Origin of the sequence: Pseudomonas sp. NPDC087336, assembly GCF_044744285.1 — a bacterium.
Classification (GTDB): Bacteria; Pseudomonadota; Gammaproteobacteria; order Pseudomonadales; family Pseudomonadaceae; genus Aquipseudomonas.
Genome location: NZ_JBIUYA010000038.1, coordinates 1 through 54,744, shown reverse-complemented (window position 1 = coordinate 54,744; position 54,744 = coordinate 1). Strand labels below are relative to the sequence as shown.

At 60.9% G+C, this 54,744-nt stretch carries 45 protein-coding genes and 2 pseudogenes; 31 read left to right on the top strand and 16 right to left on the bottom strand.

Annotated elements, in window-relative coordinates; all coding sequences use genetic code 11:
- The 5 genes from ACIO0C_RS27430 to msrA all read left to right on the top strand — a co-directional run.
- Positions 1-753 (top strand): transketolase-like TK C-terminal-containing protein (locus ACIO0C_RS27430; RefSeq protein ID WP_401316990.1); only part of this gene is annotated, 753 nt, incomplete at its 5' end.
- An 11-nt stretch (positions 754-764) separates the two neighbouring features.
- Entirely contained in the window at positions 765-2,720 is a 1,956-nt protein-coding gene (gene aceF / locus ACIO0C_RS27425) for a dihydrolipoyllysine-residue acetyltransferase (protein ID WP_401316987.1), read from the top strand.
- A 270-nt stretch (positions 2,721-2,990) separates the two neighbouring features.
- A complete protein-coding gene (locus ACIO0C_RS27420; protein ID WP_401316985.1) occupies positions 2,991-4,385 on the top strand; it encodes an alkaline phosphatase D family protein in 1,395 nt (464 codons plus the stop codon).
- Between the two features lie 178 nt (positions 4,386-4,563).
- Positions 4,564-7,257: a putative bifunctional diguanylate cyclase/phosphodiesterase gene (locus ACIO0C_RS27415; protein WP_401316984.1), complete on the top strand. Its 2,694-nt coding sequence runs from the start codon at positions 4,564-4,566 to the stop codon at positions 7,255-7,257.
- A gap of 62 nt (positions 7,258-7,319) precedes the next feature.
- A complete protein-coding gene (gene msrA / locus ACIO0C_RS27410; RefSeq protein ID WP_401316982.1) occupies positions 7,320-7,967 on the top strand; it encodes a peptide-methionine (S)-S-oxide reductase MsrA in 648 nt (215 codons plus the stop codon).
- A 123-nt stretch (positions 7,968-8,090) separates the two neighbouring features.
- Here msrA and ACIO0C_RS27405 read toward each other — a convergent pair whose 3' ends face one another.
- From ACIO0C_RS27405 to putP, 7 genes are all read right to left on the bottom strand, one after another.
- The gene (locus ACIO0C_RS27405) at positions 8,091-8,927 is read right to left on the bottom strand and encodes a 23S rRNA (adenine(2030)-N(6))-methyltransferase RlmJ (RefSeq protein ID WP_401316980.1); all 837 of its coding nucleotides are present in this window, start codon (positions 8,925-8,927) and stop codon (positions 8,091-8,093) included.
- Positions 8,928-9,114: 187 nt separating this feature from the next.
- The gene (locus tag ACIO0C_RS27400) at positions 9,115-9,516 is read right to left on the bottom strand and encodes a hypothetical protein (protein ID WP_401316978.1); all 402 of its coding nucleotides are present in this window, start codon (positions 9,514-9,516) and stop codon (positions 9,115-9,117) included.
- A gap of 297 nt (positions 9,517-9,813) precedes the next feature.
- Positions 9,814-10,197: a hypothetical protein gene (locus ACIO0C_RS27395; RefSeq protein ID WP_401316975.1), complete on the bottom strand. Its 384-nt coding sequence runs from the start codon at positions 10,195-10,197 to the stop codon at positions 9,814-9,816.
- A complete protein-coding gene (locus tag ACIO0C_RS27390) occupies positions 10,194-11,045 on the bottom strand; it encodes a hypothetical protein (protein ID WP_401316974.1) in 852 nt (283 codons plus the stop codon). The genes ACIO0C_RS27395 and ACIO0C_RS27390 overlap by 4 nt, the downstream gene beginning before the upstream one ends.
- Positions 11,046-11,606, bottom strand: coding sequence for a PAAR domain-containing protein (locus ACIO0C_RS27385; protein WP_401316971.1), 561 nt, complete (start codon positions 11,604-11,606; stop codon positions 11,046-11,048).
- A 282-nt stretch (positions 11,607-11,888) separates the two neighbouring features.
- The gene (locus ACIO0C_RS27380; RefSeq protein ID WP_401316968.1) at positions 11,889-12,218 is read right to left on the bottom strand and encodes a hypothetical protein; all 330 of its coding nucleotides are present in this window, start codon (positions 12,216-12,218) and stop codon (positions 11,889-11,891) included.
- A gap of 450 nt (positions 12,219-12,668) precedes the next feature.
- The gene (putP, locus tag ACIO0C_RS27375) at positions 12,669-14,153 is read right to left on the bottom strand and encodes a sodium/proline symporter PutP (protein ID WP_401316967.1); all 1,485 of its coding nucleotides are present in this window, start codon (positions 14,151-14,153) and stop codon (positions 12,669-12,671) included.
- Between the two features lie 460 nt (positions 14,154-14,613).
- Here putP and putA point away from each other — a divergent pair, with 460 nt between their 5' ends.
- Both putA and ACIO0C_RS27365 read left to right on the top strand, forming a co-directional pair.
- Positions 14,614-18,564, top strand: a complete 3,951-nt coding sequence (putA, locus tag ACIO0C_RS27370; RefSeq protein ID WP_401316965.1) for a trifunctional transcriptional regulator/proline dehydrogenase/L-glutamate gamma-semialdehyde dehydrogenase — start codon at positions 14,614-14,616, stop codon at positions 18,562-18,564.
- Positions 18,565-18,816: 252 nt separating this feature from the next.
- Positions 18,817-20,619, top strand: a complete 1,803-nt coding sequence (locus tag ACIO0C_RS27365; RefSeq protein ID WP_401316963.1) for an acyl-CoA dehydrogenase — start codon at positions 18,817-18,819, stop codon at positions 20,617-20,619.
- A 45-nt stretch (positions 20,620-20,664) separates the two neighbouring features.
- Here ACIO0C_RS27365 and ACIO0C_RS27360 read toward each other — a convergent pair whose 3' ends face one another.
- The 4 genes and pseudogenes from ACIO0C_RS27360 to ACIO0C_RS27345 form a co-directional block, all read right to left on the bottom strand.
- A complete protein-coding gene (locus ACIO0C_RS27360; RefSeq protein ID WP_401316993.1) occupies positions 20,665-21,396 on the bottom strand; it encodes a methyl-accepting chemotaxis protein in 732 nt (243 codons plus the stop codon).
- 132 nt (positions 21,397-21,528) lie between these two features.
- Positions 21,529-22,560 (bottom strand): annotated as a pseudogene (locus ACIO0C_RS27355) (cache domain-containing protein); the annotation flags it as partial.
- A 145-nt stretch (positions 22,561-22,705) separates the two neighbouring features.
- The gene (locus ACIO0C_RS27350; protein WP_008058206.1) at positions 22,706-23,005 is read right to left on the bottom strand and encodes a cell division protein ZapA; all 300 of its coding nucleotides are present in this window, start codon (positions 23,003-23,005) and stop codon (positions 22,706-22,708) included.
- On the bottom strand, positions 23,002-23,232 hold the full coding sequence (locus ACIO0C_RS27345) for a hypothetical protein (RefSeq protein WP_180203959.1): 231 nt from the start codon (positions 23,230-23,232) through the stop codon (positions 23,002-23,004). Before ACIO0C_RS27345 ends, ACIO0C_RS27350 begins: the two co-directional genes overlap by 4 nt.
- Positions 23,233-23,533: 301 nt before the next feature.
- Here ACIO0C_RS27345 and ACIO0C_RS27340 point away from each other — a divergent pair, with 301 nt between their 5' ends.
- The 4 genes from ACIO0C_RS27340 (at position 23,534) to trxC (ending at position 30,680) form a co-directional block, all read left to right on the top strand.
- Positions 23,534-25,276, top strand: a complete 1,743-nt coding sequence (locus ACIO0C_RS27340) for a potassium/proton antiporter (RefSeq protein ID WP_401316960.1) — start codon at positions 23,534-23,536, stop codon at positions 25,274-25,276.
- 34 nt (positions 25,277-25,310) lie between these two features.
- Positions 25,311-28,661 carry a mechanosensitive channel MscK gene (mscK, locus tag ACIO0C_RS27335; RefSeq protein ID WP_401316958.1) on the top strand — a complete coding sequence of 1,117 codons (3,351 nt, stop codon included), beginning with the start codon at positions 25,311-25,313 and terminating at the stop codon, positions 28,659-28,661.
- A gap of 48 nt (positions 28,662-28,709) precedes the next feature.
- Positions 28,710-30,173 carry a protein adenylyltransferase SelO gene (selO, locus tag ACIO0C_RS27330; protein WP_401316955.1) on the top strand — a complete coding sequence of 488 codons (1,464 nt, stop codon included), beginning with the start codon at positions 28,710-28,712 and terminating at the stop codon, positions 30,171-30,173.
- A 72-nt stretch (positions 30,174-30,245) separates the two neighbouring features.
- Positions 30,246-30,680, top strand: a complete 435-nt coding sequence (gene trxC / locus ACIO0C_RS27325) for a thioredoxin TrxC (RefSeq protein ID WP_401316952.1) — start codon at positions 30,246-30,248, stop codon at positions 30,678-30,680.
- A 49-nt stretch (positions 30,681-30,729) separates the two neighbouring features.
- Here trxC and ACIO0C_RS27320 read toward each other — a convergent pair whose 3' ends face one another.
- Entirely contained in the window at positions 30,730-31,500 is a 771-nt protein-coding gene (locus tag ACIO0C_RS27320) for a ParA family protein (protein WP_401316949.1), read from the bottom strand.
- 355 nt (positions 31,501-31,855) lie between these two features.
- On the opposite strand from ACIO0C_RS27320, the gene ACIO0C_RS27315 reads away from it, so the two are divergent.
- Genes ACIO0C_RS27315 through ACIO0C_RS27225 form a run of 19 tightly spaced genes read left to right on the top strand, consistent with a single transcriptional unit; the run spans position 31,856 to position 49,141 of the window.
- On the top strand, positions 31,856-32,581 hold the full coding sequence (locus tag ACIO0C_RS27315; protein ID WP_401316947.1) for a beta-ketoacyl synthase chain length factor: 726 nt from the start codon (positions 31,856-31,858) through the stop codon (positions 32,579-32,581).
- On the top strand, positions 32,557-33,366 hold the full coding sequence (locus ACIO0C_RS27310; protein ID WP_401316945.1) for a lysophospholipid acyltransferase family protein: 810 nt from the start codon (positions 32,557-32,559) through the stop codon (positions 33,364-33,366). The genes ACIO0C_RS27315 and ACIO0C_RS27310 overlap by 25 nt, the downstream gene beginning before the upstream one ends.
- Positions 33,347-33,607, top strand: coding sequence for a phosphopantetheine-binding protein (locus tag ACIO0C_RS27305; RefSeq protein ID WP_401316943.1), 261 nt, complete (start codon positions 33,347-33,349; stop codon positions 33,605-33,607). Before ACIO0C_RS27310 ends, ACIO0C_RS27305 begins: the two co-directional genes overlap by 20 nt.
- Positions 33,608-33,616: 9 nt before the next feature.
- Complete coding sequence (locus ACIO0C_RS27300; RefSeq protein ID WP_007992314.1) at positions 33,617-33,871, top strand: acyl carrier protein; 255 nt, start codon at positions 33,617-33,619, stop codon at positions 33,869-33,871.
- Positions 33,868-34,413: a hypothetical protein gene (locus ACIO0C_RS27295; protein ID WP_401316941.1), complete on the top strand. Its 546-nt coding sequence runs from the start codon at positions 33,868-33,870 to the stop codon at positions 34,411-34,413. The genes ACIO0C_RS27300 and ACIO0C_RS27295 overlap by 4 nt, the downstream gene beginning before the upstream one ends.
- A complete protein-coding gene (locus ACIO0C_RS27290) occupies positions 34,410-36,089 on the top strand; it encodes an AMP-binding protein (RefSeq protein WP_401316939.1) in 1,680 nt (559 codons plus the stop codon). The genes ACIO0C_RS27295 and ACIO0C_RS27290 overlap by 4 nt, the downstream gene beginning before the upstream one ends.
- Positions 36,082-36,816 carry a glycosyltransferase family 2 protein gene (locus tag ACIO0C_RS27285; protein WP_401316937.1) on the top strand — a complete coding sequence of 245 codons (735 nt, stop codon included), beginning with the start codon at positions 36,082-36,084 and terminating at the stop codon, positions 36,814-36,816. The genes ACIO0C_RS27290 and ACIO0C_RS27285 overlap by 8 nt, the downstream gene beginning before the upstream one ends.
- Positions 36,813-37,754 (top strand): glycosyl transferase, encoded by a 942-nt coding sequence (locus ACIO0C_RS27280; RefSeq protein ID WP_401316934.1) that lies wholly within the window; start codon positions 36,813-36,815, stop codon positions 37,752-37,754. The genes ACIO0C_RS27285 and ACIO0C_RS27280 overlap by 4 nt, the downstream gene beginning before the upstream one ends.
- Positions 37,735-39,279, top strand: coding sequence for a histidine ammonia-lyase (hutH, locus tag ACIO0C_RS27275; protein WP_401316931.1), 1,545 nt, complete (start codon positions 37,735-37,737; stop codon positions 39,277-39,279). The genes ACIO0C_RS27280 and hutH overlap by 20 nt, the downstream gene beginning before the upstream one ends.
- The gene (locus ACIO0C_RS27270) at positions 39,272-39,697 is read left to right on the top strand and encodes an acyl-CoA thioesterase (protein ID WP_401316928.1); all 426 of its coding nucleotides are present in this window, start codon (positions 39,272-39,274) and stop codon (positions 39,695-39,697) included. Before hutH ends, ACIO0C_RS27270 begins: the two co-directional genes overlap by 8 nt.
- Positions 39,694-40,296, top strand: a complete 603-nt coding sequence (locus tag ACIO0C_RS27265) for an outer membrane lipoprotein carrier protein LolA (RefSeq protein WP_401316926.1) — start codon at positions 39,694-39,696, stop codon at positions 40,294-40,296. Before ACIO0C_RS27270 ends, ACIO0C_RS27265 begins: the two co-directional genes overlap by 4 nt.
- Positions 40,280-42,619, top strand: a complete 2,340-nt coding sequence (locus tag ACIO0C_RS27260; RefSeq protein WP_401316923.1) for an MMPL family transporter — start codon at positions 40,280-40,282, stop codon at positions 42,617-42,619. The genes ACIO0C_RS27265 and ACIO0C_RS27260 overlap by 17 nt, the downstream gene beginning before the upstream one ends.
- Positions 42,616-43,776: a sodium:proton antiporter gene (locus tag ACIO0C_RS27255; protein WP_401316921.1), complete on the top strand. Its 1,161-nt coding sequence runs from the start codon at positions 42,616-42,618 to the stop codon at positions 43,774-43,776. The genes ACIO0C_RS27260 and ACIO0C_RS27255 overlap by 4 nt, the downstream gene beginning before the upstream one ends.
- On the top strand, positions 43,763-45,010 hold the full coding sequence (locus ACIO0C_RS27250) for an NAD(P)/FAD-dependent oxidoreductase (RefSeq protein WP_401316919.1): 1,248 nt from the start codon (positions 43,763-43,765) through the stop codon (positions 45,008-45,010). The genes ACIO0C_RS27255 and ACIO0C_RS27250 overlap by 14 nt, the downstream gene beginning before the upstream one ends.
- 46 nt (positions 45,011-45,056) lie before the next feature.
- On the top strand, positions 45,057-45,539 hold the full coding sequence (locus ACIO0C_RS27245) for a hypothetical protein (protein WP_401316916.1): 483 nt from the start codon (positions 45,057-45,059) through the stop codon (positions 45,537-45,539).
- Positions 45,536-46,732 (top strand): beta-ketoacyl-[acyl-carrier-protein] synthase family protein, encoded by a 1,197-nt coding sequence (locus ACIO0C_RS27240; RefSeq protein WP_401316914.1) that lies wholly within the window; start codon positions 45,536-45,538, stop codon positions 46,730-46,732. The genes ACIO0C_RS27245 and ACIO0C_RS27240 overlap by 4 nt, the downstream gene beginning before the upstream one ends.
- Positions 46,729-47,190: a hotdog family protein gene (locus ACIO0C_RS27235; protein WP_401316912.1), complete on the top strand. Its 462-nt coding sequence runs from the start codon at positions 46,729-46,731 to the stop codon at positions 47,188-47,190. The genes ACIO0C_RS27240 and ACIO0C_RS27235 overlap by 4 nt, the downstream gene beginning before the upstream one ends.
- Positions 47,187-47,915 (top strand): 3-oxoacyl-ACP reductase FabG, encoded by a 729-nt coding sequence (gene fabG / locus ACIO0C_RS27230; protein ID WP_401316909.1) that lies wholly within the window; start codon positions 47,187-47,189, stop codon positions 47,913-47,915. Before ACIO0C_RS27235 ends, fabG begins: the two co-directional genes overlap by 4 nt.
- Positions 47,915-49,141 carry a beta-ketoacyl-ACP synthase gene (locus tag ACIO0C_RS27225; protein ID WP_401316906.1) on the top strand — a complete coding sequence of 409 codons (1,227 nt, stop codon included), beginning with the start codon at positions 47,915-47,917 and terminating at the stop codon, positions 49,139-49,141. The genes fabG and ACIO0C_RS27225 overlap by 1 nt, the downstream gene beginning before the upstream one ends.
- A 131-nt stretch (positions 49,142-49,272) precedes the next feature.
- Here ACIO0C_RS27225 and ACIO0C_RS27220 read toward each other — a convergent pair whose 3' ends face one another.
- Both ACIO0C_RS27220 and ACIO0C_RS27215 read right to left on the bottom strand, forming a co-directional pair.
- On the bottom strand, positions 49,273-49,536 hold the full coding sequence (locus ACIO0C_RS27220) for a DUF6124 family protein (RefSeq protein ID WP_401316904.1): 264 nt from the start codon (positions 49,534-49,536) through the stop codon (positions 49,273-49,275).
- 520 nt (positions 49,537-50,056) lie between these two features.
- Positions 50,057-50,959 (bottom strand): LysR family transcriptional regulator, encoded by a 903-nt coding sequence (locus tag ACIO0C_RS27215; RefSeq protein ID WP_160105267.1) that lies wholly within the window; start codon positions 50,957-50,959, stop codon positions 50,057-50,059.
- Positions 50,960-51,111: 152 nt separating this feature from the next.
- Between ACIO0C_RS27215 and ACIO0C_RS27210 the strand changes: the two genes are divergently transcribed.
- Positions 51,112-52,353 (top strand): MFS transporter, encoded by a 1,242-nt coding sequence (locus tag ACIO0C_RS27210; RefSeq protein WP_401316991.1) that lies wholly within the window; start codon positions 51,112-51,114, stop codon positions 52,351-52,353.
- Positions 52,354-52,399: 46 nt separating this feature from the next.
- On the opposite strand, the gene hemE is transcribed toward ACIO0C_RS27210, so the two are convergent.
- Together hemE and ACIO0C_RS27200 are read right to left on the bottom strand one after the other, a co-directional pair.
- A complete protein-coding gene (gene hemE / locus ACIO0C_RS27205; protein ID WP_401316901.1) occupies positions 52,400-53,467 on the bottom strand; it encodes a uroporphyrinogen decarboxylase in 1,068 nt (355 codons plus the stop codon).
- A 174-nt stretch (positions 53,468-53,641) separates the two neighbouring features.
- Positions 53,642-54,739 (bottom strand): annotated as a pseudogene (locus ACIO0C_RS27200) (FAD-dependent oxidoreductase); the annotation flags it as partial.
- Positions 54,740-54,744 lie beyond the last annotated feature (5 nt).

The window sequence follows — 54,744 nt, the reverse complement described above, 5'->3', positions numbered from 1 at the left end:
TTCGCCGAGCTGTGGCCGGTGATGCCGCGGGCCAGGGCCATCCCGAACTGCCGCACCTACGATCCAACCTACGGCTACGAGCTGGCGGTGATCATTCAGGACGGCATGAAGAAGATGACCGAAGAGCAACAGGACGTCTTCTACTACATCACCGTGATGAACGAGTCGTACCAGCAGCCAGCCATGCCGGCCGGTGCCGAAGAAGGCATCAAGAAAGGCATGTACCTGCTCGAGGAAGACAACCGCGAAGCGGCGCACCACGTTCAGCTGATGGGCTCCGGCACCATCCTGCGTGAAGTCCGTGAAGCAGCGAAGATCCTGCGTGAACAGTTCAACGTCGGCGCCGACGTGTGGAGCGTTACCAGCTTCAACGAACTGCGTCGCGACGGACTGGCCGTAGAGCGCAGCAACCGTCTGCACCCTGGCCAGAAGCCTAAGCTGAGCTATGTGGAAGAGTGCCTGAACGGCCGTCAAGGTCCGGTGATTGCCTCTACCGACTACATGAAACTGTTCGCCGAGCAGATCCGTCAATGGGTACCGTCCAAGGAATTCAAAGTCCTGGGCACCGACGGTTTCGGCCGCAGCGACAGCCGCAAGAAACTGCGTCATTTCTTCGAAGTCGACCGTCATTTCGTGGTGTTGGCAGCCCTTGAAGCACTGGCTGACCGTGGCGATATCGAACCTAAAGTGGTGGCTGAAGCCATCGCCAAGTTCGGGATCGACCCGGAAAAACGCAACCCACTGGACTGCTGAGGAGAGATTCTGTGAGCGAACTCATTCGCGTACCTGACATCGGCAGCGGTGAAGGTGAAGTAATTGAACTGTTTGTGAAGGTCGGCGACCGTATCGAAGCCGACCAGAGCATCCTGACGCTGGAATCGGACAAGGCGAGCATGGAAGTGCCTGCGCCGAAGGCCGGTATCATCAAGAGCCTGAAAGTGAAGCTGGGCGATCGCCTGAAAGAAGGCGACGAACTGCTGGAGCTGGAAGTCGAAGGTGCCGCTGCTGCGGCCCCTGCGGCTGCTGCGCCGGCCGCCAAGGCTGAAGCCAAACCGGCTGCGCCTGCTGCCGCCGCCGCTCCTGCTGCTGCGCCTGCTGCCGCTTCGGTTCAGCAAGTGCACGTGCCGGATATCGGCTCGTCGGGCAAGGCCCAGATCATCGAGATCCAGGTCAAAGTCGGCGACACCGTCGAGGCTGATCAGTCGCTGATCACCCTGGAATCCGACAAGGCGAGCATGGAGATCCCTTCGCCTGCCGCTGGCGTGGTCAAGGCCATCAGCGTCAAGCTCAACGACGAAGTCGGTACTGGCGACCTGATCCTGGACCTGGAAGTGGCGGGTGCCGCTGCACCTGCCGCCGCTCCGGCCCAGGCTGCAGCTCCTGCACCAGCCGCTGCACCTGCTCCGGCAGCTGCTCCTGCGGCTCCAGTTGCCGACAGCGTTCAGGACATCCACGTTCCGGACATCGGCTCGGCGGGCAAAGCCAAGATCATCGAAGTGCTGGTCAAGGCTGGCGACAGCGTTGAAGCCGACCAGTCGCTGATCACCCTGGAATCCGACAAGGCGAGCATGGAAATCCCATCGCCTGCCGCTGGCGTGGTGGAAAGCGTTTCCATCAAGCTGGACGACGAAGTCGGTACTGGCGACCTGATCCTCAAGCTGAAAGTCAAAGGCGCGGCACCTGCTGCTGCCCCGGCACCGGCTGCCGCCGCTGCGAGCGCTCCGGCGCCAGTCGCTGCTGCTCCTGCCGCCGCCGCACCTGCAGCCGCCGCTCCGGTTGCTGCTCCTGCCAAGCCTGGCGCCAAGGTTCACGCAGGCCCGGCAGTACGCCAACTGGCCCGTGAATTCGGCGTCGAGCTGAGTGCGGTCGGCGCCAGCGGTCCACACGGTCGCATCCTGAAGGAAGACGTGCAGGTTTACGTCAAGGCCATGATGCAGAAGGCCAAGGAAGCACCGGCCGCTGCAGCTGGCGCAACCGGTGGCGCGGGCATCCCGCCGATTCCGGTCGTGGACTTCAGCCGCTTCGGCGAAATCGAAGAAGTGCCGATGACCCGCCTGATGCAGGTCGGCGCTGCCAACCTGCACCGCAGCTGGCTGAACGTGCCGCACGTGACGCAATTCGACTCGGCGGATATCACCGAGCTGGAAGCGTTCCGTAACGCGCAGAAAGCCGTCGCAGAGAAGGCCGGCGTCAAGCTGACCATCCTGCCGTTGCTGCTCAAGTCCTGCGCGCACCTGCTCAAGGAACTGCCGGACTTCAACAGCTCGCTGGCGCCAAGCGGCAAAGCGATCATCCGCAAGAAATACGTGAACATCGGCTTCGCCGTCGACACCCCGGATGGCCTGCTGGTACCGGTCATCAAAAACGTCGACCAGAAGAGCCTGCTGCAACTGGCCGCCGAGGCTGCTTCCCTGGCTGAGAAAGCCCGGACCAAGAAGCTCTCGTCCGACGAGATGCAAGGCGCCTGCTTCACCATTTCCAGCCTCGGCCACATTGGCGGCACCGGCTTCACGCCGATCGTCAACGCGCCGGAAGTGGCGATCCTCGGTGTTTCCAAGGCAACCATCCAGCCAGTCTGGGACGGCAAGGCCTTCCAGCCGAAACTGATGCTGCCACTGTCGCTGTCCTACGATCACCGTGTGATCAACGGCGCCGCTGCTGCACGCTTCACCAAGCGTCTGAGCGACCTGCTGGCGGACATCCGCACCATCCTGCTGTAACACCGGCGGGCCCTCCTTCGCGGGAGGGCCTGTCGCGTTTCACGTTTTCCGAGCGCCACGCTCGTACCTCAACCCCGCCAATTTGGCGGGGCTTTTTTTGCCCGCCGTTTTTACCTCAACGGATACCTTCCTACATTTGTGGCTGATATCCCCCACAAGTCGAATCCATTTCCGCCCGGTATTTTTCAAGGCCAAATAATTAGCCTTCCTGGCACGGCCATTTAAAAGCCGATTGCTTGCCCCAGAAACTCAAGCCGAATGGATTCGAACATGTTCAAACCAACAGTCGGGCCAATCATTGGCCACACCACAACCAACCACGCGCGTATTTTTTTGCGTGGAGAATCAAATAAAGATGCCCGTGCATTTGCCGGTATTCGCTATCGGCGACTCGGCGACGAACACTGGTCAAAGGGTATTTTTGCTGAACTCGAAAAAGCCCGTGACATGTCCGCAGTCCTGGTTCTCAACGACCTGGCTGCCGACACCGTGCATGAATATCAGGCCGGCTGGTTCAGCCCGACAAAGCCCGTGCCTGCTGCAGATACACTGCAGGAACTGCCCTTGCAATGGCCGCCGCAGCTCCATCGCCTGCGCACCCGTTCAAGTCAGACCACACAACCCAGGGCCTATCTCGTGGGTTCTTGCCGCTATCTACGGCTCACCGCAGGCATTGCAGCCGAGCCGCACCTGGGCGACAGGATGTTCGCGACAATATCAAGAGTGGCCGAGCAGGCCGATCCCCCTGTCAGCGCCATGCTGATGACCGGTGACCAGATCTACGTCGATGATTTGAACTTCATTGCCCCGGACCGCGAACTCAAGGACATCCTCCTCAAATATCGCGTAGCCTTTTCACAGCCAAACATTGCAAAGTTAATGTCTGCCCTGCCGACATATATGATCCTGGATGACCATGAGATCGAAGACAACTGGCCGGCTAACAGAAACAAGTCCGATGACTTTCTATATGCCAATGCGATAAACGCCTATGAGTTGTACCAGGCCAGCCATGGCCCGGCACACGAACTCTGCGCCGAGGGGCAAGTCGACAAGAAGCTGGATAAATACTGGTACCAGTTCACCGACGGCGATATCGAGTGGTTTGTCACCGACAGCCGGACCCGACGCAATCTTGCAGCCAGCGACCGACGCATCCTCGATATCGAGCAGGAGCAGGCCTTGTGTACATGGCTGATCAACAGTTCGGCCCGGGTTAAATTCGTGGTTACCAGCGTCATGTTCTATCCCGACAGCAAACGCCAGGGCGAGGACGCATGGAAGGGCTTTCCCGAACAACGACTACGGCTGTTGGAGACGATTCGCACACACGCCATCAAGAACGTCTTCATCGTTTCAGGCGACGTCCACGGCTCATTGATCAGCCGACTGACCCACAGTGAGGACCCGGGCTTCGAAGTTCATACAATCGTCTCTTCGCCCCTGTGCAATAGCAAATTGTTGCCTTATGCCACAGCTTCCACCTTTATCCTCGATCAACCTTTGGCCCGAACCGCTGTGGGAGATTATCGACACGAATTGACCAGTTACGTGATCAGCCAGGATAACTTCGCGCACCTGGTCGTCGATGCAGAGCATATTCATGTGCGTTATCACGATAGGGATGGCGCCCTTTTACAGGCGGTCAGTATTTTACTGCGTTAAAAGCTGCGATCTTTGAGTCGTTTGCTGGAGAAATCTTCACCTCTGCCGACATATTCTTATAGCACTTGGCCTTCATCTCTCTTGTCAGTCAGTGTCGCAATGATGCAACCTTGCCGCAGGCAACAGTAAAGAGGGCGAGAGCCCGGCGCGATCAGCATATTCGAAGCGAGTTCCCTCCATGAAAAGCCAACCCGATGCCACCAGCCGTATGGTGGCCGAGGTAGTGACGCAGTTGCCTGTGCCCTCGCGGCTCGGCATGCTGCGTTTCGAACGGCTGAACGAACCAAGCTGGGCGCTGCTGTTTCTCGACCCCAATTGCGAACGCCAGTTCGGCCTGCCGGCCGTGGAACTGTGCGCCCTGGTTGGCTCGCCCTACGCCAGCCTGATGGAGCCGCAAGCCCGCTATCAACTGCATGATGCGATTCAGGCGCAGTTGAGCGAGAGCACTCACTACCTGATCCGCTACACCTTGCACACCGCCTCTGGCTCGCTGAACCTGCTGGAACTGGGCGAAGCCTACAAACAACACAATCGACACCTGCTGCGCGGTTATTTATTGGTCATCGACGGCCTGTTCGAGGATGACCCGCTGCTGCCGGCGCTGGATCTCGAAACCCAGAACTCGCGCCTGCAAATCGCCCTGGAGCTCAATCAGCGCGCCCAGCAGGAACAATTGCAGCATCTGGACCGGGTACGTGCCCAGCAGGACCTGATCCTGCTGCTGACCCGCCAGCGCTACAGCAGCAACAATTCCCTGCAGGAAGCCGCCAAACTGATCACTCGCAGCGCCTGCGAGATTTACCAGATCGACTGCGCCAGCCTGTGGCACCTGGAAGGCTCGATGCTGGCGCCTATCTCGGCCTATCACCGCTCGACCCAGGAATACCTGTTGCCGGCACCGATCGACGTCAGCGTGTTCCCTGATTACCTCGACGCCCTGCACACCGGCCGGGCCATCGATGCCCACAACGCCATGCGCGACCCGCGCACTCGGGAAATGGCCGAAAGCCTGCGCCCGCGCGATGTCAATGCGATGCTCGATGCCAGCATTCGCGTCGACGGCCAGGTGGTTGGCGTGCTGTGCCTGGAACAAACCGGTGCGACCCGCGCCTGGCAGTCGGACGAAATCGCCTTCGCCGGCGAGCTGGCGGACCAGTTCGCCCAGGTCATCAACAATCACAATCGACGCACCGCCACCAGCGCCCTGCATCTGTTCCAGCGTGCGGTCGAGCAAAGCGCCAACGCCTTTTTGCTGGTCAATTGCGATGGCATCGTCGAGTACGTCAACCCGAGCTTCACGGCGATTACCCAGTACACCACCGAAGAGGTTCACGGGCAGCGCCTGGCGGAACTGCCGGCGCTGGAGAACCTCAGTGAACTGCTGTTCGACGCACCCTCCGCGCTGGCCAAGAGCAACAGTTGGCAGGGCGAGTTCAAGAGTCGTCGCAAAAACCTCGAACCCTACTGGGGCCAACTGTCGATATCCAAGGTGTATGGCGACAACCGCGAGTTGACCCATTACATCGGTATCTACGAAGACATCACGCAGACCAAGCTCGCCCAGCAACGCATCGAGCGCCTGGCCTACACCGATAACCTGACCAACCTCGGCAACCGCCCGGCCTTCATCCGCAACCTCGATGAACGCTTCGCCCGCGACAGCGACGCGCCGATCAGCCTGTTGCTGGTGGACATCGATAACTTCAAGCGGATCAACGACAGCCTCGGCCACCAGACCGGCGACAAGCTGCTGATCAGCCTGGCCCGGCGCCTGCGCAATAGCCTCAACCCGGGTGGCAGCCTGGCGCGGTTTGCCAGCAACGAGTTCGCGGTGTTGCTTGACAACACGGGCCTTGAACTCGGGCAGCAGGTCGCCAACCAGTTGCTCACGACCCTCGACAAACCGATGTTCGTCGACAACCAGCTGATCAGCGTGACCGGCTCTGTCGGCCTGGCTTGCGCCCCCCTTCATGGGCGAGACCCGCAGACCCTGATGCGTAACGCCGGCTTGGCCCTGCACAAGGCCAAGGCCAACGGCAAACATCAAGTGCAGGTTTTCACCGAAGCCCTGAACGCCGAAGCCAGCTACAAGTTGTTCGTCGAGAATAACCTGCGGCGCGCCCTGACCCAGAACGAACTGGACGTGTTCTACCAACCCAAGCTCTGCCTGCGCAGCGGACGCCTGCTGGGGATGGAGGCGCTGTTGCGCTGGAATCACCCGGAAAAAGGCATGATCCGCCCGGACCAGTTCATCAGTGTTGCCGAAGAAACCGGCCTGATCATTCCGATTGGAAAGTGGATCGCCCGCCAGGCCTGCCGCATGAGCAAGGCGCTGACCGCCGCCGGGCTGGGCAACCTGCAGGTGGCAATCAACCTGTCGCCCAAGCAGTTCTCCGACCCGGACTTGGTGGCGTCCATCGCCAACATCCTCAAGGAGGAGGCACTGCCTTCGCGCCTGCTGGAGCTGGAACTGACCGAAGGCCTGCTGCTGGAAGCCACCGAAGACACTCACCAGCAGCTCGACCAACTCAAGCGCCTGGGCCTGACCCTGGCGATGGACGACTTTGGCACCGGTTACTCGTCGCTCAGCTACTTGAAAAAATTCCCCATCGATATCATCAAGATCGATCGAAGCTTCATACACGAAATCCCGGATAACCAGGACGACATGGAAATCACCTCCGCGGTGATCGCCATGGCCCACAACCTGAAACTCAAGGTCGTGGCCGAAGGCATCGAGACGGCCGAGCAACTGGCGTTCCTGCGTCGCCACCGCTGCGACGTCGGCCAGGGCTACCTGTTCGACCAGCCGATCCCGGGGCTGGACCTGATCGACAAGCTCAAACGCTACCCGCGCGGCCCGATCGCCTGACAGCGGGCCAACTCTCGGGCAAACTGCATCTGTGATTATTCCAACGACTGAGAGGACTGAAGATGGTTCTGCGCTCGGAAATTCTGGTGAACAAAAACGTGCTCCCAACAAAAGAACAAGCTCTGCCTGGCCGCGAAACCCCCATGACCGTGCCGGAAAAACACTTCGTCCACGACGCCCCGCTACTGGGCCCATTCGCGATGGATGTGGATTTCGCGATCTTCGGCCTTGGCTGCTTCTGGGGCGCTGAACGCAGGTTCTGGCAGCGTGAAGGCGTGGTCAGTACGGCCGTGGGTTACGCGGGCGGCTTCACCCCGAACCCGACTTACGAAGAAGTCTGCTCTGGCTTGACCGGCCATAGCGAAGTCGTGCTGGTGGTCTACGAGCCGGCAAAGGTCAGCTACGAAGAGCTGCTGAAGATGTTCTGGGAACTGCACAACCCGACCCAGGGCATGCGCCAGGGCAATGACCTCGGCACTCAGTACCGCTCGGTGATCTACGCCACCAACCCGGCCCAACTGGAAGCCGCGAAAAAAAGCGCACAGGTGTTCCAGGTCGAACTGACCAAGGCCGGCAAGGGCATCATCACCACCGAAATCGACGAAGCGCCGACGTTCTACTTCGCCGAGGCGTACCACCAGCAGTACCTGGCCAAGAACCCAGAAGGCTATTGCGGCATTGGCGGTACCGGCGTGACCTGCCCGATCTGACCACTGCCCGATCGTTCCCACGCTCTGCGTGGGAATGCACCCCGGGACGCTCCGCGTCCTAAAAGCGAGACGCAGAGCGTCACATGAGGCATTCCCACGCAGAGCGTGGGAACGATCATCGCCTCATTCGGCAATCAACCAATCCATCCGCCACCCACCCTGGGTCTGTCCAAGCTTCTCGGACAACCACGGCAGCAACTCACGCAACTCTTCCTCCAGCCCCCACGGCGGATTGGCAATGGCCAAGCCGGAGCCATTCAGGCTGTCAGGCGTATCCAGCGGATGCACCAGCAACTCTACCCGCAACAACTTTGGCGCACCGGTACCGGCCAGGTCCTGATAGAACCGGCGCAGCGCGCGCTGATCCTTCACCGGGTACCAGATAGCCGCCACGGTCTGGCGCATCCGCCCGACCGCCTCTTTCAAGGCTGCGGCGCAGCGCTGCATCTCGTCGAGCTTTTCGAAGGGCGGATCGATCAACATCACCGCCCGCTTCTCCGGCACCGGCAGCAACGCCCGCGGCACATGCCAGCCTTCGCCGAGATGCACCTTGACCCGACGATCACCGGCCATGTTGTCCTTGAGCAGCACACCATCTTCCGGGTGCTTCTCGTTGAGCAACACCCGATCCTGCGCACGCGTCAGGCGCCGCGCCAACTCCGGCGACCCCGGGTAATAGCGCAACTGGCCATCCGGGTTCATCTCGTGCAGCACCTGCATGTAATCAGCCGTCAGGATCGGCAGATCCGGCTGATCCCACAAACGCGCAATGCCTTCCAGGTACTCACCGGTACGGCTGGCCTGATCGCCTTGCAGGTCGTACAGACCAATGCCGGCGTGAGTGTCGAGATAGGCAAACGGCTGCTCCTTGCGCGACATCAGGGAGATGAGGCGGGTCAAGGTCAGGTGTTTGAACACATCGGCGTGATTGCCGGCGTGGAAGGCGTGACGATAATTCATGGTTGCTCCTGCGAAGGCCGGCAAGTTTACCTTTTACTGGGCGGCAAGTCAGGAGCTCGCGGCTGAGTGGCCAACCCGCCCCGCCTCCCCCTGTGAGACTTTCGAGGTATTTGTAAGTCGCGAGCCGTTAGCTGCGATATTCTTTTCCAAAAAAAAATATCGAAATAAAATAAAAAACCCAACCGGCTTAAAAGCAGTTCTTTATTATTTTTTTATATGTTTCTTCGTTAGGATCCCGAAGATAATTGGAAATAATTAAAGATATAAAACTAACTGAAAACAATATTAAAGAAAACGCTGGCACCAGAGCTCCAAGCCCTGAATATGCTACCCGCCAATCCCGACCGCGAGGGCCGCCGGGCAACACAAGATGCTGATGAGAAATCGCATAAATTGAAAGTATCAAAAAAAGCAAAGAGGTGCCACCTAGCAGCAACTTTAATCGTATGGGTGCCTCCTTCAAAATATTGAAATTTCCTGCATCGTATATTTTTATCCTGCATGAAAGACACCGCCCTCCTTCTATTCGCGAGAAGCCATCTTCATCCAACACTCCACATTTTTTGCATTGTTTTAATTTAGGCTTCATTATTCACGATCCATCTGTTCATATAGAGGAGTTGTACAGACATTGCGTGTCATCGCAATACTTCTGGGTGCCGCGCTGACCCACGAGTGCTGCTACGGTGCGTGGGAGGGGGCTGAGGATTTTTGGAATTAATTCCCCATCCAACACAACCCCCCTGAATTGCAGGGCCTTCTGCAGTCGTTGGAGACTGCAAAGGCCGAATAGAAAACCTCATTTCAACCAACGCTGCGAGGCAGAGCAGAATATATAGCAGGAAGCTCATAGATAATGACTGACTAAGCGCAGGACCTGTGGTCGTTATATCCAGCCGACAATTACACCAATGCCACCAAATAAAAAAAACGATCCACAAAGGATTAATATTCCCCAGCGCCAAATGACAAGCTTGCGTTTAATTGTAGCCGGAAGATTGTCTATATCCTCGGCACTGAGAGAGCCACTTTTAATATGCCGCTCGGGGAACGCGACGAGCGCTGCTATTCCCGCAATCAAATGAAAGTGGCCCCACGCTCCGAGATGCCGATAATGGGACAAAGCCATGACTGCCGTGCTATTTTTCAGATGCTTAAGCATCACATCCATCTTGGTGTAGGCCAAGTAAAGGGCGAACCCTACCCAAATGAAGATCATCAGGAAAATCGCGCCACCGAAAAGGCCAAACGCAAATTTTGCAGGGCTCATTTACGCATCTCGTAAATAATTTCTCCCAATGACTCGCCAAGCCTGTTACCCACCGCACCACCTACTAACGATCCCGCCGTCACCACCACCACGCCACATACTAAGGTTCCGATTCCGGCCGTGGTCACGCCAACCGCGAGACAAATTCCACCAACAGTCTTAGCTGTTAAGGTCGCACCTATTAGAGCACCGCCTGCAATTTCGCCGGTGAAGCTGCCCGCCTCAGTAAATTTAACTCGCTTACAGGCCTCCGCATTGCCCGCCGCGCACACATTTTGAACCTTGAGGGCAGATGCTCCACCACCTACGGCCGTCCCGACCCAGCCGCCGTACTTGAGATACTTGGAAGCCTTCGCCACCCCCTCCAGATGAGTGGCGTACCCCGGCATCTGCCCCACGCCGCCGGCCTCCGTCCAGCGATGAACCAGACTGGGAGGCGAGAGGAACATTGCACGATTCAAATTGGGATGGTTGGGGAAGCCGATACCTTTGCGCGTCAGGCTTGTCAGGTGGATATCGAGTTGAGCGAGCAGCTTTTGGCGCTCTGTCAGAAACGTCGGTGAACTCAGATGGCCATCGCGTAGGAATGAATGCTGATGCAACGCTTCGATTTTTTTCAGGGTGTCGCTGACGTTATCCAGATTGTTTTTGAGAACACTTGCGCCGACGCCGATTGCGGTCGAGCCATGACCCAGGAAAGTCTGGATGGCATCACGGTGTTGCACCATGAAATCCGCCTCTTCGGGGCTAAGCGTTTCAAGGATCTGGTTAGTCCTGGCTGCCACGTCCATGAGCAGGGCTTCTTCACGGGTGCACTGGTAGTTGCTCGGATCGCTCAGCACGATCATCTAGCCGGCTTTGACGTCGCGCAGATTAGGATTGAGCAGCTTGAATTTACCCATCACCGCGGGGTCGCGCAGGGTGAACAAGGACGCTTCGAGCTGTTCGCGGGTGGTGCTTTTGGGCACGATGTAGAAGCCTGGTTCCTGGGCTGCTGCACTGCCTAAGGACACTGGCTTAGGGGTATTCGACGCAGACGCGAAACCGGCTGAACTTGGCGCTGCCGGATTGCCGGCGAGAGGTGCGGTCGGTTGCGCCGCGGCCCTTGTGGTCTGGGGCGCAGCATTGCTGCGCGACTCATAAGTGGCGGTAAACACCGAGGGGATCAACCTGGCTCTGCACGGGCAGGTGCTGTAGCTGTCCAGCGAGCCCGCCACGATCCTGCCATGACTGTTGATGTAGGAGACGCCTCCCACGATGGTGTAGGTTTCGTCGTTTTTCCCGCAGGAAACGCGGTCGCCTTCACGGGCATGGGCGATGCCAAACATCATGACACGCGTGTCGGCCTCCAAAACCTGGCCGCCGCAAGTGGTCTTGTCACCCAGGCGAATGAAATGTCCTTGTGCCATTGCTGATTTCCCTCTCTACGGGCGCCCCAGTCATGGAAAGCGCACCACTGTTAACGATCGATAAGCCGACTCGGGATGAGTGGCTTAGCGCAAAGTACGTGGACAGGGAGGAAACTCAAGACGGTTGAGAAAATCAGGAAATGTCTTACGAGCCGCACTGAAAAGGACCACGGATATTGGGGGGCCAATGCCTGATTTCGAAGCTGGCCTGCAAAAAAAAGGCCCGCACTATCAAGCTGCGAACCATTTTTTACATGTACGAATTCCATCCATAGGCGAGGCCTACGCCCCTGCTGAAGGCCGCGCCCGCAATCGCCGCCCAACCACATCCAGCACGTCACAGCCATCGCGCAGCGGAATGGCGCAGAGCAATGCAAAGTCGCTGAGGATAAAAGACTCACACTCGATGGAACCGCGCATGGACAGGTTCTCAAGCACCTGGGTAACTGCGCGGACTCTGTAGTTTGCGGCGTCCGCAAGGACGTCGAGTGGCGCGTGGGTGTCGACGAATAGGGTGGGCATATCGGTGCAGTTGCTGGTCAATGCCATGAAGCGGTTGTCGGGATGGGGAGTTGGTTTTTCGTAGGGCGGATCGGGGTGAATTGTTTTCATTAGTAGCTCCCAAAGATGAATCGGAGCTGCCATCAGCCTTCCTACAGGCTAGGGTGGCAGCTAAGCGCGGGGTAGGAATATCGAGACCTTGGGAAAACTCGACCACGCCGAAGCGTGCCCGCGCATAGCCGCCGCAACTGATCTTACGGACGCACATAAACGACCGCAAACCAAGTATTGACGCTAAGTGCTTCCCGTCGGTATTGAAGGGTTCCTACACCCCACCACTGAATTGTCAGTGACCATCGAAGACTATCCATGAAACCCACGCTCCACCAGTTCATGGAAACCGCTACGTCTTGAAGGAAACGTCCTAGGACCTTGCCCGGAAATTTCGCAAGACTGACGATGCTGCAGACTCAGATCTGAATTCAGTCCAAAAAAAACGGCCCACCTCCTACAGGAGACGGGCCGTTTTTTGCGAAAGCTCAGAGCCTCAGCTCATCCCCATCACTTGTTCAGACGGAAATCCGCCTCAGCCGCAGCAAAGCGCTGCAGCATGCCGCTAGTCGGCGTGCCCAGCTTGCTGACGATGTAGATCGCCAGGCTGGCGAAGATGAAACCAGGGATGATTTCGTACAGGCCCAGCAGTTCGAAGTGCTTCCAGACGATCACGGTGATCGCGCCGACCAGGATGCCGGCCAGTGCGCCGTTGCGGGTCATGTCTTTCCAGATCACGGAGATCAGTACGACTGGACCGAACGCGGCACCGAAACCTGCCCAGGCGTAGCTCACCAGGCCCAGTACGCGGTTTTCCGGGTTTGCTGCCATGGCGATGGCGATCAGGGCAACCAGCAGTACCATGGCGCGGCCGACCCAGACCAGTTCAACCTGGGAAGCGGATTTGCGCAGGAAGGTCTTGTAGAAGTCTTCGGTCAGGGCGCTCGAGCACACCAGCAGCTGGCAGCTCAGGGTGCTCATGACCGCCGCCAGAATGGCCGACAGCAAAACGCCGGCAACCCATGGGTTGAACAGGATTTTCGCCAGTTCGATGAACACACGCTCGTGGTTTTCGGTCACAGGACCGGCCACGTCAGGGTGTGCCGAGAAGTAAGCGATGCCGAAGAAGCCTACTGCCACGGTACCGCCCAGGCACAGGATCATCCAGGCCATGGAAATGCGACGGGCCTTGGCGATCGACTTAACCGAATCGGCCGCCATGAAACGCGCCAGGATGTGCGGCTGGCCGAAGTAGCCCAGGCCCCAGCCCATCAGCGAGATGATGCCGATGAAGGTGGTGTTTTTCAGCATGTCGAAGTTGCTGGCGTCCTGCGCTTCGATGGCCAGGAACGTGGTGTCGACGCCACCGGTAGCCAGCAGCACGATGATCGGCGTCAGCAGCAGGGCGAAGATCATCAGGGTCGCTTGTACGGTGTCAGTCCAGCTCACCGCCAGGAAACCGCCGACGAAGGTGTAGGCAATGGTCGCCGCAGCGCCGGCCCACAGCGCAGTCTCGTAGGACATGCCGAAGGTGCTTTCGAACAGACGAGCGCCAGCCACGATGCCGGATGCGCAGTAGATGGTGAAGAACACCAGGATCACGACGGCGGAGATGATCCGCAGCAGGCCGCTTTTGTCTTCGAAACGGCTGGAGAAGTAGTCCGGCAGGGTCAGCGCATCGCCGTTGTGCTCGGTCTGCACGCGCAGACGGCCGGCGACGAACAGCCAGTTCAGGTAAGCACCGACGATCAGGCCGATGGCGATCCAGCTTTCGGACAGACCGGACATGTAGATGGCGCCCGGCAGGCCCATCAACAACCAGCCGCTCATGTCGGATGCACCGGCGGACAACGCGGTCACGACGCTGCCCAGGCTACGACCGCCCAGGATGTAGTCGGAAAGGTTGTTGGTAGAGCGATAGGCCATGAAGCCGATCAGCACCATTGCTGCGATGTAGATCACGAACGTGATCAGGGTTGGATTGCTTACGCTCATTTAAGTGACGCCCTGGCTTTGTTTTTATGTAGCGGCGGCTGATGAATCGCTGGCAAACGGTGACGTTTGACAGACGATCCGCGATCCCGCGCATTTATGACCGATGTTTCCCCAGGAAAGCCATCGGCCGGCGCACCCGTCTTGGACTGGTTGCACCTTGGGCGCGAATGCTATTCAACAAAGCAAATAAGGTGCAACCCATTTCTGGCGAATAAGTTGCACCCAGTCGGAAATTTAATTTGAACCGGGTTTTTTGCTCCTTTTCGGAGCAAGAACGAGCGCCAACCAATCTAAAAAGCTCCAAGACGATTCAGCATTGGTACAGCGGAATTTATTTCCTGACGAACTGCCGTTTATTCCAGCAAAAAAAGGGTTGCACCCGGTTGCACCTCATTCATCGCACGGCTAATCTTGGCGCCAGCTGATGCCACGCAGTCGTGGCAAACATGAGGATAAAAACATGGCTACCACCACCCTTGGGGTCAAACTCGATGACCCGACCCGCGAACGCCTCAAGGCCGCCGCGACCTCGATTGATCGCACGCCGCACTGGCTGATCAAGCAGGCAATTTTCAATTACCTGGAAAAACTCGAGGGTGGTGCAACCCTGTCCGAGCTGAACGGTATTGCCAGGGACACTGATGAAGCGGGCGATATCCATGTCGACCACGCGCACCAGTGTTTCCTCGAATTCGCCGAAAGCATCCTGCCGCAATCGGTCTTGCGCGCGTCGATCACCGCCGCTTACCGTCGCCCGGAACCCGAAGTGGTGCCGATGCTGATCGAGCAGGCTCGCCTGCCGGCGCCGATGGCCGAGGCCACCAACAAGCTCGCTGCCTCGATCGCGGAAAAACTGCGCAACCAGAAGAGCGCCGGCGGCCGTGCCGGTATCGTTCAGGGCCTGTTGCAGGAGTTCTCCCTGTCGTCCCAGGAAGGCGTGGCACTGATGTGCCTGGCCGAGGCGCTGCTGCGTATTCCGGACAAAGGTACCCGTGACGCGCTGATCCGCGACAAGATCAGCACCGGCAACTGGCATCCGCACCTGGGCAACAGCCCGTCGCTGTTCGTCAACGCTGCGACCTGGGGCCTGCTGCTGACCGGCAAGCTGGTGTCCACGCATAACGAAGCGGGCCTGACTTCGTCCCTGAGCCGCATCATCGGCAAGAGCGGCGAACCGATGATCCGCAAGGGCGTCGACATGGCGATGCGCCTGATGGGCGAGCAGTTCGTCACCGGCGAAACCATCGCCGAAGCCCTGGCCAACGCCAGCAAGTTCGAAACCAAGGGTTTCCGCTATTCCTACGACATGCTCGGTGAAGCCGCACTGACCGAGCACGACGCGCAGAAGTACCTGGCCTCGTACGAACAAGCCATCCACTCGATCGGCAAAGCGTCCCACGGTCGCGGTATTTATGAAGGCCCGGGCATTTCGATCAAGCTGTCGGCCTTGCACCCGCGCTACAGCCGTGCCCAGTACGAGCGCGTGATGGATGAGCTGTACCCGCGCCTGCTGTCGCTGACCCTGCTGGCCAAGCAATACGACATCGGCCTGAACATCGACGCCGAAGAAGCCGACCGCCTGGAGCTGTCGCTGGATCTGCTCGAGCGCCTGTGCTTCGAACCGCAACTGACGGGCTGGAACGGTATCGGTTTCGTGATCCAGGCTTATCAGAAGCGTTGCCCGTACGTGATCGACTACGTGATCGACCTGGCTCGCCGCAGCCGTCATCGCCTGATGATCCGCCTGGTGAAAGGCGCGTACTGGGACAGCGAAATCAAGCGCGCCCAGGTCGAAGGCCTGGAAGGCTATCCGGTCTACACCCGCAAGGTGTACACCGACGTATCCTACATCGCTTGCGCACGCAAACTGCTGTCGGTGCCGGAAGTCATCTATCCGCAATTCGCCACCCACAACGCCCACACTTTGTCGGCCATTTATCACATCGCCGGCCAGAACTATTACCCTGGCCAGTACGAGTTCCAGTGCCTGCACGGCATGGGTGAACCGCTGTACGAACAGGTTGTAGGCAAGGTTTCCGAAGGCAAGCTGAACCGTCCGTGCCGCGTGTACGCACCGGTCGGCACTCACGAAACGCTGTTGGCTTACCTGGTACGTCGTCTGCTGGAAAACGGCGCGAACACCTCGTTCGTCAACCGTATCGCCGACCAGTCGATTTCGATCCAGGAGCTGGTGGCCGACCCGGTGGCGAGCATCGAGCAGATGGCGACCGTGGAAGGTGGCTTCGGCCTGCCGCACCCGCGCATTCCGCTGCCGCGTGACCTGTACGGCTGCGAACGCGCAAACTCCAGCGGCATCGACATGGCCAACGAACATCGCCTGGCTTCGCTGTCCTGCGCCCTGCTGGCCACCGCGCACAACAACTGGAAGGCCGCGCCGATGCTCGGTTGCGCTTCCAGCACTGAAACCCCTGCGCCGGTGCTGAACCCGTCCGACCTGCGTGACGTGGTTGGCCATGTACAGGAAGCGACCGTCGATGACGTCGACAACGCAATCCAGTGCGCCCTGAACGCCGCACCGATCTGGCAGGCCACCCCGCCGGCCGAACGCGCTGCGATCCTGGAACGCGCCGCCGATCTGATGGAAGCCGAGATCCAGCCGCTGATGGGCCTGCTGGCTCGCGAAGCCGGCAAGACTTTCGCCAACGCCATCGCCGAAGTGCGTGAAGCCGTGGACTTCCTGCGTTACTACGCGGTGCAGGCGCGCAACGATTTCACCAATGACGCCCACCGCCCTCTGGGTCCCGTGGTGTGCATCAGCCCGTGGAACTTCCCGCTGGCGATCTTCAGCGGCCAAGTGGCTGCGGCACTGGCTGCCGGTAACCCGGTACTGGCCAAGCCTGCGGAACAGACGCCGCTGGTGGCTGCTCAAGCCGTGCGCCTGCTGCTCGAAGCCGGAATTCCGCAAGGCGTTCTGCAACTGCTGCCGGGCCGTGGCGAAACCGTCGGCGCCGGCCTGGTGGGCGACGATCGCGTCAAAGGCGTGATGTTCACCGGTTCCACTGAAGTTGCGCGCCTGCTGCAACGCAACATTGCCGGTCGCCTGGACAGCCAGGGTCGTCCGATTCCGCTGATCGCCGAAACCGGTGGCCAGAACGCGATGATCGTCGACTCTTCGGCACTGACCGAACAGGTGGTGATCGACGTGGTGTCGTCGGCCTTCGACAGCGCCGGCCAGCGTTGCTCGGCCCTGCGCGTGCTGTGCCTGCAGGAAGATTCCGCCGACCGCGTCATCGAAATGCTCAAGGGCGCCATGGCTGAAAGCCGCCTCGGCAACCCTGAACGCCTGTCCGTAGACATCGGCCCGGTGATCGACGCCGAAGCCAAGGCTGGCATCGAGAAACACATCCAGGCCATGCGCGACAAAGGTCGCAGCGTGTACCAGGTGGCCATCGCCGACGCCGAAGAAGTGAAACGCGGCACCTTCGTGATGCCAACGCTGATCGAACTGGAAAGCTTCGACGAACTGCAACGGGAGATCTTTGGCCCAGTGCTGCACGTGGTGCGCTACAAGCGCAAGGACATCGATCAACTGATCGCCCAGATCAACGCTTCCGGCTACGGCCTGACGCTGGGCGTGCACACCCGTATCGACGAAACCATCGCCAAGGTGATCGACAACGTCAATGCCGGTAACGTCTACGTCAACCGTAACATCGTGGGCGCTGTGGTCGGCGTGCAGCCATTCGGCGGCGAAGGCCTGTCGGGTACTGGCCCGAAAGCCGGTGGTCCGCTGTACCTGTACCGCCTGCTGTCGACTCGCCCTACCGATGCGATCGAACAATCCTTCGCCCGTGGCGATGCCATTGCCGCACCAGACGTTCGTCTGCGTGACGCCATGAGCAAACCGCTGACCGCCCTCAAAGCTTGGGCTGACAGCAACAAGTTCGCCGACCTGAGCACCCTGTGCATGCAGTTCGCCGCACAATCGCAAAGCGGTATCACCCGCTTGCTGGCCGGTCCGACCGGCGAGCGCAACAGCTATGCGATCCTGCCGCGCGAACACGTACTGTGCCTGGCAGAAGTCGAAGGCGATCTGCTGACGCAATTGGCTGCGGTATTGGCTGTCGGCGGTTCGGCGGTATGGCCGGAAGCTGAACTGACCAAGGCCTTGCTTGCCCGTCTGCCGAAAGACATTCAGGCACGCATCAAGCTGGTTGCCGACTGGAACAAGGACGACGTGGTGATTGATGCGGTTCTGCATCACGGCCATTCCGACCAGTTGCGTGCGGTTTGCCAGCAGGTTGCTAAACGTGCAGGTGCCATTGTCGGGGTTCAGGGCTTGTCGCAGGGTGAGACCAACATTGCGTTGGAGCGTCTGGTGATCGAGCGTGCCTTGAGCGTTAACACCGCTGCGGCGGGTGGTAATGCCAGCCTGATGACCATCGGCTAACCCTCCCTTCACATGATCGTTCCCACGCTCCGCGTGGGAATGCAGCCCGGGACGCTCTGCGTCCCATCGGTGCCAGGCTCGAATCGGCAGTGTGGCTGGAACGCGGAGCGTCCCTTGAGGCGTTCCCACGCAGAGCGTGGGAACGATCTTTACCTCGCCTCATTCTGCCCCTTTATCACCACCATCAATCATCCTGTTCACCCTCCATTCCCACGCCTAGACTCGGCCCATCCCAATAAAAGGTAGGCCGCCATGTCCGAGACGTTGCTCAGTTCCCGCAATCTGGCTTTCGAGCTGTATGAAGTCCTCGATGCCGAGGGCCTGACCCAGCGCGAGCGTTTCGCCGAACACAATCGCGAAACCTTCGATGCCGCCTTGGGCACTGCCCGCAACATCGCCGAGAAGCTCTTCGCCCCGCACAACCGCAAGGGTGACGAGAACGAGCCGCGTTATGAGGACGGCCAGGCAATCCTGATTCCGGAAGTGAAACCAGCTGTGGACGCTTTCCTCGAAGCAGGATTCCTCAACGCTGCACGCAGTTTCGACGCTGGCGGCATGCAACTTCCTACCCTGCTGTCGCAAGCCTGCTTCGCGCACTTTCAATCGGCCAACGCGGCGTCGACCTCCTACCCGTTCCTGACCATGGGCGCGGCCAACCTGATTGAAAGCTTCGGTACCGAGGAGCAGAAACGCCGCTTCCTGCAGCCGATGATCGACGGTCGCTTCTTCGGCACCATGGCCCTGACCGAACCCCACGCAGGCTCGTCGCTGTCAGATATTCGTACACGGGCCGAGCCTGCGTCCGACGGCACCTATCGACTCAAGGGCAACAAGATCTTCATCTCCGGCGGCGACCACCCGCTGTCGGAAAACATCGTGCACATGGTCCTGGCCAAGCTGCCGGATGCACCCGCCGGTGTGAAGGGCATTTCGTTGTTTATCGTGCCCAAGTTCCTGGTCAACGATGATGGCAGCCTCGGCAAGCGCAACGACGTGCTGCTGGCCGGGCTGTTCCACAAGATGGGCTGGCGCGGCACCACCTCCACCGCACTGAATTTCGGCGATAACGGCGAGTGCGTCGGTTATCTGGTGGGCAAGCCGCACCACGGCTTGAGCTACATGTTCCAGATGATGAACGAAGCGCGCATTGGCGTCGGCATGGGCGCGGTGATGCTCGGTTACGCGGGCTATCTGTACTCGCTGGAATACGCCCGCGAACGCCCCCAGGGGCGTGTGCCCGACAGCAAGGACCCGAACACCGCGCCGGTGGCGATCATCCAGCACGCCGACGTCAAACGCATGTTGCTGACGCAAAAAGCCTACGTCGAAGGCTCGTTCGACCTCGGCCTGTACGCGGCGCGGCTGTTCGATGACACCACGACGCTGGAGACCGAAGCCGAACGCAAACAGGCCCATGAGCTGCTGGACTTGCTGACCCCGATAGTCAAATCCTGGCCGTCGGAGTTCTGCCTGAAGGCCAACGAACTGGCGATCCAGATCCTCGGCGGCCACGGTTATACCCGCGAATACCCGGTGGAACAGTACTACCGCGACAACCGCCTGAATCCGATTCACGAAGGCACCCACGGCATTCAGTCGCTGGACCTGCTGGGGCGCAAACTGGCTCAGAACGGCGGCGCGGGGCTCAAGCAATTGATCCGCCTGATCGCCGACACCGCCGAGCGCGCACAAGCCCACGAATCGCTGACTGCATTGCGTGAACCGCTGGAGAAACTGGTGGCACGCCTGCAAACCGTGACCATTGGCCTGCTGACAGACCTGGCCCAGGGCAAGGTCAACAGCAGCCTGGCGAACTCGGCGCTGTACCTGAAAGTGTTCGGCCACACCGTGATTGGCTGGCGCTGGCTGGAACAGGCGGTTCGCGCCGAGGAAGGGTTGGCCAAAGGGAATGCGGCGGATGTGGGCTTCTATAAAGGCAAGTTGCAGGCGGCGCGTTACTTCCTGACGTGGGAAGTGCCCGCCTGCCACCATGAATTGGCGATTCTTGAGGCGCGGGATGATGTTTGCCTGGGCATGCAGGATGAGTGGTTCTGATCCACCCGTACCGATCGTTCCCACGCTCTGCGTGGGAACGATCAGTTAGCGGAGTTTGAACCCACCCATCTGCCGCGCCAGATCATCCGCCAGCCGCTGCAACGTCTGGCAATCCTCCCGACAAGCCCTGACCTCCCCCGCCGTCGCCCGCGCCAGATCGGAAATCCCCTGCACGTTGCGGTTGATCTCCTCGGTCACCGCCGACTGCTCCTCTGTCGCCGTCGCCACTTGGTGGTTCATGTCACTGATGCGCTCGACCTGCCCGGTAATCGCCGTCAACGAAGCCCCGGTGCGCTGGCTCGACTCAACCCCCGTACCCGTCGCTGCTTGCCCGGTGTGCATCGACGACACTGCATTCTCCGCGCCCTGCTTGAGGCTGCCAATCATCTGCTGGATCTCGTCGGTGGAAGCCTGTGTACGTCGAGCCAAGGTGCGCACTTCATCGGCAACCACCGCAAACCCGCGCCCCATATCCCCGGCCCGCGCGGCCTCAATGGCGGCGTTGAGCGCCAGCAGGTTGGTCTGTTCGGAAATCCCGCGAATCACCGCCAGCACCTGGTCGATCGATGCTACCTGATTCGCCAGCTCGCCTACGGCGCTGGCGGCAACACCGATTTCGTCGGACATACTTTCAATATGGCGGATCGACCCTCCGACCACCTCCCGCGCCTGCATGGCTTCATCTCGGGCGTTTTGTGAAGCGACTGCCGCGTTACCGGCGTTTTGCGCAATTTCCTGCACGGTCAGGCCCATTTCATGGACAGCAGTGGCGACCATGTCCGTCATCTCCTGCTGGCGCCCGGAACGCTCAGCGGTGTTGTCCACCACCCGCGCCACCTGGCCGACGGCGGTACGCAAGCGTTCGCTGGTGGCCAGTACTTCGCCAATCATCTCACGCTGGCTGTCGAGGAATCGATTGAAGCCGCGCGCCAGGTCACCGAGTTCATCGGCGCGGCTGGAATCTAACCGGTGGGTCAAATCTCCACCACCGCTACCGATAGCTACCAGCGCCGCTGTTACCTGACGAATCGGTCGTACCAGCCCTCGGGCCAGCAATACCACCAGCAACAGGCACACCAGGGCCACCGCCAGGCCAATTGCGCCACTCATCCACATGGCGCGACGGGCTTCGGCGTAGATTTGCGACTGTGGCACTTCGGCCACCAGGGTCCAGCCCAGATCTCGAAGGGGCAGGCTCAACGCCAGGAAATCTTCGTCATCGCGCACAAACGCAGACGTCTTGGAAGTAGAGAGCTGGCCCATCACGGCTTGCGCAGCCGGCTCGCCGATCTGTTCGGCCAGGGTACGCTTGCCGCTGAGTTGCGCCTCGGGATGGACCTGGATCAAACCGTCGGAACGGACAAGATAGACCTTGCCACGCTCACCGAAGCTGAAGTTGTGGATCAGCTCAGACAGCTCTTTCATGCTCAGGCCCAGTCCGGCAACGCCCACGACCTTCCCGGCCTTCTCGACTTTAAGGTCGATGAAAAGCGCCAGTTCTCCAGTGGCCGAATCGTTGTCGATATTGAGGGTGCGCGGCTGGTCGCTGTCGAGGAACGCATAGAACCAGGCGTCTTTGGGATTGGCACGACTGAGGGTCCGGTCCAGGCCTTTTTCGTTGAAGTAATGGTTGGACGCCGTGCCGACCATCAACGCGGTAAAGGCTTTGTGCTCGGCGCGCACGCCTTCCAGGTAAGTGGTAAACGTGCTGGTCTGGGCACTGTCTTCACCCGCGGCCAGCCAGTCGCGCACCATGCTGTTGCTGGCGATGTCCTTGGCGGCGGTGAGGGGTTGCACGAGGATGCGCTCGATGTCGTTGCGCATCGCTTCGATGCTCGACGGCAGTGCCTGCTCGACCAGATAGCGCTGGGCGAGGCGGTTGACCACCAGGGTATAAACGCCAACCACGATCAGAATGCTGACCAGCAGGGCGGTGCCCATGCTCAAGATCAACTGCCACTGAATACTGCGTCGCCAGAACTGCATGGAGCACCCCCAAAGAATAAGAGGCTGAAACACTGCAACAGCCGTGCCGATTGTATACAACTAAACCGACAATTTATTCTTTGGTTGTGCGCAAAGCCGATCAGGCCTGATTGATCGTCTTGGAGATCACTTCAACCGTGGCGCTGACTTGCTCTTGGTAACGGTCGAGTTCCTGCTTGTGGCGCTTTTGCATTTCGATCTGCTGGGAACACAGATTCATCGCCGCCAGCACCAGCAGTCGGTCACCGATCAGGGTCGGGTACTTCTTCTTGGTGTCGGCCAGCGCAGCCTTCAACATCAATGCGGCGTCCAGCAGGGTCTGTTCTTCCCCGGCCGGAGCCCTGATCGAATAGTCCTCCCCCAGGATCGAGACGACTTTTACCCCTGCGCCGTAACTCATGCGCCGACAGGGCCAGCGCTGACGCGCTCAACCAGGGCCTGGATGCGTGCCACGGTGGCGCCTTGTTTCTCTTCCTGTTCCATCAGGCTCAGTTGCAGGCTTTCGTTTTCATCCTTGGCCTGGGCCAGTTCGGCGCTCAGGGTCTGGTTAGTGCTGACCAAGGCCTGGTTCTGTTGCACCAGATCGCTGACCAGTTGTTCCAATTGGCTTAGGGATGCTTCCAACATTTTGATTTTCCGGGCATTTTCAAAGGGCGCGTACGATAAAGAAAAGTCACGGTGGATGCCAGGGTTATACGGGCGCAAGGCCTTGATTTTCCTGACCAGTGACCATTCTCGCGAACTGTAGAGACTGTGATTGGCCAATCTGGTTCCTGCACTTCGTCGCCATGGCGCAAATCAACGAACGTCCGCCGGCGAATCGCGCAAAGCTTTTTGACAGCATCACAATTCAACAGGTTAGAATCGATGGCACGCAGACTGCATGGTCAGTTTGTGCCCGCCTTTCAGCCTTTCCGGAGTACTGCCTTTGAATGCGACGACCATCAACAGCCTGTTCTTAATCGGCGCGTTGCTGGTAGGTGCGAGCATTCTGGTGAGTTCACTGTCGTCGCGCCTCGGCATCCCGATCCTGGTGATCATCCTGGCTGTGGGCATGGCGGCCGGCGTCGACGGCGGCGGCATTATTTTCGACAACTACCCCACCGCGTATCTGGTCGGCAACCTGGCACTGGCAGTGATCCTGCTGGACGGTGGTTTGCGTACCCGCGTATCGAGTTTCCGCGTGGCGTTATGGCCGGCGCTGTCGCTGGCCACGATCGGCGTGCTGATCACCACCGGGTTGACCGGCATGGCCGCGGCCTGGCTGTTCGACCTGAACCTGATCCAGGGCCTGCTGATCGGCGCTATTGTCGGCTCCACCGACGCCGCGGCGGTGTTTTCGCTGCTGGGCGGCAAAGGCCTGAACGAACGGGTAACCGCCAGCCTGGAAATCGAATCCGGCAGCAACGACCCGATGGCGGTGTTCCTCACCGTGACCTTGATCGACATGCTTGCCAGTGGCCAGACCGGCCTGCAATGGAGCCTGCTGACCCACCTGCTGCGCGAGTTCGGCATCGGCGGCGTCATCGGCCTGGGCGGTGGCTGGCTGATGCTGCAACTGGTCAACCGGATCAACCTGGCCACCGGCCTCTATCCAATCCTGGTCATTGCTGGTGGCCTGGTGGTGTTCGCCCTGACCAACGCCCTGCACGGCAGCGGATTTCTGGCGGTTTACCTGTGCGGCCTGGTTATCGGTAACCGGCCGGTGCGCAGCCGCCACGGCATCTTGCACATGCTCGACGGCATGGCCTGGCTGGCGCAGATCGGCATGTTCCTGGTGCTGGGGCTGCTGGTCACGCCTCACGATCTGTTGCCGATTGCCCTGCCGGCGCTGGGCCTGGCGCTGTGGATGATCCTGTTTGCCCGGCCGCTATCGGTAATGGTTGGCCTCCTACCGTTCAAGGCGTTCCACGGACGCGAGAAGGCGTTCATTTCCTGGGTGGGCCTGCGCGGTGCGGTTCCGATCATTCTGGCGGTGTTCCCGCTGATGGCTGGCCTGCCCAACGCCCAGCTGTACTTCAACCTCGCCTTCTTTATCGTGCTGGTGTCGCTGCTGGTGCAGGGCACAAGCCTGCCGTGGATCGCCAAGCTGCTGAAGGTGACGGTGCCACCGGAGCCTGCGCCAATCTCCCGTTCAGCCCTGGAAGTGCACGTCACCAGCGAGTGGGAACTGTTCGTTTATCGCCTCGGTGCCGAAAAATGGTGCATCGGTTCGCACCTTCGCGAGCTGAAAATGCCCGAAGGCACCCGGATTGCAGCCCTGTTTCGTGGCGAACAACTGCTCCATCCGTCGGGTAGTACGGTGCTGGAAGTCGATGATTTGCTGTGTGTTATCGGCCATGAACACAACCTGCCAGCCCTTGGAAAACTGTTCAGCCAGGCACCGCAACGCGGCCTCGATTTGCGCTTCTTCGGCGACTTCGTCCTCGAAGGAGACGCCCAGCTGGCCGCGGTTGCCGCCCTGTACGGGTTGAAGGTCGAAGGCATTGATCCGGACATGTCGCTGGGGCACTTCATTGCCCAGAAGGTAGGGGGGGCACCCGTGGTTGGTGACCAGGTGGAATGGAACAACACCATCTGGACCGTTGCGGTCATGGAGGGGAACAAGATCGGCAAAGTGGGCGTCAGATTCCCCGAAGGAAGTCGCCCCGGCCCGGGACTCTTCCTCTAAACTCCATTCTTCGTCTCGTTTTCGATCGGTCACTATGTCAAGCCTGCGCACCTTTTTCGTCATGGTCCTTTTGGGCCTGAGCCTCTCTGTCGGTACATTACAAGCCGCCGAACCGCCCACCCGCGAATCCGTGCAGGCGAGCCTGGACAAGATCGCGGACCGCAAACTGCCGGAAGCCGATCAAAAGGCCCTGCAGTCCGTCCTGCAGAGCACGCTGACACAGCTCAACAACAAGCGCGATTACGAGCAGAAGCTGGTCGACCTCAAGCAACAACTGGCCAGTGCGCCCAAATTGACTATTGAGAACCAGCGTGAACTGGCTCGCCTGAAGGCCAGCAGCGTAGTACCGGTAGCGCAACGTTTTGCCAAAGAGTCGATTCAGCAACTTGAGCAACTGCTCACCGAACGTGCGACCCAGCAAAGTGATCTGCAAAAAGCCCTGGGCGACGCCAACAGCCTGATCATTACCGCCCAGACTCGGCCCGAACGCGCCCAAGCGGAAATTTCCGCCAGCCAGACGCGCATCCAGCAGATCAACAACATCCTCAAGGCCGGCAAAGACGCCGGCAAGACCCTGAGCGCCGAGCAGCGCGACCAGCTCAATGCCGAGCTCACGGCATTGAACGCCCTGATCCCGCTGCGCCGCCAGGAACTGGCGGGCAATACCCAGCTGCAAGACCTGGGTAACAGCCAGCATGATCTGTTGACGGAAAAGTCCGATCGCCTGGATCAGGAAATCCAAGAACTGCAAAACCTGATCAACCAGAAGCGCCTCGCACAGTCACAGGAAACGGTCACCCAGCAATCGATCGAAGCACAGAAGGCCGGCGGCAGCAGCCTGCTGGCCGTCGAAAGCACGGCCAACCTGAAGCTCTCGGACTACCTGCTCAAAAGCACCGACCGTCTCAACGAAGTCACGCAGAAAAACCTGCAAACCAAACAACAACTGGACAGCCTGACCCAGAGCGATTCAGCCCTGGACGAGCAGATAAACGTGCTCAAGGGCAGCCTGCTGCTCTCCAAGATTCTCTACAAACAGAAACAGGCCTTGCCACGCCTTCGGGTCGACCGTGACCTGGCGGACCAGATCGCCGACATTCGCCTGTATCAATTCGAAGTCAGCCAGCAACGGGAGCTGCTCAGCAACCCGGCGACCTACGTCGATAATTTGCTGTCGACTCAGCCGCCCGAGCAAGTCACGCCACAGCTGCGCAAAACCCTGCTGGAGCTGGCCACCACCCGTGCCGACCTGCTGGAGCGGCTGAACCGCGAACTGAGCGCGGTGCTCAACGAATCCATCACCCTGCAACTGAACCAGAAGCAACTGCTCAGTACTGCGCAAAGCCTGCGGGCGACACTCGATGAGCAGATGTTCTGGATTCCCAGCAACAAGCCGCTGGATGTGGAGTGGATGCGCGCCGTTCCGGAACGCCTGAACCGCCAGGTCGATACCCTGCCCTGGGCTTCGAGCCTGAGTGAACTGGTCGACGGCCTGACCCAGCGCCCCCTGCTATTCCTGCCGCTGGCGCTGCTGATTGGCGCTCTGCTATGGCGACGCAAGCAGTTGTATGCCCGCCTGAACAAGGTTCACCAGGACATCGGCCATTTCAAGCGTGACAGCCAGTGGCACACGCCCCAGGCCATTTTGATCAACATCCTGCTGGCAATGCCGGTGTCGCTGGGCCTCGCCTTGTGTGGCCTGGCCCTGCAAATCGACGCCCGCGGGCAGAACGCGAGCATGGGCGCGGCATTGCTGCAAATGGCCGGGGCCTGGCTGGTGTTTTACACCGCTTACCGAATCCTTGCGCCGGGTGGCGTGGCGGAACTGCACTTCCGCTGGGAAAAACCCCAGGTGGAGTTCCTGCGAGGCTGGGTCCGTCGCCTTGGCATGGTGGTGATGGCGCTGGTCACCGTGGTGGCGGTGGCGGAACTGCAACCGGCGGCACTGGCTGATGACGTGCTTGGCATGCCGGTGGTACTGATCTGCTACGCCTTGATGACCTGGCTGCTCAGTCGCTTGCTGATCAGCAGCCCGACCCACGAAAACGCCTCGCTGTTCCGCAAGGCCCTGGGTATTGTGTTTACCGCACTGCCTATCGCGTTGTTCGTGGCCGTGTGCTTCGGCTACTACTACACCGCGCTCAAACTCAGTGACCGGTTGATCAACACCCTTTACCTGCTGATGTTCTGGCTGGTGATCGAAGCGACCTTCGTGCGCGGCCTGAGCGTGGCGGCACGCCGCCTGGCTTACCAGCGCGCCTTGGCCAAACGCCAGGCGGCGAAAGAGGCCGGCGATGGCGAAGCGGTCATCGAAGAACCGACGATGGACATCGAGAAGGTCAATGAACAATCCCTGCGCCTGATTCGCCTGGCGCTGCTGGGCGGCTTCATCGCTGCGCTGTACTGGGTCTGGGCCGACCTGATCACGGTGTTCTCGTACCTGGACAACGTCACCCTCTACGAATACACCAGCGGTACCGGCGCCAACATGAGCATGGTGCCGATCAGTATCGGCGACATGCTCGGCGCGCTGATCATCATCGGCATCACCTTTGCCCTGGCGCGTAACTTGCCCGGTCTGCTGGAAGTGTTCGTGCTGTCGAAGCTGAACCTGGCCCAAGGCAGCGCCTACGCCACCACCACGCTGCTGTCCTACGTGATCGCCGGTATCGGCTTCGTCTCGACCCTGTCGACCCTCGGCGTGAGCTGGGACAAGTTGCAATGGCTGGTCGCGGCGCTATCGGTCGGCCTCGGCTTCGGTATGCAGGAGATCTTCGCCAACTTCATATCCGGCATCATGATCCTGTTCGAACGCCCGGTGCGCATCGGCGACACCATCACCATCGGCAACCTGTCGGGCACGGTGAGCAAGATCCGCATCCGCGCCACCACCATCACCGACTTCGACCGCAAGGACATCATTGTCCCGAACAAGACGTTCATTACCGGGCAACTGATCAACTGGTCGCTGACCGACACCATCACCCGCGTGACGCTCAAGCTCGGGGTCGATTACGGCTCGGACCTGGATCTGGTCAAAGAGCTGCTGTTGAAAGCCGCACGGGAAAACCCGCGGGTCCTCAAGGAACCCGAGCCGCACGTGTACTTCCTGAACTTCGGCGAAAGCACCCTCGACCACGAGTTGCGCATGCATGTGCGCGACCTCGGCGACCGCAACCCGGTGCTCGACGAGGTCAACCGCTTCATCAACCGCGAGTTCAAGAAGCAGCACATCAACATCTCGTTCCGCCAGATGGAGGTCTACCTGAAGAATCTCCACGGCCAGGAATACAAGATGGTCCCGATCGAACCGGAAGCGAAAACCATCGTGCCATTGGTCGACGGTAAGTCGGCGCAAGAACCGCCTGCCGCCAAACTCGACTAACCGGCCATTCCCCAGCAGAATGCTCGGACATTCTGCTGGAGCCGGCCCTTGAAAGCCCTCGACGAACTGACCTTCGACAATCGCTTCGACCGCCTGGGCGATGCGTTTTCTGCCCACGTGCTGCCCGAACCTATCGATAACCCGCGCTTGGTGGTCGCGAGTCCGGCTGCCATGGCGTTACTCGACCTCGACCCTGCCGTGGCCGAAACCCAAGAGTTCGCCGAGCTGTTCAGCGGCCACAAACTCTGGGCTGACGCGATTCCCAGGGCGATGGTCTATTCCGGTCACCAGTTCGGTTCCTACAACCCGCAATTGGGCGATGGCCGCGGCCTGTTGCTGGGCGAGGTGTACAACGAGGCCGGCGAGCATTGGGACCTGCACCTCAAGGGCGCCGGTCAGACACCCTTTTCGCGCATGGGCGATGGGCGCGCAGTGCTGCGCTCCTCGATCCGCGAATTCCTCGCCTCCGAAGCCTTGCAGGCGCTGAATATCCCGACCACTCGGGCGCTTTGCGTCATTGGCTCCGACACCCCGGTCTGGCGCGAAAAACAGGAGCGCGCGGCCATGGTCCTGCGCCTGGCACCGAGCCATGTGCGCTTTGGGCATTTCGAATACTTCTACTACACCAAACGCCCCGAGCAGCAGAAAGTGCTGGGTGAGCATGTTCTGGCCATGCACTTTCCCGAGTGCCTGGAACAACCGGAACCGTACCTGGCGATGTTCCGCGAAATCGTCGAGCGCAACGCCGAACTGATCGCCAAGTGGCAGGCCTACGGGTTCTGCCACGGGGTGATGAACACCGATAACATGTCGATCCTCGGCATTACCTTCGACTTCGGCCCATTCGCCTTCCTCGACGACTTCGACGCCAATTTCATCTGCAACCACTCCGATGACCAGGGCCGCTATTCATTCAGCAACCAGGTGCCCATTGGCCAGTGGAACCTCAGCGCCCTGGCCCAGGCCCTGACACCGTTCATCAGCGTCGAAGCCCTGCGCGAAACCCTCGGCCTGTATCTGCCGCTGTTCCAGGCCCACTACCTGGACCTGATGCGCCGCCGCCTGGGCCTGACCACCGCCGAGGACGACGACCAGAAGCTGCTGGAGCATCTGCTGCAACTGATGCAGAACAGCGCCGTCGATTACAGCCTGTTCTTCCGGCGCCTGGGCGATGACTCACCCGAAGCGGCCATCGCCCGTTTGCGCGATGACTTCGTCGACCTCAAGGGTTTTGATGCCTGGGGCGAGCTCTACGTCGCCCGTGTGGCCCGTGAAGGCGAGGTGGATCAGGAGGAGCGTCGCAAGCGGATGCATGCGGTGAATCCGCTGTACATCCTGCGCAACTACCTGGCGCAGAAGGCCATCGATGCGGCGCAAAGTGGCGACTACTCGGAAGTTCGCCGACTGCACGCCGTGCTGAGCAAGCCGTTCGAGGAACAACCGGGGATGGAAAGCTACGCCGAGAGGCCGCCGGAGTGGGGCAAGCATCTGGAGATCAGTTGTTCGTCGTGAGGTGCCACGCGATTGAAAATCCGAGCGGGTGGCTCCAGATAAGGATTACTCGCTTCTCACTGGATATACCTCATGACTGAACCACTCCTCATCCCCTGCCCCCACTGTAACGGCCTCAACCGTATTCCCGCCGAGCGCCTGGGTGACCATCCGAAATGCGGACGCTGCAAGGCCGAGGTCCTGCTGAACAAGCCCTTCGAACTCAAGCAAGGCGATTACGCCAGTCAGATCAAGGGCGATCTGCCGCTTTTGGTGGATGTGTGGGCGGACTGGTGCGGGCCGTGCAAGTCGTTTGCGCCGGTGTTCGAGCAGGCGGCAGGGCAATTGGCCGGCAAGTGTCGACTGGCCAAGCTGGACAGCGAGGCGAACCAGCAATTGTCGGCGCAGTTGGGGATTCGCTCGATTCCGAGCCTGATTCTGTTCAAGAACGGCCGGGAAGTGGCGCGCCAGAGCGGGGCGTTCCCATTACCGCAATTGATGAGCTGGTTGCGAAGCCAGGGAGTCTAAACGATCGCAGCCTGTGCAGGAGCTGCCGCAGGCTGCGATCTTTTGATCTTCAGCTTTTTTCCAGCAGATTGTGCAACTCGACAAACTGCTGCGTCAGCTTGTGCCGCGGGTCGAGATGGATCAGCGGCGTGTTGGCCTGATGGGATTCGCGCATGCGCACCGAGCTGCCCAGGTACACCGGCAGCACCGGCAGGCCTTCGGCGATCAATTCATCGAGGATTTGCTGGGGCAGGCTGGCGCGGGCCTGGAACTGGTTGACCACGATGCCCTCGACTTCCAGACCTTCGTTGTGGTCATCTTTCAGTTCTTCTATTTCAGCCAGCACACCGTAAAGCGCCTGCCGGGAGAAACTGTCGCAATCAAAGGGGATCAATACACGATCAGCGGCAATCAGCGCCGAAACCGCATAAAAATTCAATGCCGGCGGCGTATCCAGATAGATTCGGTCGTAATCTTCATCAAGCTCTTCGAGCAATTTACGCAGCTTGTTGATCTTGTGCTTGGCCTCAAGTTTGGGCTGCAAGTCCGCCAACTCGGCGGTAGCGGTCACGACATGGAGATTGTCGAACGGCGTTTCGTAGATGTCGACCTGGTTCTTCTTGGAGAAAGGCCCGGATGACAAGGTCTGCTTGAAGAAATCGGCAATACCCATCGGGATATCGTCACCGGTGAGTCCCGTCAGGTACTGAGTGGAGTTGGCCTGGGCATCGAGATCGACCAACAGGGTGCGATAGCCCTCGCTGGCGCTGACCGCCGCCAGATTGCAGGCAATACTGGATTTGCCCACGCCACCTTTCTGATTGAACACCACGCGCCGCATTGCAAAACCTCCGTGTATCAAAGAATGACCGAGTGTAGTGGTGCACGGCATGGCTTCGCTACCTCGCACGCACAGGGACTACACAGTCAGCGGCTTTTTCTGGTCAAAACAGCCGCTGGTGCCTATGTGAACCGTGGCCAAAGCCGACAGACGGCCCGATGAAAATGTGAATAATTGCCAAACGTTCAATTTTTGCGAACTGACCGGCACAACTGATTGAGCAAAACGTAACCAGTATTTGCTACACGTTCGTCGCACCGGGATAATGCGCACCACTTGGCGCCAAGCGCCACGCAGGGTGTGCCGTGCCGTTGCGCCACTCACCGCGTCAGGAAGCCTGCAAGGGCGGGATTGAATGTCTGTGATCAATTTCAACATCGCCCAGTGGCGCGCTTGGGCCCCGGGGCTTGAAAGCGTGGATGACTGGCAGACCTGGTGTCGGCAACCGTTGATGTTGCCGGCCAGCGATGCCGCACCCGATGTTTCGTTCCTGCCAGCCATGCAGCGGCGGCGGCTCAGCCGCCTGGCGCGAATGGCATTCAGTGTCGGCTGGCCATTGGCCGAAGGTCATCAGGACCTGCCCTTGGTCTTTGTTTCCCGCCACGGCGAAACACCGCGCACCTTCGACATTCTCAGCGACCTGGCCGTCGACCAGCCATTGTCGCCGACCCAGTTCAGCCTGTCGGTGCATAACGCGATCATCGGCCTGTGGTCGATCATGCGCGGTGAAACCAGCGAAATGACTGCCCTGGCCGCCGCAGGCGACGGCCTTGAACACGGCATGCTGGAGGCTGCGGCCCTGCTGGCAGAAGGCTCACCCGCGGTATTACTGGTGGTCACCGAAGAGCAACCGCCAGAGGCCTATTCGGCCTGGATCGACGATGTGCCCTTCCCTTATGCCGTCGGCCTGCTGATTACCCCGGGTAATGACTGGCAGTTGTCCCTGAACAGCGCCACGGATGCGTTGTCCAACGCTCGCTGGCCCCATGCATTGAACCTGTTGTGCACGCTGCTGGGCCCGCAAACCACCTGCCAACATGCCTGGAAAAATCGTGTATGGACCTGGCAACGCAACCTGTGACTGAAAAAAACCGCGATGCCTATTACTGGCGCCTGCTGGCCACTGCCGCGAGCTTCGCCCTGTTCGGGCTGGGCGGCCTGTGCCTGCGCCTGGTGATTTTTCCGTTGCTGGCCTGCCTGCCGGGTGACGCCCAGACCCACCGGTTGCGGGCGCGTCAAACTGTCAGCCGCTGTTTCTGGTTGTTCGTCCGCTTCATGGCCCGCGCCGGCGTGCTGACCTACGAGATTCAAGGCGCGGAAAAACTCGGGCGGCCCGGCCAGATGATCATTGCCAATCACCCATCGCTGATCGATGTGGTGTTCCTGATCGGGCAGGTTCCCCACGCCAACTGCGTGGTCAAGCAAAGCCTTTGGGATAACCCGTTCACCCGCACCCCCCTGCGTCGCACCGAATACATCAGCAACGACGGCAGCATGGACATGCTCGATGCCGCCGCCGATGCGCTGAAGCAAGGTCAGACCCTGATCATCTTTCCCGAAGGCACGCGCACCCAGCCAGGCCAGGCGCCCGCCTTTCATCGGGGGGGCGCGGCAATTGCCGTGCGTGGTGCGAAAATCCTCACCCCCGTAGTGATCAGGGTCAGCCCGACCACACTGACCAAGGCCGAGCCCTGGTATCGGATCCCCCAGCGCCGCGTACACTTCAGTTTACGCGTCGGGGACGATATAGATCCCCAGGCCTTCGCAGCGCTAGGCCCGCCCCCCCAGGCCTCGCGCAAGCTCAACGATTATTTGCATTCTTACTTTATCAAGGAGCTCGCCGAAGATGAGCGATCTGCACCGTGAAATAAAGAACCTGATCATCGACGCCCTTGGCCTCGAAGACATCAGCGCCGAGGACATCGGAGACGATCAGACCCTGTTCGGCGAAGGGCTGGGCCTGGATTCGGTGGACGCCCTGGAACTGGGCCTGGCCATCCAGAAAAAGTACGGCATCAAGATCGATGCCGACGCCAAGGACACGCGCAACCACTTCAGTAACGTGACGAGCCTTGCGGCCTTCGTCACTGCAAAACAGGCAGCTTGAGACCGGACCATGCAAACTCGTGACGACATTTTCAACACCCTGCGCGATGCCTTGGTCGAGCTGTTCGAACTGGACCCCGAACGGGTGAGCCTTGAATCCAACCTGTACCAGGACCTGGAAATCGACAGCATCGACGCGGTCGACCTGATCGATCACATCAAGCGCCAGACCGGCAAAAAAATCGCCGCCGAAGAGTTCAAGTCGGTGCGCACTGTCAGCGACGTGGTCGAGGCGGTCTACCGTCTGGTTCAACCGGCCGCATGAGTCGACTGATCGGCCTCGGCCTGCTGCTGGCGGGCTTGCTATACCCCTTTGCGGTGTATTTCGGCATGGAGCATTTCGCCCCATGGCAGTTCGGGCTGCTGCTGGGCAGCCTGTGGCTGGCCCGCGCGCTGACGGGGAAGCGCCGACCCGGCAGTTCGTGGATGGCCTGCGTGGCCATCCTGTTCTGCCTGTTGCTGGCGCTGTTCGACAGTCCGCTGCTGCTGCGTTGGTACCCGGTATTGATCAGCGGGTTCATGCTAGGGCTGTTCGGACTGAGCCTGAAGTACGGCCCGCCGATGGTCGAACGCCTGGCCCGCCTGCGCGAAGCGCATTTGCCGGCCAGGGCGATCCGCTATACCCGCCAGGTGACCATCGCCTGGTGCGTATTTTTCCTGTGCAACGGGATCTGCGCTGCAGCCCTGACACTGTGGGCACCGCTGAGCTGGTGGATGCTGTACACCGGCCTGATCTCCTACGGATTGATAGGCCTGATGTTTGCCATTGAATGGCTAATACGACAACGGGTACGAGGCCGCCCATGAACTGGATAAAACTTGAGCATCTGCTGCTCAAGGCCGAGCCGGAGCGTGCCGTGACGACCGAACCCCGGCTCGATCACGCACAATTGCGCGAGCAGGCCCTGCGCCTGGCCGCCGGCCTGCAAACCCGTGGGGTGCAGCACATTGCCGTGCACCTTGAAGACGCCGCCGACCTGGCGATTGCCCTGTTGGGTGCCTGGCGTGCCGGGGTCAGCGTGTTGCTGCCGGCCGACTTGCAACCGCAGACTCGCCAGCGCTGGTCCGGCGAAGTGGATTTATGGCTCACCGATCAGCCAGACGATGCGCACCTGGGCGATTTTCAGGATCAACCCCTTGGCGCCGGCGCCTTCGACCTTGACGGTTGCTCGCTGAGCCTGTGCACCTCCGGCTCCAGTGGCGAACCCAAGCGCATCGAAAAAAACCTGCGCCAACTGGTCAATGAAGTCCAGGCCCTGGAACAACTGTGGGGCGCCGACCTCGGCTCGGCCTGCATCATTGGCAGCGTCGCCACCCAGCACATCTATGGCCTGCTGTTCCGGGTGCTGTGGCCACTGTGCGCAGGGCGCCCGTTCATTCGCAGACAGCTGGCCTTCCCGGAAGACTTGCAGCGCGCCAGTCGCGAGCACCCGGTCTTCGCCTGGGTTGCCAGCCCGGCCCTGCTCAAGCGCATGGGCGACAACCTCGACTGGCCAGCGCTGAGCGCTGTACGTCGGGTGTTTTCTTCCGGTGGCGCGCTGCCCGCCGAGGCCGCGCAGCGCCTGCACCAACGCCTGCAGCAATGGCCCACGGAAATTTTCGGCAGCTCGGAAACGGGCGGCATCGCCTGGCGTCAGGGCCCGTCACTGTGGCAGCCCTTTACCGACGTCCAGTTGAGCCAGGACAATGAGGGTGCCTTGCTCATCGCGTCGCCCTACTTGCCTGACGGCCATCTTGAGCACACGGCCGATGCAGCGCGAATCGCGGCTGATGGCCGGTTTGAACTGCTCGGGCGACTGGACCGGATCGTCAAGCTGGAAGAGAAACGGATCTCGCTGCCGATGCTGGAGCAGGCGCTGATGGCCCACGATTGGGTTGCCGAGGCGCGCCTGGGTGTCGTCCAGGAAAACCGCGCCTCACTGGGCGCGCTGCTGGTCCTGAGTGACGCGGGCTTGCATGTGCTGCGCAATCAGGGTCGACGCACACTCACCGAACAACTGCGACAACACCTGAGCCTGCACTGTGAAGCCCTGGCCTTGCCAAGGCGCTGGCGCCTGCTGCAACAACTGCCGTTGAACGCCCAGGGCAAACTACCCCAGGCCGACGTCGAAGCCCTGCTGCTGGCTCCGCGCCCCAAGGCGCCGCAAGTGCTGGAACAGGTCGAAGTCAACGGCGAATGGAGCCTGCAACTGGCGGTGCCGCCGGACCTTGCCTATTTCAGCGGGCACTTTCCCACAGCTCCCGTGTTGCCCGGCGTGGTGCAGGTGGAGTGGGCGATGCACCTGGGCCAGCAACTGATGAACCTGCCGGAGAAATTCGCTGGCATGGAAGTGCTGAAGTTCCAGCAACTGGTGCGTCCCGGCGACGAAGTCCAGCTGCACCTGCGCTTCGACCCAGCCCGCGGCAAGCTTTATTTCGCCTATCGCAACGAAACCGCCACCTGCTCCAGTGGCCGGATTTTGCTGGAGGCGACGCATGCATAACCCCTGCGCCGTCGTCCCGGTCTACAACCACGAGACCGCGATCACCACCGTGGTCGATGCGCTGCTCGCCAACCAGCTGCCGTGCATTCTGGTGGACGACGCCAGCAGCCCGGCCTGTGCCAGGGTGCTCGATCAATTGGCGCTGCGCGACAACGTGCATCTGATCCGCCTCGCCGCCAACCAGGGCAAGGGCGGCGCGGTGATGACCGGTCTGCGCGAAGCTTCGCGCCTGGGCTTCAGCCACGCCTTGCAGGTGGACGCCGACGGCCAGCACGACCTGCAGGATGTCCGACGTTTTGTCGAACGCTCGCGTGCCCATCCCGAAGCCGTGATCTGCGGCTATCCGCTGTATGACGAGAGCGTGCCGAAGGGTCGTTTGTACGCCCGCTACCTGACCCATGTGATGGTCTGGATCAACACCCTGTCGCTGCAGATTCGCGATTCCATGTGTGGCTATCGCCTTTATCCCTTGCCCCCGGTCCTGGCGTTGATCGAATCGGCGAAGATCGGCAAGCGCATGGACTTCGACTCGGACATCCTGGTTCGCCTGGCCTGGCGCGGACAGCCGATGCAATGGCTGCAAACCAGAGTCCGTTACCCGCTGGACGGTGTTTCGCATTTCCGCATGTTCCACGACAACGTGTTGATTACGAGCATGCACACCCGGTTGTTCTTCGGCATGCTGCTGCGCTCGCCGCTGATCCTCTGGCGACGGTGGCGCACATGAACGCCGACAAGCAACACTGGGCTGACCGCGAGGAGCGCGGCAGTTTCTGGCTGATGAAATTCACCGCGGTCGCCGCCAGATTGCTCGGTCGTCGACTGCTGAGCCCGCTGCTGTACGGCATCGTGTTGTACTTTTTCCTGTTCGGCCGCAGCGCCCGTCATAGCGCCTGGCAGTACCAGCAACGGCTCGCTGACTGGAGCGGTCGCAACGATCTGCGCCCGAGCCATTGGCGGGTGTTCAGCCAGTTCATGGCCTTCGCCGACTCCCTGCTCGACAAGCTCGACGTGTGGAACGGCAAGCTGGGCATCGAGCAAATCGAAATCATCGACCCGGCGCTGTTGCGCAACCAGCTACGCGGCACACGCGGGCAAATGCTGGTGGGCGCGCACCTGGGCAACCTCGAAGTCTGCCGTGCACTGGCGGAGATCGGCGAAAAGGTCACCATGAACGTGCTGGTGCACACCAAGCACGCCGAGCGTTTCAACCGCTTGCTGGGTGAAGCCGGTGCGACCAATCTGCGGCTGATCCAGGTCAGTGAACTGGACCCGGTGATCATGCTGCAACTGCACGAACGCCTGGAACGCGGCGAATGGCTGGCGATTGCCGGCGATCGCGTGCCGCTGCACGGCGGGCGCAGTGTGACCGTGGATTTCCTCGGTCACCCGGCAAAATTCCCGCAAGGGCCGTGGCTGCTGGCCGGACTGCTGAAATGCCCGGTCAACCTGCTGCTGTGCCTGAAGAAACCCGATGGCGACTATCGCCTGACCCTCGAGCCCTTCGCTGACGCGATCACCTGGAAACGCAGCGACCGTGAACAGGTCATTCATCAGTGGGCCTCCCGCTATGCCGAGCGCCTGAGTCACTATTGCCTCGAAGCGCCTCGACAATGGTTCAACTTTTACCCTTTCTGGAAGACCGATGACGACGCCAACGCTTGAGCCTGTAATCTTCGGCGAACGCCCTTTGCGCATCGACGATGTGCTGGCCCTGGCCAATCGCCAGGCGCCGACTCAGTTGCAGGGCGACCCACAATTTCGCCAGCGCATCGCCAAAGGCGCGCAGTTCCTCGATTCCCTGCTCGACAAGGAAGGCGTGATCTACGGCGTGACCACCGGCTATGGCGATTCCTGTGTGGTCGCGGTGCCGCTGCATCACGTCGAGGCCTTGCCGCGTCATCTGTACACCTTCCACGGCTGCGGCCTGGGCAAGCTGCTTGACGCGCAGGCCACCCGCGCGGTGCTGGCAGCACGCCTGCAGTCGCTCTGCCAGGGTGTATCCGGGGTGCGCGTGGAGCTGCTGGAACGCCTGCAGGCATTCCTCGAACACGACATCCTGCCACTGATTCCGGAAGAAGGCTCGGTGGGCGCCAGCGGTGATCTGACGCCGCTGTCGTACGTCGCTGCCACACTGTCCGGCGAGCGTGAAGTGATGTATCGCGGCGAGCGCCGGCAAGCCGCCGATGTTCACCGCGAACTCGGCTGGCAGCCGCTGGTACTGCGCCCCAAGGAAGCGCTGGCACTGATGAACGGTACCGCCGTGATGACCGGGCTCGCCTGCCTGGCGTACGCCCGCGCCGAATACCTGCTGCAACTGGCCACGCGCATCACCGCTTTGAACGTGGTTGCGCTGCAAGGCAACCCGGAGCATTTCGACGAGCGTCTGTTCGCCGCCAAACCGCACCCGGGGCAGATGCAAGTTGCCGCGTGGCTACGCAAGGACCTGGCCATCGACGCGCCGACCGCGCCGCTGCATCGCCTGCAGGACCGCTACTCGCTGCGTTGCGCGCCGCATGTTCTCGGTGTGCTGGCCGACAGCCTGAACTGGCTGCGCTCGTTCATTGAAATCGAACTCAACAGCGCCAACGACAACCCGATCATCGATGCCGAAGCCGAACGCGTGCTGCATGGCGGGCACTTCTACGGCGGGCACATCGCGTTCGCCATGGACAGCTTGAAAAACCTCGTGGCCAACGTCGCCGACCTACTGGATCGACAACTCGCCCTGTTGGTGGATGAGCGCTACAACCACGGTTTGCCAAGCAACCTGTCCGGTGCCACGGCCGATCGCGCCATGCTCAACCACGGCTTCAAGGCGGTGCAGATCGGTGCCAGCGCCTGGACCGCCGAAGCGCTGAAAAACACCATGCCCGCCAGTGTTTTCTCGCGTTCCACCGAGTGCCACAACCAGGACAAGGTGAGCATGGGCACCATCGCGGCCCGTGATGCGATCCGCGTGCTGGAGCTGACCGAACAGGTCGCCGCCGCCACCTTGCTGGCCGCCAACCAAGGCGTCTGGCTGCGCGCTCAGGCCGAGGATGCGCGACCGCTGCCACCGGCCCTCGCGGCCATGCATGAAGCATTGGGCGAGGATTTCCCGCCGGTCATCGAGGACCGCGCGCTGGAAGGCGAATTGCGCCTGTGCCTGCAACGTATCGCCGCACAACACTGGAGGCTGCATGCGTAGCAAAGGAGTGCTCTACACCGACACGCAAATCCTCGTGCCGTTCTTCGACGTCGACAGGATGAACGTCGTGTGGCACGGCCATTACGTCAAATACCTGGAAATCGCCCGCTGCGCATTGCTCGACAAGATCGGTCACAACTACACGGCGATGTCCGATTCGGGCTATGCGTGGCCGGTGATCGACCTGCAATTGCGCTACATACGCGGTGCGCAGTTCGGCCAGACGCTCAACGTGCGCGCCAATCTGGTGGAATGGGAGAACCGGTTGAAGATCAATTACCTGATCAGCGACCTGGAAACCGGCGAACGCCTGACCCGTGGCGTCTCCGTACAGGTCGCGGTCGACATGAGCAATCGCGAAATGCAGTTGGCCTCGCCGAAGGTGTTCACCGATGCCGTTGCCAGGGTGCTGGCATGAACGCGCTCGGCAAATGCCTGGGCACTTTGTTGCTGCTCGGCTTGTGTTCGATGGCCAATGCCTTCGACCTGCAACAGCTCAGCGAGCAACTGGCCAGGCCCGATGTCATCCACGGCCACTTCATCCAGGAAAAACACCTGCGTGCCCTGCCCCAGCCACTGACCAGCAAGGGCACTTTCGTCCTGGCGAAAAATCACGGCTTGTTGTGGCTGCTCAAGACGCCGTTGCAACAGGACTACCGCATCACCACCACCGGCATTGCCCGGCGCGATGCCGGCGGCTGGCAGATGTTGCCGGGCAAGAGTGCCGGTGCCGAGCAGAACCGCTTGTTCCTGGCTGTTCTGCAAGGCGACAGCAGCGGACTGCAACGGGATTTCGAGTTGGCGCTCAGTGGCGATGCACAGAACTGGACACTGAAGTTGACGCCACGCTCGATGTTGCTCAAGCAGGTGTTCAACCAGATCAACATCACCGGCGGCGAACTGGTAAACAGCATCGAGCTGCTGGAAACCCAAGGCGACAGCACGCTGTTGCGCATGCAGGACAGCACCAGCGCGCAACCCTTGAGCGACACGGAGCAACATGACTTTGCCGAGTGAACGCAGGCTACCGTGGCTGTTCCTGATCCTGCTGCTGGCAGTGCTGGCGCTTGCCGGCTGGCAATGGCGCGATGGCGCGCCGCTGTCGGCCAACCTGATGGAGCTGGTGCCCGGCACCGCACCGGATGCGCTGGAACTGCGCGCCGAACAACGCATGCAGGAACCGCTGAACCGCGAAATACTGGTGCTGGTTGGTCATACCGATCGCCAGCAAGCCATTGCCATGGCGCAAACACTGGGCGATCAGTGGCAAGCCAGCGGCCTGTTCGAAAAGGTCCAGTGGAACCTGCAGGCCGACCTGCCGGCCCTGCGCACGCAACTGCTGCAAGGCCGACTGGCCATGCTCGCTGCTGAAGATCGCGAGCAGTTGATCGAGCACCCCGATGCCTTTATCCAGCAACGGGTGCAGGCGCTGTTTGACCCGTTCAGCGGGTTCAGCCTGGTGCCGAGCCAGGACGACTGGCTGGGCCTGACCGGGCGCATCCAGAACAGCCAGCCACAGCACGGTGCCGTGCAACTGGACATCGGCAGTGGCGCCTTGATCGCCGAGGCGGATGGCAAGCACTGGGTGCTGTTGCGGGCGCGGACCACCGGCAACGCTTTCGACATGAACCTGCCGCTGCAGGTGGCCGACCTGCTCGCGCACAACCGTGAGGAGGCCGCCCGGGCCGATGTGCAACTGCTGGCCGCGAGCGGTTTGTTGTACGCCGCCAACGGCCAGCGCCAGGCGTCCCGCGAGATGACCTGGGTCGGTGGCGGTGCCACGGTCGGGATCCTGTTGTTGCTGTTGCTGGCCTTCCGCCGCTGGCGCGTCTTGCTGGCGTTTGTCCCGGTGCTGGTGGGCATGCTGTTTGGCGCGGTGGCCTGCGTGGCACTGTTCGGCCACATGCATGTGATGACGCTGGTGTTGGGTTCAAGCCTGATCGGTGTCGCCGTCGATTACCCGCTGCATTACCTGTCCAAGAGCTGGAGCCTGAAACCCTGGCACAGCTGGCCGGCGCTGCGCCTGACCTTGCCGGGCCTGACCCTGAGCCTGGTCACCAGCGCCATCGGCTACCTGGCCCTGGCCTGGACGCCCTTCCCGGCGCTGACCCAGATTGCCGTGTTCTCGGCGGCGGGCCTGCTGGGTGCCTATTTGTGCGCGGTGTGCCTGCTACCAGCGCTGCTCAAGGGTGCCGAGCTGCGCCCGGCGCAATGGCCCCTGCGGCTTTGCGAGTTTTTACTGGGACGCCGCGAAGCGCTGCTCAGGCATTTGAGCACCCCCGTATTGCTGGCGCTGCTGATCGCTTTTTGTGCCGGCGGCCTGGTGCAGCTCGAAACCCGCAACGACATCCGCCAGTGGGTGGGCGCCCCACAGCAGTTGACTGACGAAGCTCAGACCATTGCGCGAATCACCGGCCACCAACCCACCAGCCAGTTTTTCCTGGTGCAGGCGGCCGACCAGCAGCAATTGCTCGAACGCCAAAGCGCCCTGAGTGAACGCCTGGATCAGTTGGTCAGTTTGGAGAAACTTCAAGGCTACCTGTCGCTCAATCAACTGGTCAGCCCGCCCAGCGAACAGCGCAAGGTTCGTGAGGCATTGAGCAAACTGCCGGCGTTCTGGCAGCCGTTGCTGGATGTGGGCGTACCGGCACAGGCGCTGCAAGCGGAGTTGAGCCAGTTGCAGGCACTGCCTGTCGAAGACATCGACAGCGCACTGGCCGGTCCGTTGGCCGAGCCTTATCGCCTGCTGTGGCTGGGGCCGACCGCTGACGGCGTGGCGGCGATGGTCAGCTTGCAGGGCCTGAACAATCCTGCCCTGTTGCGGGTACAGGCCGAAGATCTGCCAGGCGTAAAACTGGTGGATCGACTGGGCGAGTTGAACAGCGTGTTCGCCGCCACCCAGATCAGTGCCGCAGAACTGAAACTCGCCTCCTGCGTACTGATCGTGCTGGTGCTTATCCTGCCGTTCGGTGCTGGCGGCGCGCTGCGCATTGTGTCCCTGCCGTTGCTGGCGGCATTGTGCAGCCTAGCCAGTCTCGGCTGGCTGGGGCAGCCATTGACCCTGTTCAGCCTGTTCGGCTTGTTGCTGGTGACGGCGATCAGCGTCGACTACGCCATCCTCATGCGCGAACAGGTCGGCGGCGCCGCCGTGAGCCTACTGGGCACCTTGCTGGCCGCGCTGACCACCTGGCTGTCGTTCGGCCTGCTGGCGGTGTCGAGCACACCCGCTGTGAGCAACTTTGGCCTGTCAGTGAGCCTGGGCCTGATCTTCAGCTTCCTGCTCGCGCCCTGGGCCGGTCGCCAGGTGCATGCCGCCAGCCTTACGGAACCGACGACATGATGATTGCGCTGTTCTGGGCGATGGCCCTGGCACTGTTCGCCCTGGCAACCCGGGTCGGTCGGCATTTCGGCCTGATTCCAATCGTCAGCCAGTTGTTGCTGGCGACCCTCGGACTGCCCCTGCTGATGTACTTCTGGATCGAACCGCAATGGCAGCTGAGCGGCGCGGCACTGGTTTCGCCGGCCTGGCTCAAGCATCTGTACAGCCTGAGTTTCGCCCTGCTGCTGGGCTATATCCTCAGCGATGTCATCGACCTGCAACTGGACCGCCAGAGCCTGAAAATCGCCCTGCCGAGTTTCTGCATTCCGTTCGCCTGCGGCCTGGCCACGGCCATCTGGCTGCTGCCGCCGCAACCCTGGATCAGTTCTCTGGCGGTCGGCCTGCTGTTCGCCATCACCGCGATCCCGGTGTTGTACCTGTACCTGCGGCACATCGCCTACCCGCACGCCGCCACCCGGCGCCTGGTGCAGACCGCGATCATCATCGACCTGGCCTGCTGGACCCTGTTCGCCATCGCCCAGGGCAGCCTGCACCTGAGCAGCCTGTTGCTGCCCCTGGCCGGCGCCTGCCTGCCCGTGCTGCTGCGTTTGTTGGGCCTGCGGCAAACCTGGCTCTACAGCCTGGGCTTTTTCACCTTGCTGGTGGTCGCCGAGCACTACAAGCTCAATGCGCTGATTTTCGGCATCGGCTATGTACTGGTCATGGCGGCACTCAAGGCACCGCTGGTGCTGCCGTTGCCGGCGATCTGGATGAACCGCCTGCAGACGTACATCGCCATTCCACTGATACTCACCTTCGGTATCGTGCAGATCAACGTCCACAGCGCCATGGACAGTCTCGGCTGGGTGCAGCTGGCGGCCCTGCTGCTGTTGCCGATTGCCAGCAAGCTGCTGGGCAACTGGCTCGGCCTTGGCTGGGCCGGCGCCTCGTTCCAGGGCGCCAGTCGCTGGCGCGAAAGCGTGTTGCTGAACATTCGCGGCCTAAGCGAAATCGTCTTTCTCAACCTGCTGCTGCAACAACAGCTCATCAGCCCGGCGCTGTATTTTGCGTTGATGCTGATGGGCCTGGTCGCGACCCTGCTGCCGGCACTCGCCGGCATGCACCGGATCCCATTGATAGCTGCCGCCCCGGCAAGGAGCCCCCATGCCAATCGTTGAAACGCAACGTCGTCAGATCGTGGTCATCGGCGCGGGTCCCTCGGGGGCCATCGCCGCCGCGCTGCTCAAACGCAAGGGGCATGACGTACTGGTGATCGAGCGCCAGCATTTCCCGCGCTTTTCCATCGGCGAAAGCCTGTTGTCCCACTGCCTGGATTTCGTCGAGGAAGCGGGCATGCTCGACGCCGTCAACGCCGCGGGTTTCCAATTGAAAACCGGGGCCGCGTTTGCCTGGGGCGAGCGCTACAGCACCTTCGATTTCGGCGATACATTCACTCAGGGCAAGCCGACGACTTTCCAGGTCCAGCGCGCGGACTTCGACAAACTGCTGGCTGATCAGGCTGCGCTGCAAGGCGTGGAAATCCGCTATGGCGAAACCATCGTCAGCGTCGATATCGATCAGGCCAAACCGCGGCTCGGCGTACGGCGCGAGGACGGCAGCGATTACCGTATCGAGGCTGACTTCATGCTCGACGCCAGCGGATACGGCCGCGTCCTCCCGCGTTTGCTCGACCTTGAAGCACCGTCGAATTTTCCGGTGCGCCAGGCGGTGTTCACCCATGTCGAAGACCATATCGATCACCCCAACTTCGATCGCACCAAGATCCTCATCACCACCCACCCTGTGCAGCGTAACGTCTGGTTCTGGACCATTCCGTTCAGCAATGGCCGCTGCTCGGTCGGCGTGGTGGCCGCGGCGGAACATTTCCAAGGTCGCAGCGACAATCTCGACGATTGCCTGCGCGGTTTCGTTGCGCAGACCCCCAGCCTCGCCGGGGTACTGGACAACGCCGTGTGGGACACGCCTGCACGCACCATAGGCGGTTACTCCGCCAATGTGAAAACCCTGCACGGGCCGGGTTTTGCGTTGCTGGGCAATGCGGCGGAATTCCTCGACCCGGTGTTTTCTTCTGGCGTGACCATCGCCATGCGCTCGGCAAGCATGGCCGCCGGGGTGCTGCACCGCCAGTTGCAAGGCGAGGCCGTTGACTGGCAGCGTGAGTTCGCCGAACCGCTCAAGCGCGGCGTCGATACGTTCCGCTGCTACGTCGAGGGCTGGTACGCCGGGACATTCCAGGACGTGATTTACTACCCTGACGGCAATGCGGAAATCCGCCGCATGATCAGCTCGATCCTCGCCGGTTATGCCTGGGACGAGCGCAATCCATTCGTCGCCGAACCGAAACGTCGACTGCGGATGCTGTCAGAACTCTGTGCACGGGATGCGACATGACTGACAAGCGCTACGTGGTGCGCAAACCCGTTGAAGGGTGTGCCTGATGACTCGATGCCTGCTGCTTGGTTGCATCCTGTTGCTGTGCGCCTGTGCCAGCCAGGCGCCGCTGCCCGAACAGAGCCCAAACGTGGGGTTGCCGCTGCAATTGCACATTCAGCGCCTGCAAGACCAACAACGACTGGATTGGGTACTGGTCATCCAGCGTGAAGGTCCTGCCATACGCTGGTCGATGATGGACTTGCTGGGTATTCCGCAGGCCCGTCAGAAACTGATCGATGGCCATTGGCACGCCGATGGCCTGTTGCCGCCTAACCCGGAGGCCCGGGAACTGTTCGCCGCGTTGCTGTTTGCACTGACCCCCAGGGATGAACTGCCTGGCAACTATCCGCAGGCGTGGCAACACGGGGCGCAACGCTCGCTGCCGGCGCGCTGGGACGTCCGTTACACACAACCATTGAGCTTCGAATTGAATCTGCCCAAAGGCCCGAAATACCAAATCACGCCCCTGAGCGGTGACGCACCATGACGGCTTACCTCAATGCCCTCGGGGTCATCTGCGCCCTGGGCCGCAACAAAAACGAAGTCGCCCGCAACCTGTTCGCCGGCGATTGCTCCGGCATGCGCAGTGAGGCCGGTTGGGTGCCGGAGCGGTCATTGCCGGTGGGCGCGGTCCAGGGCGCACTCGTGCCGATTCCCGCGGAGCTGACCTGCCAACGCAGCCGCAACAATCAATTGCTGATGGAGGCCGTGCTGCAAATTCGCGGTGATATCGATCAGGCCATCCAGACCTACGGTCGCGACCGCATCGGTATCGTGCTTGGCACCAGTACCTCGGGCATCGAGGAAGCCAGCCAGGGCCTGGCCCGTTACGTGCACGAACAGCAGTTCCCGGCCGAATACGACTACCAGCAACAGGAACTCGGCGCACCGGCGAATTTTCTCGCCGACTGGCTGCAATTGAGCGGCCCGGCCTATGTGATTTCCACCGCCTGCACCTCCAGCGCACGCGCATTGATGAGTGCCCAGCGCCTGCTCGACCTGGGCGTGTGCGACGTGGTGCTGTGCGGTGGAGTCGACACCCTGTGCAAGCTGACCCTCAACGGCTTCTCGGCACTCGAAGCGGTGTCCGGGCAGCGCTGCAATCCGTTTTCGGTGAACCGCAATGGCATCAATATCGGCGAAGCCGCCGTGTTGTTCCTGATGAGCAAACAGCCTGGCGACAGCCAGCCGATTGCCCTGCTGGGCAGTGGCGCCAGTTCCGATGCGCACCACATCTCCGCGCCGGAGCCCACCGGCCGCGGCGCTCAACAGGCGATGCGCAAGGCGTTGAGCCGGGCCATGCTGCAACCTGAACAGATTGCTTACCTGAACCTGCATGGCACGGCCACCCCACACAACGACGCGATGGAAAGCCACGCGGTCGCGGCATTGTTCCCGGCCGGCGTGCCCTGTTCTTCGACCAAGCCCATGACCGGTCATACCCTTGGCGCGGCCGGCGCGCTGGAAGCCGCGTTCTGCTGGTTGAGCCTGAGTGACGACAACCGCGAACACAGCCTGGCGCCGCATGTCTGGGACGGCCAACCCGATCCCGAACTGCCCGCCCTGAAATGGGTGACTCCCGCCGATCGCCTGACGTCCACTGGACCTCGCTACCTGATGAGCAATTCCTTCGCCTTCGGTGGCAACAACGTCAGCCTGATTATCGGAGACGCCCCATGATTGACTGGCCGCTCGCCGAACTGCTGCCCCATGCCGGTGACATGATTCTCATCGACCAGATCCTGGCATTCGATGAAGAACAGATACATACCCGCATGAGGGTCAAGCCCGACGGCCTGTTCAACCTCCCCGACGGCAGCCTGCCGGCCTGGGTCGGGATTGAACTGATGGCCCAGAGCGTCGCGGCCTTCGCCGGTTGCCAGGCGCGCCAACGGGGCGATGCCGTGGAGCTGGGCTTTTTGCTCGGTTCTCGCAAGTTCGAATGCAACGTCGACCGTTTTCCCGCCGGCACCGAGCTGACCCTGCATGGCATCCGCTCGCTGGAAGATGACAACGGCATGGGCGTGTTCGAGTGCCACATCAACGCACCCGGCATTCACGCCAGCGCCCGCCTGAACGTGTATCGCCCGCCTCAGGCGGCTCAATATCTTCATGAATCCGAAGGAGTCCAGTCATGACTGAATTCGTACTGGTCACCGGTTCCAGCCGCGGCATCGGCCGCGCCATCGCCCTGCGCCTGGCCCAGGCCGGGCATGACATCGTGCTGCATTGCCGCAGTGGCCTGGCGGATGCCCAAGCCGTGCAAGTCGAGATCGAGGCGCTGGGTCGCAAGGCGCGTATCCTGCAATTCGATGTGTCCGACCGCGCCGGTTGCAAGGCCGTTCTTGAGGCCGACGTCGAAACACATGGCGCCTATTACGGCGTGGTGCTCAATGCCGGGCTGACGCGTGACGGTGCTTTTCCGGCACTGAGCGAGGATGATTGGGATGTGGTGATGCGCACCAACCTTGACGGCTTCTACAACGTGCTGCACCCGGTGATGATGCCGATGATTCGTCGGCGCGCCGCCGGGCGGATTGTCTGCATCACCTCGGTGTCCGGCTTGATCGGCAATCGCGGCCAGGTCAACTACAGCGCTTCGAAGGCCGGATTGATCGGTGCGGCCAAGGCATTGGCGATCGAGTTGGGCAAGCGCAAGATCACCGTCAACTGTGTCGCACCCGGCCTGATCGACACAGCCATGCTCGATGAAAACGTGCCGGTGGAAGAAATGATGAAAATGATCCCTGCACAGCGCATGGGCACGCCTGAAGAGGTGGCCGGCGCAGTGAATTTCCTGATGTCGGCGGAAGCCTCGTACATCACCCGGCAGGTTCTGGCCGTCAATGGAGGCCTGTGCTGATGAAGCGCGTCGTCGTCACCGGCATGGCCGGCATCACCTCGCTGGGCAGCGATTGGGCAACCATCGCCGGCCATTTCGCGGCCAACCGCAGCGGCATCCGCCGCATGGACGAATGGGACCGCTTCACCGAACTCAATACGCGCCTGGCCGGGCCCATCGATGACTTCAAGGTGCCGGGCCACTGGACGCGCAAGCAACTGCGCAGCATGGGCCGCGTCTCACGCTTGGCCGTCGGCGCGGCGGAACAGGCGCTGGCCGACGCCGGACTGCTCGGTGACGAATCGATCAAGGACGGGCGCATGGGCGTTGCCTGCGGCTCCTCCACCGGCAGCACCGACGAGATCAAGGCGTTCGGCAACATGCTGCTCAACTCGGTGGCCGAAGGCCTGAACGCCAATTCCTACGTGCGCATGATGCCGCACACCACGGCGGCCAACATCAGCATCTTCTTCGGCCTCACCGGCCGCCTGATCCCCACCTCCAGCGCCTGCACCAGCGGCAGCCAGGGCATCGGCTATGCCTACGAAGCCATCAAGTTCGGCCGCTTGCCGCTGATGCTTGCCGGCGGCGCCGAGGAACTGTGCCCAACCGAAGCCATGGTGTTCGATGCGCTCTACGCCACCAGCCTGAAAAACAATGCCCCGCATACCACTCCGCGCCCCTACGACAAAGGGCGCGACGGCCTGGTGATCGGTGAAGGCGGCGGCATGCTGGTGCTCGAAGAACTGGAACACGCCCTGGCGCGGGGTGCTCGTATTCACGCCGAACTCGTCGGTTTCGGCAGCAATGCCGACGGCCAGCACACCACCCGCCCGGAACAAGTCACCATGCGCCGGGCCATGGAACTGGCGCTGGAAGACGCGGGCTTGAGCCCTGCCGACATCGGCTACGTCAACGGTCACGGCACGGCCACCGAACAGGGCGACATCGCCGAAACCCTGGCCACCAGCAGCCTGTTCGGCGAACACATGCCGATCAGTTCGCAAAAGAGCTTCCTCGGCCACACCCTTGGCGCCTGTGGCGCGCTGGAGTCCTGGTTCAGCATCGAAATGATGAACAGCGACCTGTATGCACACACCCTGAACCTTGATGAAGTTGACCCGCATTGCGGCAAGCTGGACTACCTGCGAGGCGAGTTTCGGCAGATGAGCAATCAGTATGTGATGAACAATAATTTTGCGTTTGGCGGGGTGAATACGTCGCTGATTTTCAAGCGCTGGGCGTAACCTGAAATATTTCCCCTGCGAGCCTGCTCGCGATGGATGTCAACGATAACGCGTGCTATCTGAATGAACGCGTTGCCTGGACGTTTTTCGCGAGCAGGCTCGCTCCCACAAGTTCCTGCCTCCCGGACAGGTCATGGCGGATCGAGGTTATCCAACACCCGATTCACCGCCAGTTCTCCCAGCATGATCGATTGCTGAATCCCCAGCAGCGTATGGCTCTGCGACCCCTTTAGGTCTCTGGCAAAGTCGCTCGCCATGACATTGGCCGATGCCAGTGAAACGCAGGCGTATTCCAGCAGGGTGTGGTTGTCGATATCGGGGGCGATGAGGAAGATATTGCTGGGTTGGTGTGGAGTGTCTGGGTTGGTATCCGGTGGGTTTGAGGTATTGGTCATGATTCAGCGTCCTGACAGTGGGGGCCACACCGAATCGCTACTGATCAAAAGGGTGGCAGCTGTACGCAGGTTAGTAGACCGGGTCGTCGCCAACCGGCGCGCCCGAAGGCGCCCTGCGCACAGCTACCGTCAAGGGCAGGTATTGGTATACCTGCCTATCAGGAGCGCCAATGCGCTTCGCATAACAACGGGCTACTAAACCCGATCACTGACATTCAGTGACGCGAATCAAGTTAGCGATGGCCCTCAAAGCGCACAAGCCGGCGGATTCTGGAGTAGTTGTAGGTAACGCCGCAAGGCGCTGTAGCCGTTGCGAGGGATTTCGGAAATGTCCCACAGTGGGTGGTGAAGTTTCCCGCAGGACTGTTACTTCTTGCTCCATACAGCTGGTCTTTTTGGTGTTCTCTCGGACGCAATCGCGAGCAAGCTCGCTCCCACAGGGTTCCCGTCGTTACCAAGATCGTGTTCACGCCGCTGAAACCTGTGGGAGCGAGCTTGCTCGCGATTGACTGCGCAGCAGTCACGACTTCAACGGCTCTACTTTTCGCGTCAACAACTCCACAAACGCCCTCGCCATCGCCGATTTCTGATCCTTGCGCTGCACCAGCCACACCGCCGACACCGCCGCTGGATCGAGTAACGGCCGATAGACCACACCGTCAATGCGCATCCGCTGATAAGACGCCGGCAGCACCGACACCCCCAGCCCCGCGGCCACCAAGCCGATAATGGTCATTGCCTCACCCGCCTCCTGGGCGAAGTGCGGGCTGAAACCGGCATCACGGGCCAGGCTGAGTAGTTGCGCGTACAAGCCACTGCCGTAGCTGCGCGGGAAGAATACGAAGGGCTCGAGGGCCAACGCTGACAGGAACAATCCCTCTTCACTGTCCTTCACCAGCGGATGCTTGGAGCTGAGCACCGCGACCAACGGCTCGCGCATCAGTTCGACCACGCTGAGGGAGTCGGGCAGCCCCAGCGGCCGCATGATCCCGACCTCGATCGACTCATCCACCAGCGCATCGGCCACCTGGGTGCTGCTCATTTCCCGCAGGTTCAAGTGCACGGCAGGAAAACGCTGACGGAACGAAAAAATCGCCTGGGGAATCGTTGAGTTGAACGGTGCCGACGAGGTGAAACCGATTTTCAATTCGCCCAATTCACCCAGTTGCGCCCGTCGTGCAACATCCGCCGCCTTGTCCACCTGCGCCAGCACCAACCGCGCCTCTTCCAGAAACAATCGCCCGGCTTCGCTGAGCTCGACCCGACGATTGGTTCGCTCGAACAAGCGCGCGCCGACTTCCTGTTCCAGCGCCTGAATCTGCTGGCTCAGCGGTGGTTGGGAGATGCCCAGCACCTGTGCGGCGCGGCCGAAATGCAGTTCTTCGGCGACGGCGATGAAGTAGCGCAGATGACGCAATTCCATGAAAACCCCATTAGGTCGTTAAAGCTATCAAACAGGTCGAACAATATATTGGATTGAATCATTAGCCAGCTATATGCTTTTTTCATTGCCTGACCGGCTGCGCTCCCCCGAGGTCCACCGTGAAAACTGCTGTCGCTCCACTTACCCATGAAATTCCTCCCGCCGCACTGGACGATGTGGCTGTCGAGTTGAAAGAGATCTACATCGAAAAAGGTACGCCGGCGTTCATGCGCACCGTGCTGGCGCTGTTCTGCGGCGGCTTCGCGACGTTCGCCCTGCTCTACTGCGTGCAACCGATGATGCCGTTGCTGTCCCACGAATATTCCATCAACGCGGCACAGAGCAGCCTGATCCTGTCAGTGGCCACAGGCATGCTTGCCATCGGTCTGCTGATCACCGGCCCGATCTCCGACCGCATCGGACGTAAACCGGTGATGGTGGCGGCGCTGTTTGCCGCCGCACTGTGCACCATGGCCAGCGCGATGATGCCGAGCTGGCATGGCGTGCTGGCGATGCGCGCACTGATTGGATTGTCGTTGAGCGGCCTGGCGGCGGTGGCGATGACCTACCTGAGCGAAGAGATTCACCCACAGCACATCGGCCTCGCCATGGGCTTGTACATCGGCGGCAACGCCATCGGCGGGATGAGCGGGCGTCTTATCACCGGTGTATTGATCGACTTCGTCAGCTGGCACACGGCAATGCTGGTGATCGGCGGCCTGGCACTCATTGCGGCAGCGGTGTTCTGGAAAATCCTTCCTGAGTCGCGCAACTTCCGCCCCCGCTCGCTGCACCCGCGCAGCCTGGTCGACGGGTTCACCATGCACTTTCGCGACGCCGGCCTGCCGCTGCTGTTTCTCGAAGCCTTCGTGCTGATGGGTGCGTTCGTCACCTTGTTCAACTACATCGGCTACCGCTTGCTGGCCGAGCCGTATCACATGGAACAGGCCTTTGTCGGGCTGCTTTCGGTGGTGTACCTGTCAGGCATCTACAGCTCGGCGAAAATCGGCTCGCTGGCGGATAAAATCGGTCGCCGCAAAGTGCTCTGGAGCACTATCGCACTGATGATTGGCGGTCTCGCCCTGACGATGTCTACACCATTGCCGCTGGTCATCATCGGCATGCTGGTGTTTACGTTCGGCTTCTTCGGTGCCCACTCGGTCGCCAGCAGCTGGATCGGCCGCCGTGCCCTCAAAGCCAAGGGCCAGGCATCGTCCTTGTACCTGTTCAGCTACTACGCCGGGGGCAGCATTGCCGGAACGGCGGGCGGCGTATTCTGGCACTTGGGCGGCTGGAACGGGATTGGCTTATTCATTGGTGGACTGCTGATGGTGGCGTTGCTGGTGGCGTTGAAACTGGCGAAGTTGCCGCCGCTGGGCAATGTGAAAGCCTGAAAACAAAACGCCCGGCATAGACCGGGCGTTTTTTATTGGGCAGCGATCACTCGTGATACTGCGCCGACAACTCATGCACCGCACGCAGGAAGGCGCCGGCGTGCTCCGGATCAACTTCCGGCGTGATGCCATGACCCAGGTTGAACACGTGACCGCTGCCCTTGCCATAGCTGGCGAGGATGCGGCCAACTTCGGTGCGGATCGCTTCAGGCTTGGCGTAGAGCACCGTCGGGTCCATGTTGCCTTGCAGGGCAACCTTGTCGCCGACACGGGCGCGGGCGCTGCCGATGTCGCAGGTCCAGTCCAGGCCCAGTGCGTCGGCACCAGCGTCGGCAATGCTTTCCAGCCACAGGCCGCCGTTCTTGGTGAACAGAATGACCGGAACCTTGCGGCCTTCGTGCTCGCGGATTAGGCCGCTGACGATTTTGCGCATATAAGCCAGGGAGAATTCCTGGTACGCCGCCGCCGAGAGGCTGCCGCCCCAGCTGTCGAAGATTTGTACCGCTTGCGCGCCGGCCAGGATCTGGCCATTGAGGTAGCTGGTGACCGTCTGCGCGAGCTTGTCCAGGAGCAGGTGCAAGGCTTGCGGGTTGTCGTAGAGCATGGTTTTGGTCTTGCGGTAGTCTTTCGACGAGCCGCCTTCGACCATGTAGGTGGCCAGTGTCCACGGGCTGCCCGAGAAACCGATCAGAGGTACCCGGCCGTTCAGTTCACGGCGAATGGTGCTGACCGCGTCCATGACGTAACCCAGGTCTTTCTGCGGATCAGGAATCGGCAGGGCTTCGATGTCGGCCAGGGTGCTGACTACTTTTTTGAAGCGCGGACCTTCGCCGGTTTCGAAGTACAGGCCTTGGCCCATGGCATCGGGGATGGTCAGGATGTCGGAGAAGAGGATCGCCGCGTCCAGCTGCGGATAGCGGTCGAGCGGTTGCAACGTGACTTCGCAAGCGAACTCCGGGTTCATGCACAGGCTCATGAAATCGCCGGCCTTGGCGCGGCTGGCGCGGTATTCAGGCAGGTAGCGACCGGCCTGACGCATCATCCACACGGGGGTGACGTCTACGGGTTGCTTGAGCAGGGCGCGCAGGAAACGGTCGTTCTTCAGGGCAGTCATGTCGGCATCCGGAAAAAAAGTGCGGGCATTTTCTCAGAGCCGGACGCAAAAGGCACGGATGGAGGTCAGCCTTTTGTCTATCGGGTCAATTTGTCGCGGCCTCTTCGCCGGCAAGCCGGCTCCTACAGGTCATGCGAAATCCTGTAGGAGCTGGCTTGCCAGCGAAGCTTTTGATCAGACGCCCAGGTAATCCAGGATCCCTTCCGCCGCATTACGGCCTTCGAAGATCGCCGTCACCACCAGGTCAGAGCCGCGAACCATATCGCCACCGGCGAAGATTTTCGGGTTGCTGGTCTGATGCTTGTACTGACCTTGTTCCGGTGCCACGACGCGGCCCTGGCTGTCGGTCTGGATTTCAAACTGCTCGAACCACGGTGCCGGGCTTGGACGGAACCCGAAGGCGATGACCACGGCGTCGGCCGGGATGATCTCTTCGGAACCCGGGATCGGCTCTGGGCTGCGACGGCCACGGGCGTCCGGCTCGCCGAGACGGGTCTCGACCACCTTCACGCCTTCGACACGGTCTTCACCGACAATCGCGATCGGCTGGCGGTTGTAGAGGAATTTCACGCCTTCTTCCTTGGCGTTCTTTACCTCTTTACGCGAGCCCGGCATGTTCGCCTCGTCACGACGATAGGCACAGGTCACCGATTTGGCGCCCTGGCGAATCGAAGTACGGTTGCAGTCCATCGCGGTGTCGCCACCGCCGAGTACCACGACTTTCTTGCCTTTCATGTCGACGAAATCTTCCGGCGACTTTTCAAAGCCCAGGTTGCGGTTGACGTTGGCGATCAGGAAGTCCAGCGCGTCGTACACGCCCGGCAGGTCTTCACCGGCGAAACCGCCCTTCATGTAGGTGTAGGTGCCCATGCCCATGAATACCGCATCGTATTCTTCGAGCAGTTGCTCCATGGTCACGTCCTTGCCCACCTCGGTATTGAGGCGGAACTCGATGCCCATGCCGCTGAAGACTTCGCGACGATTGCTCAGCACGGTCTTTTCCAGCTTGAACTCGGGGATGCCGAAGGTCAGCAGACCGCCGATTTCCGGGTTCTTGTCGAACACCACCGGGGTCACGCCGCCACGTACCAGCACGTCGGCACAACCGAGGCCCGCCGGGCCCGCGCCGATGATCGCGACACGCTTGCCGGTCGGCTTGACCTTGGACATGTCAGGGCGCCAGCCCATGGCGAACGCGGTGTCGGTGATGTACTACTCCTCCGAACCGATGGTCACCGCGCCGAAGCCGTCGTTCAGTGTGCAGGCACCCTCTCACA

Coding starts and splice junctions, on each gene's coding strand:
- ACIO0C_RS27420 (WP_401316985.1), top strand. CDS start 2,991: ATGTTCAAACCAACAGTCGGGCCAATCATTGGCCACACCACAACCAAC.
- ACIO0C_RS27415 (WP_401316984.1), top strand. CDS start 4,564: ATGAAAAGCCAACCCGATGCCACCAGCCGTATGGTGGCCGAGGTAGTG.
- msrA (WP_401316982.1), top strand. CDS start 7,320: ATGGTTCTGCGCTCGGAAATTCTGGTGAACAAAAACGTGCTCCCAACA.
- ACIO0C_RS27405 (WP_401316980.1), bottom strand. CDS start 8,927: ATGAATTATCGTCACGCCTTCCACGCCGGCAATCACGCCGATGTGTTC.
- ACIO0C_RS27400 (WP_401316978.1), bottom strand. CDS start 9,516: ATGAAGCCTAAATTAAAACAATGCAAAAAATGTGGAGTGTTGGATGAA.
- ACIO0C_RS27395 (WP_401316975.1), bottom strand. CDS start 10,197: ATGAGCCCTGCAAAATTTGCGTTTGGCCTTTTCGGTGGCGCGATTTTC.
- ACIO0C_RS27390 (WP_401316974.1), bottom strand. CDS start 11,045: ATGATCGTGCTGAGCGATCCGAGCAACTACCAGTGCACCCGTGAAGAA.
- ACIO0C_RS27385 (WP_401316971.1), bottom strand. CDS start 11,606: ATGGCACAAGGACATTTCATTCGCCTGGGTGACAAGACCACTTGCGGC.
- ACIO0C_RS27380 (WP_401316968.1), bottom strand. CDS start 12,218: ATGAAAACAATTCACCCCGATCCGCCCTACGAAAAACCAACTCCCCAT.
- putP (WP_401316967.1), bottom strand. CDS start 14,153: ATGAGCGTAAGCAATCCAACCCTGATCACGTTCGTGATCTACATCGCA.
- putA (WP_401316965.1), top strand. CDS start 14,614: ATGGCTACCACCACCCTTGGGGTCAAACTCGATGACCCGACCCGCGAA.
- ACIO0C_RS27365 (WP_401316963.1), top strand. CDS start 18,817: ATGTCCGAGACGTTGCTCAGTTCCCGCAATCTGGCTTTCGAGCTGTAT.
- ACIO0C_RS27360 (WP_401316993.1), bottom strand. CDS start 21,396: ATGGTCGCCACTGCTGTCCATGAAATGGGCCTGACCGTGCAGGAAATT.
- ACIO0C_RS27350 (WP_008058206.1), bottom strand. CDS start 23,005: ATGAGTTACGGCGCAGGGGTAAAAGTCGTCTCGATCCTGGGGGAGGAC.
- ACIO0C_RS27345 (WP_180203959.1), bottom strand. CDS start 23,232: ATGTTGGAAGCATCCCTAAGCCAATTGGAACAACTGGTCAGCGATCTG.
- mscK (WP_401316958.1), top strand. CDS start 25,311: ATGTCAAGCCTGCGCACCTTTTTCGTCATGGTCCTTTTGGGCCTGAGC.
- trxC (WP_401316952.1), top strand. CDS start 30,246: ATGACTGAACCACTCCTCATCCCCTGCCCCCACTGTAACGGCCTCAAC.
- ACIO0C_RS27320 (WP_401316949.1), bottom strand. CDS start 31,500: ATGCGGCGCGTGGTGTTCAATCAGAAAGGTGGCGTGGGCAAATCCAGT.
- ACIO0C_RS27315 (WP_401316947.1), top strand. CDS start 31,856: ATGTCTGTGATCAATTTCAACATCGCCCAGTGGCGCGCTTGGGCCCCG.
- ACIO0C_RS27310 (WP_401316945.1), top strand. CDS start 32,557: ATGGACCTGGCAACGCAACCTGTGACTGAAAAAAACCGCGATGCCTAT.
- ACIO0C_RS27305 (WP_401316943.1), top strand. CDS start 33,347: ATGAGCGATCTGCACCGTGAAATAAAGAACCTGATCATCGACGCCCTT.
- ACIO0C_RS27300 (WP_007992314.1), top strand. CDS start 33,617: ATGCAAACTCGTGACGACATTTTCAACACCCTGCGCGATGCCTTGGTC.
- ACIO0C_RS27295 (WP_401316941.1), top strand. CDS start 33,868: ATGAGTCGACTGATCGGCCTCGGCCTGCTGCTGGCGGGCTTGCTATAC.
- ACIO0C_RS27290 (WP_401316939.1), top strand. CDS start 34,410: ATGAACTGGATAAAACTTGAGCATCTGCTGCTCAAGGCCGAGCCGGAG.
- ACIO0C_RS27285 (WP_401316937.1), top strand. CDS start 36,082: ATGCATAACCCCTGCGCCGTCGTCCCGGTCTACAACCACGAGACCGCG.
- ACIO0C_RS27280 (WP_401316934.1), top strand. CDS start 36,813: ATGAACGCCGACAAGCAACACTGGGCTGACCGCGAGGAGCGCGGCAGT.
- hutH (WP_401316931.1), top strand. CDS start 37,735: ATGACGACGCCAACGCTTGAGCCTGTAATCTTCGGCGAACGCCCTTTG.
- ACIO0C_RS27270 (WP_401316928.1), top strand. CDS start 39,272: ATGCGTAGCAAAGGAGTGCTCTACACCGACACGCAAATCCTCGTGCCG.
- ACIO0C_RS27265 (WP_401316926.1), top strand. CDS start 39,694: ATGAACGCGCTCGGCAAATGCCTGGGCACTTTGTTGCTGCTCGGCTTG.
- ACIO0C_RS27260 (WP_401316923.1), top strand. CDS start 40,280: ATGACTTTGCCGAGTGAACGCAGGCTACCGTGGCTGTTCCTGATCCTG.
- ACIO0C_RS27255 (WP_401316921.1), top strand. CDS start 42,616: ATGATGATTGCGCTGTTCTGGGCGATGGCCCTGGCACTGTTCGCCCTG.
- ACIO0C_RS27250 (WP_401316919.1), top strand. CDS start 43,763: ATGCCAATCGTTGAAACGCAACGTCGTCAGATCGTGGTCATCGGCGCG.
- ACIO0C_RS27245 (WP_401316916.1), top strand. CDS start 45,057: ATGACTCGATGCCTGCTGCTTGGTTGCATCCTGTTGCTGTGCGCCTGT.
- ACIO0C_RS27240 (WP_401316914.1), top strand. CDS start 45,536: ATGACGGCTTACCTCAATGCCCTCGGGGTCATCTGCGCCCTGGGCCGC.
- ACIO0C_RS27235 (WP_401316912.1), top strand. CDS start 46,729: ATGATTGACTGGCCGCTCGCCGAACTGCTGCCCCATGCCGGTGACATG.
- fabG (WP_401316909.1), top strand. CDS start 47,187: ATGACTGAATTCGTACTGGTCACCGGTTCCAGCCGCGGCATCGGCCGC.
- ACIO0C_RS27225 (WP_401316906.1), top strand. CDS start 47,915: ATGAAGCGCGTCGTCGTCACCGGCATGGCCGGCATCACCTCGCTGGGC.
- ACIO0C_RS27220 (WP_401316904.1), bottom strand. CDS start 49,536: ATGACCAATACCTCAAACCCACCGGATACCAACCCAGACACTCCACAC.
- ACIO0C_RS27215 (WP_160105267.1), bottom strand. CDS start 50,959: ATGGAATTGCGTCATCTGCGCTACTTCATCGCCGTCGCCGAAGAACTG.
- hemE (WP_401316901.1), bottom strand. CDS start 53,467: ATGACTGCCCTGAAGAACGACCGTTTCCTGCGCGCCCTGCTCAAGCAA.